The sequence below is a fragment of the Streptomyces sp. NPDC005202 genome, from assembly GCF_040608235.1.
Lineage (GTDB): Bacteria > Actinomycetota > Actinomycetes > Streptomycetales > Streptomycetaceae > Streptomyces.
In genome coordinates, this window is sequence record NZ_JBEXHW010000023.1 from 56,885 (window position 1) to 106,893 (window position 50,009).

The window sequence follows — 50,009 nt, forward strand, 5'->3', positions numbered from 1 at the left end:
CCCTCGGGGCCCGGGTCGAAGCTGACGGAGTTGGTCACGACCTGGATGCCGGTGGTGTTCTCGGTGCCCTTCTCGTTGACGCCGCCGCCGCGTTTGTCGTTGCCGGACTTGCCGTTGTCGCCGCCGACCTTGGCGCCGTCCTTCTGGCCGCCCTGCTCGACGGTGCGGGTCATGTCGATGCGGACCAGCTTGCCGGTCGTCTTGTCGTAGGTGACGGTGATGGTGCCGGTCTGGGTGGTGGAGGCGGAGGCGTCGCCGCTGAGCGGGCCCGCCTCGTAGCCGACCTTCGTGCCGTACTCGATGGACGAGGAGTACGTGTACGACTTGGTGTTCTTGTAGGCGTTGTCGGTCCAGGTGACCTCGGGGGAGTACTTGAAGCTGCCGCCGAGCGTGGCGCTCAGCTTCTTCTCGTCACCCGCCGAGATCTTCAGGCCGCCGGCCGCGGAGGCCTCCAGCCCCACCTTGCCGTAGGTGATCTTCCGGTTGTCGCCGAGATGGTCCTTCACTCGTTTCTCCGTGTCCTCCTCGTCCTTCAGGGGCCCGGTCCCGAAGAGATAGAGGATGCTGTCGCCGAGGCTGGCGTCCGCACCGCCCGGCGACTCGCGCCGCATCTGGTACATCTGCAGCTTCTCGATGTCGTCGCGGAACTTCTGGGCCTCCTCGGGGCTCTCGAAGACCCAGGTGTCGCCGTTGGTGACCTTGATTCCGGCGCCGAGCTCCACCTTGTCCATGCCGAACTTGCCGACCTTCATCCCGGGCTTGAAGTCCTTCTTCGCACCGACGGAGGCCGCGTCCGTGAAGGTGAGGTAGACGAGTTCGTCCTTGTCGTCGACCTTGCCGTCGTGGTTGACGTCCGTCTTGGCCTTGAGGTGCTGTTCCTGGAAGCCGTACTCCTTGCCGATCTCCCAGAACAGGATCTTCGCCTTGGAGCCCGCCTTGTCGGTGACCGTCGAGACCTGGCACAGCGCCGGCTCGAAGTCGGCGTCGGTCAGCGGCTTGCCCGCCTGGTTGTTCCCGGTGCCGCAGTTGCCGCCGCCGGTGACCTTGCAGATCTCCGCGGAGATCCTGTCGTAGATGGTCCGGCCGATGCCAGTGGCGGAAATGCCCAGCACGATCGCAACGGTGACCACGACCATCCCGAGGTACTCGGTCCCCGTCGCGCCCCGGTCGTCGAGTCGGTACGTGCGGCCGTGCGCCGGCCCGTGCATACGGTTGTACGTACCGTTTCCGTACGTCCGTATGCCGCCCCCGCGAGCCATACGGCACCCCTCCTCGCCCAGTGGCAACAGCACCTGTGTGGACGGTGAGGGTAGGAGCGGGTGCCGTCGGGAGGCGTGGGCCCGAGGGCCCAAACGGAGGCCCACAGTCCCCCGGGGTGTACAGGGCCCATGTCTTTGGGCCCGGACGGGATGCTCAACCTGCCCCGCTTTGAAATGACTTGTGCAATGACAGTTGCTGCACAGCTACGGAATCGCTGTTCTCCGGTCACAGAGGCGTGGATACAGTGCTGAGGTAGTCACGCAGTGAAGTCGACTCGGCGTACCGGAGAAAACGACGGTGGGCCGACAGGCGTGAAACGGGGAGCTGCGCGTGCCAACTGCCATTGCTGTGACCAGCGCCGACATGGCGCTGCCCGCACAGGACGAGCGGACCGTGTCCGCCGTCGTCCTGCAGGACCTGGACCGACAGCCGCTCGAGCAGGCGCTGGCCGGGATGCAGACGCTGATCGACCAGCACGGATACGTGATCGTCGTGTGCTCCCAGGCCGTCCCCAGGGGTGTGCAGCGGCGGCTGCACACCATCCGGTCCCTGCTGGAGAGCGACCGGATCGCCCTGTTCCGCCCGGAATTACCGCCGCTCGGACTGGCCGTCCTGGCCCGCCAGTTGCGGCAGCTCGCCTCCTGCGACCTCAGCCCCGGCGTGCTCGCCTCGGCGGGCCGGCTGCTCACCCACTACATCCACTCCGGCGCCGTCCTCAACTCCGTAACCCGCCTCGACCGCGTCCCCGTCGGCCTCAAGGCGCACGCCAAGTCCTGGGTACCCGGCAGCCAGTTCGGGGTGATCGCCCACCCCGAGCCGCAACTGGTGCGGATCGGCCCCGAAGCCACCCTGGCGGGGCCGGAGTTCGGCACCTGGATGCTGGTCGCCAAGGGCCAGCTCCAGTCCGACTGGGTCACCGGAACCCTCGCCCAGGCGTGGAACGTGCTCGGTCTGCGCGAGGCCGCGCTGCCCGCCGAGTCCGCGAGCTGGTGGGGCACCGGAAAACTGATCGAGTTCTGCACCTACCTGCCCGACCTGTCGGTCCTCTACCAACTGGTCACCTCGGTGCGCCAGGGCACCTGCCACTGGTGCGGCATCGACGTCATCGGAGACCGCTGCGTCTTCTGCTCCGCCACCCCGCCCGTCCACGAGAACCACACACCCGCCGGGTGAGTCCTGAACGACGGAGCGCTCGCCAGGACCCCCGCAACGGAGAGCCACTTCCCGACCACCGCTCACACCATTCGATCCCGCCCGACCGATATCCCCAATGAGGTTGTACGGCTCATGAACTCCCGTCAGCGCCGCGGCGTGATACTCCTGCTCCTGTCCGTCATCTGCGCCCTCGGCGCGTTCGCGGGCGTGCTCTCCGTCATCAGCGACGTCAAGTCCAAGGTCGGCCCCGAGGTCACCGCGTACCAGTTGCGGACCAACGTGGCGCCCTACACGACGCTGAACACGGGCCAGTTCGAGAAGATCAAGATGCCCAGGCGGTGGCTGTCGTCCAACGCCGTCACCGACCTCTCCCAGATCCAGGGCAAGATCGCGGTCACGACGCTGCGCAAGGGCTCCCTGCTGCAGAGCGACATGATCGTGAACCAGCCCGCTCTGCAGCCGGGGCAGCAGGAGGTCGCCATCATGATCGATGCGGCGACCGGCGTGGCCGGCAAGATCACGCCGGGCTCCACGGTCAACGTGTATGCCACCTTCGACGGACAGCGTGAGGGTGACCCCGCTCAGTCCAAGATCATTGTAACCAACGCCAAGGTCCTCGACGTCGGCCGGATCACCGCGCTGGAACCCGACGCCAACAACAAGAACCAGCAGCCCACCGACGCCGTCCCGATCACCTTCGCGCTGTCCACCATCGACGCCCAGCGCATCACCTACGCCGAGTCGTTCGCCCAGCGGGTCCGCCTCGCGCTGGTCGCGCCGGGCAGCGACACCAGCGTCCCGGCCAAGGACCGGACCTACGAACTCGCGAACGACAAGTGAGAGGCCCGCATGCCCACCAGGATCCTCCCGGCAGTCGGTGACGCGGACGCCATCCGGTCCATCACGACCCTGCTCAGCCAGCTCCCCGACGCCGAGCCGGTGACCCCCGTCGCCGACTCGACCCAGCTCATCGACACCCTCGCGCGCCTGGCCGCCGAGTCCGTCGACGAGCTGCCCGAGGTCGTGGTGGTGCACGAGCGGATCGGCCCGGTCCCGGCCCTGGAGCTGATCCGCGAGGTCGCCCTGCGCTTCCCGGCCGTCGGCGTCATCCTCATCACCTCCGACGCCAGCCCCGGCCTGTTCTCGGCCGCCATGGACTCCGGGGCGCGGGGCCTGGTGGCCCTGCCCCTGAGCTACGAGGAACTGGTCAGCCGCGTCCAGGCGGTCGCCCAGTGGTCGGTGGGCGTGCGGCGCCATCTCGGTCACGGCGGCGACGTGTTCACCGGCGTCGGCGGCCGGGTGGTGACAGTGAGCGGGGCCAAGGGGGGTGTGGGTGCCACTCTCGCCGCGATACAGCTCGCCCTCGCCGCGCAGGCGTCCGGCCACAGCACGGCCCTGGTCGACATGGACCTCCAGACCGGCGACATCGCCTCCTACCTCGACGTCCAGTTCCGCCGCTCCGTCGTGGACCTGGCCGCCATCACGGACATCTCGCCGCGCGTCCTGGCCGACGCCGTCTTCCGCCACGACACCGGGATCGCGCTGCTGCTCGCCCCCGGCGAGGGCGAACGCGGCGAGGAGGTCACCGACCGCGCCGTCCGCCAGATCGTCAGCGCCCTGCGCTCCCGCTACGAGGTCGTCGTCCTCGACTGCGGCGCCCAGATGAGCGGCGCCGGCGCGGCCGCCGTGGAAATGGCCGACACGGCGCTGCTCGTCACCACCCCGGACGTGGTCGCGGTGCGCGCCGCCAAACGGACGGTGCGGATGTGGGACCGGCTGCAGATCCGCAAGGCCGAGGAGACGACGATCGTCGTCAACCGCCACACCCGCGGTACGGAGATCCAGCCGCCCCTCATCCAGAAGATCACCGGCACGGCGGTGGCCGGCACGGCCATCCCCGCCAACTTCAAGGAACTCCAGGGCGCGGTGGACGCCGGGCGCATCCACGAGCTGGACAGCAAGAGCGTGGTGAAACAGGCCCTGTGGGGCCTTGCGGGCGAACTGGGCATCGTCAAGGTGCCCGAAGGGGCCCAGAAGAGCGGCAGGTTGCGGGGCGACCGGGGGTCGGTGAGCTTCCGGCGGCGGCGGGAGGGAGGGGGATGAACGTGCGTACAACGGCCTTACGGAGGGCCCTGGGCCGGGACAGCGGCCAGGTCTCCATCGAGTTCCTCGGCATGACGCCGACGATCATCATCACGCTGGTACTGCTGTGGCAGTTCGTGCTGGTGGGGTACACGTACACCCTTGCGGGGAATGCTGCTGACGAGGCGGTGCGGGCGGGGACGGCGGCGACGGGCGACCGGCAGGCCGCGTGCGAACGGGAGGGGACATCGGATCTGCCCGAGGCCTGGCGGGGGGACGCCGAGGTCTCCTGCGGCTCCGGGGCTCCCGGGTACGTAACGGCCGACGTCAGCCTGAAGGTTCCCGTCCTCTTCCCCGGGTCGATCGGCTTCCCGTTCCCGGGCATCACGGGCCACGCGGGCGCCGTCGAGGAGGCGAAGTGAGATGCCGTACGACCGCAAGCGCCGCGACCGCGGCCAAGTCGCCATCGAATACCTCGGGTTCATCCCGATCCTGATCCTCGTCGCCATGGCCGCCGTTCAGATCGGCCTCATCGCCTATACGGCGCAGCAGGCGGGCACCGCGGCACGGTCCGGGGCGCGCAGTGCCTCGCTCCGCGGAGACGCCCAGCAGGGCTGCCGGGAGGCGGTCAGCGGCTGGCTCGCCGACGGCACCGACTGCCCGGCGGCGTACACGGGCGACGCCGTCACGGTCACGGCCGACGTGGACATCCCGTCCATCGTCCCGGGCTGGGACTTCGGCCAGGCCCACAAGACCGCCACCATGCCACTCGACCACTGACCGAGGACCGAAGGACCCGAGAACCGAAGGACCCGAGAACCGAAGGACCCGAGAACCGAAGGACCCGAGAACCGAGGAACACCGAGGAACACCAAGGAACACCGAGGAACGAGGAGCACCGCACCCATGAGCCTCCGGGCACGCATCAACTCCCCCGAGGAGAACGGCAGCCGGGGCGAGGACGGCCACATGGTCGCCTCCTACCGGGCGAAGCTGCTGGAGGAGATCGACCTCGCGGAGATGAGTTCGCTGGCCGCCGCCGAGCGGCGGGCGCGGCTGGAGCGGGTGCTCGGGCACATCATCAGCCGTGAGGGCCCGGTCCTGTCGACCGTGGAGCGCTCGCAGCTGATCCGCCGGGTGGTCGACGAGGCGCTGGGCCTGGGCATCCTGGAGCCGCTCCTCGAAGACGCCTCGATCACCGAGATCATGGTGAACGGGCCCGACGCGATCTTCGTCGAGCGCGGCGGCCGGGTCGAGCAGCTGCCGCTGCGGTTCGCCTCGAACGACCAGCTGATGCAGACGATCGAGCGGATCGTCTCGACGGTCAACCGGCGCGTGGACGAGTCGAATCCGATGGTCGACGCCCGTCTGCCGTCCGGCGAGCGTGTCAACGTGATCATTCCGCCGCTGTCGCTCACCGGCCCGACGCTCACCATCCGGCGCTTCCCGCGCTCCTTCACGCTCCAGGAGCTGATCGGCTTCGGCTCGCTGGACGAGCACATGCTGTTCCTGCTCGCCGGGCTGGTGCAGGCGAAGTTCAACATCATCGTCTCGGGCGCCACCGGCACCGGCAAGACGACGCTCCTCAACGCCCTCTCCGGCCTGATCCCGGAGGGCGAGCGCATCATCACCATCGAGGACTCGGCCGAACTCCAGCTCCAGCAGGCGCACGTGATCCGGCTGGAGTCCCGGCCGCCGAACGTGGAGGGCCGGGGCCAGGTCACCATCCGCGACCTGGTGCGCAACTCGCTGCGTATGCGCCCCGACCGCATCGTCGTCGGTGAGGTCCGCGGGGGCGAGTCGCTGGACATGCTCCAGGCGATGTCGACCGGTCACGACGGTTCGCTCGCCACCGTCCACGCCAACAGCGCGGAGGACGCGCTGATGCGCCTGCAGACCCTGGCCTCCATGTCCGACGTGGAGATCCCCTTCGTGGCCCTCCACGACCAGATCAACAGCGCCGTCGACGTCATCGTCCAGCTCACCCGCTTCGCCGACGGTGCCCGCCGCATCACCGAGATCGCGCTGCTGGCGAGCCACGGCAGTGAGCCGTACCGGCTGGCGACCGTGGCCCGCTTCAACGCCCGGCCCATGGCCTCCGACGGCCGCATCTACGGCGCCTTCGAGTACTTCCCGCTGCCGCGCCGCACCGCCGACCGCCTCTACATGGCGAGCCAGCCCATTCCCCAGGCCTTCGGCGTCGCCCAGTCCGCAGACCAGCTCGCCACCCGAGAAGCCAGGTAGGAACCGTCCCCGTGACTCCACCCACATGTGAACGCGCAGGCTTCCTGCGGCGCTGGCTAAGCAGCCTCGCAGAGGACCAGCCCGGCCCTGCTGAGGACGTTCAGCGCGCCTACGACATCGGCGTTGGCGGTGTGCCCGCATGTCGTGCACTGGAACGTTGCCCGGGTGACGCGGTTCTCCTTCGCGACGCACCCACAGGACGGGCAGGCGCGGGAGGTGTTGCGGGGGTCCACCGCGACAACGGTCCGACCGGCGCTTTCAGCCTTGTTGGCGAGGATCGCGAGGAACACCCCCCAACCCGTGTCGAGGATCGATCGGTTCAGCCTGGCCTTCGCGGTCCGCTGGTTCGGCAGGTACGCGCCGGGTTGTACGGAGCTGGGCTTCGGAGCCGGGCGGCGGGTCATGCCCGCAGTGTTCAGCCGTTCGTGCGCGATCGCATCGTACGTGCGCACGAGGGTGAGGGCGGTCTTGTGCGCGTGGTCGAGGCGCTGACGCCGGATCTTCGCGTGGATCTTGGCGACCTTCCGCGCGGCGGCACGGTGCGCCTTCGTCCGTTGTTTCGTTCGCTTCGGGAACGTCGCGAGGTGGCGTTGTGCCTCCGCCAGTTCTTCGGCCGCCGCTTGGAGAAAGGGTGGGTTGGCGATGTGCTCGCCATCCGAGGTGGTCAGGAAATGGGTGACACCCATGTCGATGCCAACGGCCGCGCCCGTCCTGGCCAGCTCCGTGGCGGCTACCTCGTCGCACGAGAGCACGACGTACCAGCGGTTCCCCTCCCGCTTCACTGCGATCGCCTTCACCCGACCCTCGACCGGGCGATGCTGGTGCACACGGACGTGCCCGACACCCTGAACCCGGACGCGGGTCTGCGGGTCATGCGGAGCGGAGTTCCAGCGGCAGCCGTCGCCGTCCTTGGGGAAGACGACGGTGTCAAAGTGCCCGATGCCCTTGAAACGCGGATGGCCGGGCTTCTCACCGTTCTGTACACGGCGGAAGAACGCGGCGAACGCTTTGTCCAGGCGGCGCAGGGTGGCCTGCTGCGAGGAGAACGACCAACGCCCCTGCCGCTGCGGATCGAACGCTCGGATCTCCTGCAACTGCGCGGATTGGTCGACGTAGCGGACGTTCGTCTTCGACGCGTGCCGCCAGGCGCCCCTCCGTTCCTGCAACGCCGCGTTGTACAGCGAGCAGTGGTCTCGAAGCATCTCGGTGAGTGCCACGGACTGCCGAGCTGTGGGACGGAGGAGGAACTTGTACGTGCGGATCATGTACTGCCCTCCTTCGGTTTTTTCCGAGGACGTTCCCACTGGGTGTCGATGTACCGCTGGACCGTTGCCGTCGAGACGGCACCGACCGACGCGGCGAAATACGACGACCACCACCACAGCGTCGGGAGCCTGGTCCTGGTCACAGCCACACATCCACTACATGTACGCCACGTGTCCAAGGTGCTGCGTTCCGTGACAACGCTTCAGGGCCGGACGCCGCGCCGCTCCGCACCACAGCGCTGGATTCGACTGCCCCACCGGCCGAAGCCGGCGGTCCCTTCGAAAGGGCACTAATGGATCTGCAAACCCTCGTCACCTTCACCACCGGCGTCACCCTGCTGACCTGCGTCCTGGCCGTCATGGGCCTGCACGCCTACGCCATGGGCAAGGTGCAGCGGGCGGCGCTCGTCGACCGGCTGTCGCAGACCGGGCAGATCCCGGTGGGCCGCCAGCGGCGGTTCCGCAACCTCGACCGCCGGCTGCGCCGTACGAAGCTGGGCAGGAAGCTGGAGCTGCGCCTGGCCGCGACCGGCCTGGACATCACGCCGGGCGAGTTCTTCGTCTACATGCTCGCCACGGTGGCGGCCCTGTGGCTGATCGGCCAGGCGTCCCTGGCGCCCTTCTTCGGCCCGCTCGCGGGGCTGCTGGGCATCTGGGTGGCGATGCAGTTCCTCAACTGGCAGCGGCAGAAGCGCATCGAGAAGTTCATCAACCAACTCCCCGAGCTGGCCCGCATCCTGGCCAACGCCACCCAGGCCGGTCTCGCCCTGCGTACCGCGATCGGCATGGCGGCGGAGGAGCTGGAGGCCCCGGCCGGCGAGGAACTGGCCAAGGTGGCCCACCAGCTGGCCCTGGGCGCGTCCATGGACGACGCGCTCGGCGAACTCACCGACCGTCTCCCCTCCCGCGAGCTGGTCGTCCTGGTCACCACGCTGGTGCTGTCCAACCGGGCCGGCGGCCAGGTCGTCAGCGCCCTGCGCAACCTCACGGAGACCCTCGAGGAGCGCAAGGAGACCCGGCGCGAGGTCCGCACCCAGCTCTCCCAGGTGAACATGACGTCGTACGCGGTGCCGGTGCTGGGCGTGGGCGCGCTGTTCCTCATGAACGGCGTCAAGCCCGGGGCTCTGGACCGCATGACGGGCTCCCCGGTCGGCCAGGCCGCGGTGATCATCGCCTTCTCGCTGTACGCCGTCGGTTTCATCCTCATCCGCCGCATGTCCCGCATCGACGTCTGAGCCCACCGCTCACGCAAGGAACGGAAGGAGGGAGGCCGGGATGGCACTTCTACTCGCACTCGTCATGGGCCTCAGCGTCTGGGGCGTCTTCGCCGGCATCCGCATGTACCGGGCGGACGCCAAGCTGCCCGGCGACCTCGCGGTGGCCCTGGAGGTCGGCGCCTCCCGCACCGGCGCGGTCGACTCCCTCGTCGACCGGCTCGGCATGCGGTACGCGCCCGCCGTCCTGCGGCTGATGGGCCCCAAGCTGGTCGCCCGGTACCGCCGCAAGATCGACCTGGCGGGCAACCCCGGCGGCCTGACCATCGACCGCTACGCGGCCCGCCGCGCGGTCTACGGCTTCCTCGGCGGCTTCGGCGGCCTGGTGATGCTCATGCGGGGCAGCATCTTCGTGGCGCTGCTGCTGTTCGCGTTCGGCGCGTTCTGGACGGAGGTCGGCATCTGGTCGGCGATCCGCATCCGCAAGGACGTGATCGAACGGACGCTCCCCGACTTCCTCGACGTCCTGGCGGTCGTGGTGAGCGCGGGCCTCGGCTTCCGCCAGGCCCTGGACCGCGTCGCGTCGAAGTACGAGGGCCCCTGGGCGGACGAACTCCGCATCACCCTCCGCCAGATGGACCTCGGCATGAGCCGCCGCCAGGCCTTCGCCGAACTGCGCCGCCGCAACGACTCCGAGCAGGTGGCGATGTTCGTGACGGCCCTGCAGCAGGGCGAGGAGCTCGGCGCGCCGATCGTCGACACGCTCGTGGCGCTGGCCAAGGACATGCGCCGTACGGACGCGCAGAACGCCCGCCGCAAGGCGGCCCGCGCGGTCCCCAAGGCCACCATGATGATCACCACCTTCATGGTCCCGGCCACGATGATCCTCCTCGGCGCGGGCCTGCTCCTCGGCTCCGGCGTGGACTTCGGCTCGATCACGGGCAAGTAGCAGGGGGCGACGACGGACATGGCGACGACACGGGAACGCACCGGGGAACGCATCGGGCTGCTGCGCCGCCGCCCGAAGACCCCGGAGATCACGACCCCTCCGGCGGGCACGGTCCTGCCCGCCCACGTGCGCACGGGCGCCCCCGACATCCCGGTGACGTCGGTGACCCCTGCCCTCCCGCCCGGCTGGGAACCGGCGGACGCCCCGCTGTCGGCGAGAGCACCTCTGCCGGCGGTACCGCAGCAGGCGGATCCTCGGGCGGGGGGCGCGTGGCCGGCGGGGGAGCCGGACACGGGCGTACGGACGGAGCGGACGGAACGGACGGTACGGATCAAGCGGAGGGGTGGGGGGAGCGCTGCGCCTGTGCCGACAGACGCAACTCAGTCGGCGCCTGCAGCCGAACCGGCGGCACCGGCGAAGCCGACGGCTGGGCCTGCGCGGACGGCTGGGCCTGCGTCGGCGGCTGGGCATGGGACGGCGGCTGGGCATGGGACGGCCGCTGTCCCGCAGCAGACCGCCGTACAACCGCCGCACCGACGCTCGGCCGCCGACGGCGAACGGCCCCCGCAGGGGCCACCCGTACCCGACCACCATGCCCGCACAGGTGGTGCGGGTGGGAGCCCGAATCCGGCCCCAGGCCGGGTGTCGGCGGCGCCCCACTCACCCGCACCCGAAAAAATCCAGGTCAGCGCACTCCAGGCGATGTGCCGCTACGTCTTCGCCTTCCGCCTGGCGATGATCGCCCTCTCCGCCCCCGCCGCCCTCCTCAACGCGGCCCCCGGCCTCGCCACCCGCCTCGTAGGCGCCGCAGTCGTCGTCACCTTCATGGGCTCGTACGTCCTCTTCCGCGACTGGGAACGCTTCGGCCCCCTCCTCCTGCGCCACCCCACCCTCCTCGCCGTGGACACCCTCTTCGGCGCCCTCCTCCTGATCGCGGCGGGCCCGGACAGCACCCTCGCCTACGTCAGCATCTGCACCCCCCTCCTCGCCGGCCTCGTCTACAGCTGGCGCGGGGCGGGCATCTTCGCCTCGCTCCAGTCCCTGATCCTCCTCGCCGTCTACACGAGCTCGAAGGAACTGCACGCGACCCTCGCCCAGTCCTCCCTCTTCCCGGGCCTGTGCGTCATCGCCGGCGCTGCCGGCGTCACCCTGCGCAACCTCCTCCTCCGCTTCGGCGAAGCCACCCAAGCCCTGACCACGGTCCAGGCCCGCCTCGCCGTCACGGAAGCGGTGGGCGCCGAACGCGCCCGCCTGGCCCGCGAAATGCACGACTCGGTCGCCAAGACCCTGCACGGCGTGGCCCTGGCCGCAGACGGCCTGGCAGGCTCGGCGGGCGCGGACCGCATGGACCCGACCCTGGTCAAGCAGCAAGCAGAACTGGTCGCCCGCTCCGTCCGTCGAGCCGCCGCCGAGGCCCGCGAACTCCTCGCGGACCTACGCCGCGAGAACAACCCCGACCACGGCACCGACGTCCTCGTCGAACTCGCCGCCCGCACCCGCGACTTCAGCACCCGCACCGGCCTGCCCGTCACCTACCGCCCCACGGGCGAGCACGGCGTACCCCCCGTCCCGCCCGCGGTGGCCCGCCAGCTCCTCACGATCGCCTCGGAAGCGATGGAGAACGCCCACCGCCACGCGGAGCCGACCCGGGTCGACGTACGCGCCGGCGTCCACGGCGGTCTCCTCCGCATCAGCGTGTACGACGACGGCCGCGGCCTGCCCCCCGGCACCACCCTCGAACAACTCCGCCGCGCAGGCCACTTCGGCCTGGTCGGCATGGTGGAGCGGGCCGCCTCGGTCGGCGCCCGCATCCGCATCGGCCGCGGCGCCCAGCCCCGGGGCACGGAAGTCCGCCTGGAACTCCCACTGGCGGCCCTGACGACACCGACCGGCTGACACACACGCCCACACGTCCCGTCCCCCCACGACCCGAGAGGAGGCCGCCGATGCCGGACCAGACGACTCCCCACCCCGGCCCCCAGCAGTCCCCACCCCCGAACCCCTTCGAGGACTTCCCGACGGCCCCGCCGTCCGCACCCCTGCGCGTGGTCGTGGCCGACGACAACCCCGTGGTCCGCGCCGGCCTGACGGCCCTGCTCTCCGGCCGCGCGGACATCACGGTGGTCGCGGAGGCCGCCGACGGCCGCGAGGCCTGGGAAGCCGCTCACCACCACCGCCCGGACGTGGTGCTGCTCGACGTCCGCATGCCGGGCGTGGACGGCATCTCCGCGCTCCCGTACCTCGTCCAGATCGCCCCGGTCATGATGCTCACCTACAGCCGCGAGTCGGAGATCGTCCAGGAGGCCCTGCGCCGGGGCGCGGGCGGCTACCTGGTCCACGGCGAGTTCACGGCCCACCAACTGGTCGCCGCCGTACGGGACATCAGGGAGGGGCGAGCCCATTTCACCCCAACGGCGGCAGGCGCCCTTCTGGCCCAGCTCCGCGAGGGCCAGGGCCGGGGCCCGGCCGGGCCGCCGCTGCCGGAGGGCTTGGGTAGTGCGACTGCATACGACAATACGTTTCCCGCACCTTCGCAGGCGCCTGGCGAACAACCCGCACAAGCAGGGAGTTTCGGGATGACGTCCGCTCCGCCCCCTGCTATTTCTTCAGAAAACCTTTCGCAAGTGCAACCGGATGTGGGACAGTCCTCGTCTGGGTGGACAGGTGGCCGTCCGGCCGCCGTCGACAGGTCGCGGTTCCAACTCAGCACGAGGGAGGTGGAGATCATGGACCTCATCGCATCCGGGATGACCAACCAGCAGATCGCCGCCACCTGCTTCATCAGCGAGAAAACCGTCAAGAACCACATCAACCGCATCTTCGCCAAGCTCCACAGCACCAGCCGCGCCGAGGCCGCCGCCAAGTGGCTCGGCACGGCCCCCGGTTCGTCGCGAGGACAGGGGTGAGCTGCGGTGACGGTACGGGGGAGTGGGGAGGTGGGCCTGCGGGCCCAGACCGCCAACGGGCGGTCCCAAGGCGCTGGTTGGGCCTCTGATTGGGCCCGGGATTGGGTCCTGGGACCCTCTGCTGGGCCGGGTGTCCCGGCGTACGTTTCCGGTGTCGAAAGCGTCACCGGCAAGGAGGAAGCCGGTACCGCGAACGACACCGAGACCGAGCCCGGAGGGGAACACCATGAGTGACCTGATGCTGAAGACCGCCGTCGCGACCAAGGTCCGCGTGAACGGGTGGAAGAACACGACAGTCGAGGCGATGCAGCGCCGCGCCGGCGACAAGGGGCAGACCGCGGTCGAGTACTTGGGCATCATCGCGGTGGTTGTGGCGATCGTGCTGGCGATCACGGGTACCAACATCGGTCAGACGATCCTCACCAAGATCACGGCGCAGATCAACAAGGTCGCCAATTGATGCGACCCCGCAGGTACGGCGACGAAGGGCAGGCCTTCCCCATCTACATCACGGTGGTGGCGGGCCTGCTCTTCGTTGCGTTCGCGTACCTGGCGGTCGGTCAGGCCGCGGCCAGCCGGAACGGCGCTCAGACGGCGGCAGACGCGGCGGCACTCGCCGCGGCTCAGGACACCCGGGACCAACTTGCCGGCGCGTGGGTGAAGGACGTACTGGACCCGACCAAGTGGCAGGGCATCTTCGACGGCAACGGGGCGGTGGAGGACAGCTGCTGGCGTGCGTACCAGCTCGCATCGCAGAACGATGCGCAGCTGGACGGCGGCGCCGGCGGTTGCCAGCGGCGGCCGTGGCCGCTGGGTTACACGGTATATGTCGAGACCAACAAGCCCATCGGGGACTCGATAGTGCCTGGCACCGAGCACCAGAAGTCGAAGGCGCACGCCACCGCGGTGATCGAGTCGCTCTGCACGTTCAAGCTGCCCGCTGAGGATGCAGGAGACAAGGTGCTACCGCGACTGACCTGCAAGGGCAGGGAGTGGTACCTCAATCCCCACCACCTCAGTGATCTTCCGGGACCCGAAGACCTCTTCGACGTCCATCTGGCCGACTGACAAGCGAACGACGAGTGAAGAAGGAAGCAGAGTGATGAGCATTCGGTTCACTGCGACGACCCGCAGGGGGCTGGTCGCGTTGACCGTGGCGGCCGGACTGGCCCTCGGCGTGGCCGGCTGCGGCGGTGGCGGCGACGACAAGAAGCCGGACACCTCGGCCTCGGCCTCGAAGGGTAGTGGATCCAAGCCGAGTGCTCAGGAGGGGCAGTCGGAGACGCCCATGGCCGAACTCAAGGGCACGGACGGACTACTCCTCCAGATCACCTCCGCCGAGCGGGACTCGGGCGGATTTGTCACCGTGAACGGCAACCTGAAGAATGACGGCGCCAAGTCCGTAGCCATCCCGGCACAGATCAGCGGTGATGAGACCGAGATCATCAAGCACGGCGTCTCTCTGGGCGGTGCCACCTTGGTCGACTCCAAGGGGAAGAAGCGCTACTACGTGCTGCGCGACACGGAGGGGCGCCCGCTGACGACGACCGGCCTCGGAACCGTCGAGGCGGGCCAGACTCTCCCGGTCTTCATCCAGTTCCCGTCCCCGCCGGCGGACACGACCGAAGTCACCCTGCAGCTGCCCACCTTCTCCAGCGGCACCATCAAGATCTCCGGTTGAGGCGGCCGGCAATGACCCACACCCGACCCCGCGCGACAACCCCGCGTCCACGCCTCGCCCTGACCCTCACCGCCGCCACGGTCATGGTCGCCGCAAACCTCTACGGCGCCGTCGTGGCCCACGCCGACGACAGCCCCAGCGTGCCCCCGGGCACGGAGGCCTCCGCCTCCGCCCCCGTGAAGGTCGACCCGAACGACCCGGACCTGAAGCTTCCCGAGGGCGCCACCCTCGCCGCCCCCAAGGTCCTGGACATCAAGTCGGTCGTAGAAGACCAGGGCGGTGAGGAGCGCCGTTCGGACACCAACACTGACGTGACCTTCGCGTTGCAGGCCGAGGTGCTGTTCGGCAAGGACAGCGCGAAGCTGAGTGACGAGGCGAAGTCCCGTATCGCAGCGATCGCGGAGGAGATCAAGAAGCAGAAGGCCACGCACGTCCGTGTCTTCGGCTTCACGGACAACCTGGGCTCGTCGGCGCACGGCGACGTGTTGTCGAAGCAGCGAGCCGATGCCGTACAGGGCGTTCTGGATCAGGACCTCAACGACCCGAACATCACCTTCGAGGTCCGCGGCTACGGCGAGCAGTACCCGATCGCCGACAACTCCACGGAGGCAGGCCGCAAGAAGAACCGCCGGGTCGAGGTCTCCTTCCCGCGCACCCAGAGCTGACCCATGACGGGGCCTGTCCCGACGGCGGACAGGCCCCGCTTGCGCGGTCTACAGCAGGTGATCGGCCTTGCCTGCCTTGATGTCCCGGATGAGAGTGCGCAGGGCTTCGCGGGTGTCGGTGAGGTAGTTGTCCTCCTGGCCGGCGACGGCGATGTAGGCGTTGCCGTCGGCGTCGGTGCCTATGCGGAAGCAGTTGTTGCCCTCGGCACAGAAGGGCTCTTCCCAGGTGATTTCGGCCATGGTGGAGGCTCCTCAGAGTTGGCGGGCGATGTTGTGCATGAAATCGCGTGAGGCCTGCGGGTCCAGTGACTTGGCGTGCCACCAGTCCATGTGGGCGAGGTACTTGGCGAGCTGGGCATCGGCGTGCGTGAACTCTCCGCCATGGGCGGAGTCCAGCTGCACGGTGTCCAGTTGGGGGACGGCACCATGGGCGTACAGCACCGCGTGCCCCGCACCCGGGAAGGCGCCGACCTCGACGGGGAGAACCCGTACGTCGACGTTCTCCCGCTCGGACATCTCGCACAGGTACTGGAGCTGCTCCCGAGTCGTACGCCGCCCGCCGAACTGCATGCGCAGCGCCCATTCGTGGATGTAGGCGACGTATTCGACAGGATTCTCGCGTTCCAGTACCTGTTGCCGCTGCACGCGCTGGGCAACCCGTAGCTCGACCTCCGACTTGGGAAGCGGCGGCAGCGCGGAGTCGAAGATGGCGCGGGCGTACCCACTGAGTTGGAGCAGTCCGGGTACGTGCACGGTCTGCAGGGTCCGCAGTCGGGTGGCGAACCACTCCAACTCTGCCACGTCCAGCAGCCGTTGGGGGAGACTGCCCCGGTACTGCTCCCACCAGCCTTGCCTGCGGGAGTTGGCCATGGCGACCAGCCCCTCGATGTACGCCTGGTCCGCACAGTCGTAGTTGCTGGCGAGTATCCGGATGCGCTCGGGTGAGATGGCCCGGATGCCCGACTCCATGTTGGACACCTTCGTGCGGTCCAGTCCGAGCAGCTCGGCGGCGTACTCCGTGGTCTTACCCGCCGCGAGCCGCATCTTCCGCAATTCGGCACCCAGGCGCCGCTGGCGCTCAGTCGGTGCGGGCCGTGTGGGCATCGGCACCCTCCTGCCTGCTTTGGTCGGGCTCAGTCTGCCTCCTGCGTGCCGCACTGGTCCAACTCGATTGGAGGCAATGCTGGCGACTTTGTGGCACGTGTGCCACGTATCCCTCTACAGTCAGTGAGAGGTCGATCACGACCCGCCGCCGTACCGGAAGCGCATCGCGCGAGCCTGCCCGCAGCCTCCTCCCCTGGGAGGGGTGGGCGCGCGCCAGGGGGACAGGCCACCGGTCGGCGTCCAGACACCCCTGCTGACCAAGGGAGTTGCCATGTCCGCCGACGCGACGTCCTGTCTGTCCGCCACGCCCGTCGAACCGCCGCCCACGCCGCCGACCCCGGAAACCCTCACCTACAGCCTCACCCTCCCCGCTGCCCCGCAGACCCCGGCGGTCGCCCGCGCAGCCACCCGCACGATCCTGCGCGCGCACGGCCTCGCGGACGCGACCGACGCGGCGGTGCAGGTGGTGAGCGAACTGGCCGCCTGCGCCTGCCGTTTCACCATGTCGGCGGAGATCTACGTCCTGCTCCGCTACCGGGAAGGCGCCCTGCGCGTGATCCTCTACGACGGCCACCCCCGCCACACCCAACCCCGCCTGGCCACCGCCTGCGACACCCGCCGCCGCGCGACCCTGCGGCTGCTCGCCTGCGTGGTCCGGGCCTGTGACGGCGACTGGGGCTTCGGTGACGCGCGAGAGCCGGGCGGGGGCACCCGGATGTGGGCGGTGCTGCCGAGGGAGGGGGCGAGCAGGTTCCTGTAAGCGAACGCCGCGCCGAGGGGCCTGACGCCGAGCCACACGTGTTGCGCCGGTGCTTCCCGAGGGCTGCCGGCCCTCGGCGATGCGACCTGCCCGACCCCGTGAGGATTGGGCACCGTTTTGGGTCCACGGGCCCGTGTCGGGCGAGAGGCCCCTTCCTACCCTCGAGCGGTGTCGTGGAACAACGTCGGGGGGACGTGCCCGGGCTTGCCTGAGCCGGGTCGATGAACGCACCCCTCCGCGCAGCAGGTTGAGGAGGGGACATGGCCTCGGTCGGGGGAGTGCCGGAGTTCGGGGCCGCGGGGCCGTCCGGACACGGGGGGAGGCACGACATGCCTCGCTCCCTGTCGGCGGCCCTGGTGCTCGTACACGCGCTGTTCGTCGGCACCGTCCTCGGCGGACTCGGCCTGCTGCTGACCGCCGCGTCCTACGACGCCCTCGACGGCGGCGTCATCGCCCTCGTCACGTACGCCGCCGCGCCCGGCATCCTCGGCTGGTGGCTCGCCCGGCGGAGCTGGGAGGGCGGGACCTGGGTCCGGCGCGGGCTCGTCGCGGTACAGGTCTGGCTGATCCTCGGCGGCCTCGCCAACCTCACCGCCGGCTCCGCCCGCGGCGGCATCCAGCTCTTCCTGCCGGTCCTCATCCTCTACTTCCTGCTCCAGTCCGAGAGCCGGCAGTGGTACGAGCTCCCTGAGCTCGACCGGGCCGAGCGCTGCCCGTTCTCCCTCGCCCGGATGATCCGCTGGCGGCGGGACGAGGGGCAGACCGCGGTGGAGTACGCCGGCCTCGTCGCCATCGTCGTAGCCGTCGTCACCGCGCTGCTGGTCAGCGGCCTCGGCACGCAGATCTACGGCGGCATCGAGGCGCAGGTGTGCAAGGTCACCGGCATGGGCTGCCCGGCCCCGTCGGGCGGCGGCACCGACACCAACGTTGGGGGCGACAACAGCAAGGGCAACAGCAAGGGCAACAGCAACGGCAACGGCAGAAACGGCAGCGGCCAGAACAGCGGCAACGGCGGAAACGCCAACTCCCCCTCCACCAACGGCTCCCAGACCACCGACGGCAAGAACACCAACCCGGCCACCGACAACGGCGAAGGCAACGGCAACGGCAACGACAGCGACAGCGGCAGCGGCAAGAACAACACCGGCGACAAGAAGAAGGACGACGGCTGCTTCTCCGGCGTCGGCGCCTTCTTCGGCTGCGCCGGCCACCAGCTCAAGCAGGTCGGCCAGGGCCTGTTCGTCGACGGTGTCTGGGGCGACGTCACCGGCATCTACGACATGGTCCGCCACCCCCTGGACACCCTCAAGGGCATCGGCGACTACGGCAAGCAGCTCGGCCACGACTGGATGGAGAACTCCAAGGACGCCGGGAAGAAGTGGTCCAAGGGCGACTACCTCGGTGCCCTGGGGGACTGGGGCAGCGCCTCGCTGAAGACGGGCGGGAAGGTCCTCTACGACACGTTCATCGGCGACGACGTCGCCAAGGAGTGGGACAACGGCAACAAGACCCGCGCCGTCACCCACGTCATCTGGAACATCGGCTCGCTCTTCATCCCGGGCTACGACGTCGGCAAGGTCGTGGAGAAGGTCGGCGACCTCGGAAAGCTGGGCAAGCTCGGAAAGCTGGGCAAGCTAGCGGAGAAGGCGGGCGGGGCGGCCGAGGACGCGAAGAAGGCGGCCAAGGCCGGTGACGTGGCGGGCGCGGAGAAGGCAGCGAAGGAAGCCGACGAGGCGGCGGACGCGGCCGAGAAGAAGGCCAGGCAGTCCGGCTGCACCATCTCGGCCCCGGCTCGCCGGATTCCTTACGGCGACAGCCCGCGCGGAGACGCCCCCGGCCCCCTCACCGGCTCCTCCGGCACGGGCACCACGGTCCTGGCCTCCGGCCCGTCCTCCCCCTACGTCGTCCTCGCCGACGACGGCTGCGACGAGAACGCCAAGAAGGAGGCCGAGGAGGCCCGCAAGCAGGCGGACGAGGCGGACAAGGCGGCCGGTGAAGCGGAGCGGAAGAACAACAGGCCGGTCAACGAGTGGCAGGCGAGGGATGACATTGCCGGCCCGGCGCGCGGGAAGACCCTCAAGTTCCCCAACAAGCGTCACACCATCAGCGGAGCGGCAGGTGGTCAGGTCAAGGAGCGCAACACCGTGATCCTCAGAGGGAACGAGGACGTGGTCCGTGCCGACATCGAGGGAATCGCAAACGGCCGCGCGAAGCTGTTGCCGGACGGGAACACGTACGAGATCAACGGCCGTACATACGAGGTGGAGGGCAACGGGACGGTGTTCCCCAAGTCCGGTCCGGGACTGGCCGAGCTGGACCGCATCGAGTACGCCGCGCTGAAGGAGATCGCCCGCAACAAGGGCGACATCAGCAAGTCGCAGCAATTGCAGCGCGACCCCAAGTTCGTCAACAATCCCGCGAAGGTCGAGAAGGCCAGGGAGATCTACGACGGGACGTACAAGTGATCGGTAACCTCCTCACCGTCGCGGAGCCGGCTCCGGCGAGTCTCCGACGAGCGCTGGCGGACCTGCTGACGGTTCCGGACGAGGCGGTCGACGTGGCCGATGCGGACGGCGACCAGGAAGGGCGGCACTGGGAAGCGCCCGTGCTCTGCACCTACCGTCTGCTGCCGCCGGGTGACCTGGCGCTCGAGCTGGACATCAGTGTGGAGGACGGGATCGCCGGCAGCCTGTCGGAGGCAGAACTCGCCCTCGGCCTCGCGGCCAGGGTGGGGTGCTCCGTGCTCTACCCCGCGGAACTCGACCTGCCCAGTGCCTACTGGGTCGCGGTGCCGGACGGACGCTCGGTCAGGTGCCGTCTGGAGCCGGTGGACACCGATGAGGAGACGGCCTACCGCGTCGACGCGGTGGAGGAACCGGTGGCCGACCTGCCTGGTGCGACGGTGGAGACACTTCCGGAAATCCTCGACCGGCAGCCCATCGGTACGCCCGTCTCCGACGCCTTTCTCGCTGACTGTCCGACGGGTACGGCAGGGAGCGTCGAAGGACGTGTGCATTACGACCTGCGCGTATGGGAAAGGCTGGCCCGTCGGCTGGAGTCCGACTGGAACCCGTCGGGCCGCTACCGGGAGGACCTGTTCCGGCGCGATCTGGAAGCCCGGGACGCACTCGAGCACCTCGTGCACGAGGTCGACGACGCGCATGCCGACGGCCTGCGGTCCGCCGTGGCCCGGCTTGACCTGATCTTCCGTGAGCACACCGAGGAGGGGAAGGACGCCGGCTCCGGGAGGGGCGAGGAAGCAGAGCACTGGTGGTGGCGCCGTCGCCCGAAGCGCATTCCGTGGTGACGGGGCGACCTGGAACGGGGAGCGCCGAGCGGTCAACTCACCTGGTGCCAGGAGACCGTACGGCGGCTCCGGTCACCTGTCGTCTCCGCCGGCTACCCCGCCTCCACCGCCACCCGCACCCCCACCCGCAGCCCCCACCCCGCCATGGCTCCCGCCTCCGCCTCCAGCACATGCCGGGAGCGGAGGCGGGGCAGGCCCAGGCGGCCCGGCTTCATGGTGCGGACGGCGATGACCGTGAGGTCGCGGTTGAGGTAGGCGACGTCGATGGGGATGCGCATCCGGAAGGTGTGCACGCTGTTGGCGGGGGAGAGCAGGATCGCGCCGTCGACGGAGTCACGGCCGAGCAGGCCCTTCGTACGGGCGCGGTACGACGTCGCCAGCTCCAGCGGGACCGTCACCGGTGCCGCCCCGTCCCCGTGCACGACCAGCCTGCCCCGCCCGTCACGCCAGCGTCGTCCCATGCCCGAGCCGCCTCCCCGGTTTTGTCGTATGCCGTGCGAACCGACCGTATCCGCAGGGGAGTGGGCCCTACATGGGCCCACGGGCCCATGCCCTACCGGGCGGGCCCGGACTAGGGTCCCGGCGTGCGCGTACTTCTGATCGTCGTGGCGGTCCTGTGGGGCGCGGGGGCCGGACTGCTGCTGCCCCGGGCCGCCCACCGGTTGTCCGTCGACTCCGGTGAGCCCTGGAGCGGGGAGTGCCCCGGCGGGCATCCGATCACCGGCGCGTTCGGCGGCTGGGTGGGCCCGGCCCGCTGCACGGACGCGGCGGCGTGCGGGCCGTACGGGCCGAGCACCCGGGCCGTGTCCACCGTGACCGCCCTCGTGTGCGCCGCGCTGGCCGCCGCCACCGGGCCCCACCCCGAGGCCGTGGTCTGGCTGCTCGCCGCGCCCGTCGCCGTGCTGCTGGCGCTCGTCGACCACCGGGTGCACCGGCTCCCGGACATCCTGACGCTGCCGCTCGCCGCAGCGACCGTCGCGCTGCTCGGCATCGCGGCCACGCTGCCCGCCGCCGCGGGCTCCTGGTTGACGGCCCTGCTCGGCGGACTCGCCCTCGGCGCCGCGTACTTCGTGCTGTTCCTCGTCAACCCCGCCGGCATGGGCTTCGGCGACGTCAAACTCGCCCTCGCACTCGGGGCGGCCCTCGGCTGGTACGGCTGGCCCGTCCTGATCGCCGGAGCCTTCGCCGGACTCCTCTACGGCGCCCTCTACGGCCTGGGCCTGGTGGTCCTGCGCCGCGCGGGCCGCAAGTCGGCCATTCCGCTGGGGCCGTTCATGATCGGCGGGGCGTTCACGGGTCTGGTGGTCGGGGCGTTCGCGGCCGTGTGACGGTGCGGCCGGGGGCCGGACGGGTGGGCCAACCCGACGGGCCGGTCAGGGAGTTGTCGCGTCCGCGTCCGCTCGGTAGGAAGTCCCCATGACCGGACTCGGTGCTGTCTTCCGCCCTCAACTGCCCCCCGAGCGACTCCGGGCGGTGGCCCGCCTCGCCGAAGACACGGGGCTCGAGGAACTCTGGCTGTGGGAGGACTGCTTCCGGGAGGGCGGGATCTCCACGGCGGCCGCCGCCCTCGCCTGGACCGAGCGCGTGCGCGTCGGCGTCGGCCTGCTACCCGTGCCGCTGCGCAACGTCGCCATCACCGCGATGGAGGCCGCCTCGCTGCACCGGATGTTCCCCGGCCGCGCGATCCTCGCCGTCGGACACGGCGTACAGGACTGGATGGGCCAGGTCGGGGCGAGGGCCGAGTCCCCGCTGACGTTGCTGCGCGAACACCTCGCCGCCCTGCGCGCCCTGCTGCGCGGCGAGCGGCTCACGACGGACGGCCGGTACGTCAAGCTGGACGACGTCGGCCTCGACTGGCCCCCGGAGGGCGCGGTCGAGGTGCTCGCCGGCGCCACCGGCCCGCGCACCCTGCGGCTGTCCGGCGAGGCCGCGGACGGCACGCTCCTCACGGCGTCCACACCGCCCGAGGGCGTACGACGGGCCCGCCGGCTCATCGACGAGGGGCGGGAGGCGGCGGGCCGGACCGACCCGCACAAGGTCGTCGTCCACCTCCTCGCCGCCACCGGCGTTGACGCCCCGGCCCGCCTGCGCGCCGAGTTCGAGTCCGAGGGCCTCGTCTCCGTCCCCGGCCTCGGCGTCGCCGGTGACGCGGGCGCCGTCGCCAAGGCCGTCCAGCGCCTGGCCGACGCGGGGGCCGACACGGTGATCCTGCAGCCCATGGGGGACGAGCCGGACCCCGAGGGATTCGTACGGTTCGTCGCCGAAGAGGTACGGCCGCTGGTGCCGTGACCATGGTTCCGCCGACCCCCTGCACACCCGACGAGGTCGGCGATGCGGGCCTCGCGCGCTCCGCCCCCGCGGTGTCATGGTCGTCGCCTCCCCCGAGGACGCGCCGCTGCCGTTCGCCGACGGTGCCTTCGACCTCGTCGTCAGCCGGCACCCGGTCCGCCCGCACTGGGACGAAATCGCCCGGGTCCTCCAGCCGGGTGGCACGTACTTCGCCCAGCACGTCGGGCCCAGGAGTGCCTACGAACTCGTCGAGTACTTCCTCGGGCCCCAGCCCGGCGAGCTCCGGAACGCCCGTCACCCCGACCGCGAGCGCGCCGACGCCGTGGCCGCCGGGCTGGAGGTCGTCGACCTGCGCGCCGAGCGCCTCCGCGTGGAGTTCCACGACATCGCCGCCGTCGTCCACTTCCTGCGCAAGGTGATCTGGATGGTCCCGGGCTTCACCGTCGAGGCGTACGAGCCCCGGCTGCGGGCCCTGCACGAGCTGATCGAGACGCAGGGGCCCTTCGTGGCCCACAGCACCCGCCACCTCTTCGAGGCCCGCAAGCCGGAGGGGTGACTCACGCGTGCGGTCCGGCGGTCACCGTTCCCAGCACCAACTCCGCCGTCGCCTCGAGGACTTCGCCCACGCGTTCCAGCGACCCGTCCTCCCACAGCGCGGCGCGTACGTCCGCCCGGGTCGTCCCGGCGGCCCGCACCCCCACCGAGATCTCCGCCGCGGACAGCACCTGCGCCTGCGCGCCGAGCATCTCGGCCACCACGTCGGCGACCGCCGTACCGGCCGGTGCGGGTGTGGCCAGGAACTGACGTTCCATGCGGCGTGCGCTCGTCCGGTCCCATGTCGTCGTCACCGTCATGGGCAGGACGCCAGGTCCGCATGAGGTCAGATCCTGTCCTCGGTGATTCTCGGGGTTTCCACATTGTTATCGCCAGCCCCTCGCGTCACCCGTTCGCCTCACGTAAGTTCAGACCAAGGTAATTCGCGTGAGCAAAGCTGCGCTGGCGGCATCGTGCAGTGGAGGGGGCTGTGCGGCGCCGCACCCCCTGCTGGCGCCACCTTCTCCGTCCCCCGGACGGCCGAAACGGAACCGGCGCTGACGTCAAGCGGGCGTTCGCGACCGGGGTCGCCCTTGAGGGGACACGGGACAACTCGCCGAGCGGTCACCAAGACGGCCCAAACCCTCTGGATCTCGCCGTATCCCGCCCGTTTTCCCTGGGAATCCGCTGTGATCCGGCCATGATCAGGCGCGGAATGTCGCCTTTCGTCCCTCTCGACGCGTCGCCGGCCGGTTGCGGAGAGTAGTTGTGGCGCGCCGATGCACGCAGCATCACTTACGAAGGGTTATGGTGGAAACCCCCCCTCGGGCCGGTCCGTCTCCCCCCCACGGACCGGCCCGTTTTTTGTAGGAGCACCGGGAGGCGGAGCTGATACACCCGGGCGCGCCCGGGCACCTGTTGGGGACCCTTGGTGTGTCGGGGGTAGGCTTCGCCCCCGGGACCGCCATACGGACCAGGCCGCCGCACGGACAGGGATTGCCCCCGGCCGCGCCTGTCCGATCCAGACGGAGGGGCTGACGATCACGTGAACCTGCGCGACAAGCTGCGCGGCCTGCTGGTCAGGCTGTACGCACGCCGGGTGGAAGGCCACCTGGACCACGCTCAGGTGCCCAAGCACATCGGCGTCATCATGGACGGCAACCGGCGCTGGGCGAAGGCCGCGGGCTCCACCACCGCCCAGGGCCACCGGGCCGGCGCGGACAAGATCGAGGAGTTCCTCGGCTGGTGCGAGGAGACGGACGTCAAGGTCGTCACCCTCTGGCTGCTGTCCACGGACAACTTCGACCGCCCCCAGGAGGAGCTCGTCCCGCTCCTCGGCATCATCGAGGACGTCGTCCGCTCCCTGGCCGCCGACGGCCGCTGGCGCGTCCACCACGTCGGCACCCCCGACCTGCTGCCGTCCCAGATGCAGACCGCGCTGAAGGAGGCCGAGGAGGCCACCGCCCACGTCGACGGCATACTCGTCAACGTCGCCATCGGCTACGGCGGCCGCCAGGAGATCGCCGACGCGGTCCGCTCCATGCTGCTCGACGCCCACGACAAGGGCATGTCGATGGAGGAACTCGCCGAGTCCGTCGACGTCGACATGATCGGCCGGCACCTCTACACCGGCGACCAACCCGACCCCGACCTGGTGATCCGCACCAGCGGGGAGCAGCGGCTGTCCGGATTCATGCTCTGGCAGACCGCCCACTCGGAGTACTACTTCTGCGAGGTCTACTGGCCGGCCTTCCGCAAGGTCGACTTCCTGCGCGCCCTGCGCGACTACGCCGCCCGTCACCGCCGTTACGGCGGCTGACCTCACCTGATTGCATCCTTCGGGGCGTACTCCTGAAAGGCCCCTGTATACCCTTTTCGAGGCGAACGTAACGAGGAGTTCACCAGCTCGCCGACCCATGCATTTGCATGGCAGTGCATGTTCGAGGGCATAAGGGAGACAGGTCGACACCCGAACCACGGGTGTCGGATCTCAGCGGGCGGCTCGGGGCCGTCCGCCCGGGAGGCCCTTTGCACCAGCCCGACTGTGCGGTCACAGCACGGACGCAGACGCGGAGGGCCGGTTCTCGGCCCGCCGTGCGCGGGGGCCGTCGACCGGTCCAGCTCCATCCCGTCGCTCCCCGACCTCATCCGAGGGGGTACGTCCTTCCGTGGTGACCAGCACAAAGCGCTACAAGCCAGACCGGCGCACGTATGTTCTCGACACCAGCGTCCTGCTGGCCGACCCGAACGCCCTGAGCCGCTTCGACGAGCACGAGGTCGTGCTCCCCGTCGTCGTGGTCACGGAGCTGGAGGCCAAGCGGCACCATCCGGAACTCGGCTACTTCGCCCGGCAGGCCCTGCGCCTGCTCGACGACTGCCGGGTCCGGTACGGCCGTCTGGATGCCCCCATCCCGATCGGGGATCTCGGCGGGACCCTCCGGGTCGAGCTCAACCACTCGGACCCCAGCGTGCTGCCCACCGGCTACCGCCTGGGGGACAACGACTCCCGCATCCTCGCGGTCGCCCGCAACCTGCAGGCCGAGGGGTTCGACGTCACCGTCGTGTCGAAGGACCTGCCGCTGCGGATCAAGGCCTCCTCCGTCGGCCTCCTCGCCGAGGAGTACCGCGCGGAGCTCGCCATCACGGACTCCTCCGGCTGGACCGGTATGTCCGAACTGACCCTGCCCGGCGAGCAGGTGGACATCCTCTTCGAGGACGGCCACGTCCACGTCCCCGAGGTCGCCGACCTCCCCGTGCACACGGGCCTGACGATCGAGTCGGAACGGGGCAAGGCGCTGGGGCGGGTCACCCCCGAGGGCAACGTCCGCCTCGTGCGCGGCGACCGGGAGGCGTTCGGCATCAAGGGCCGCAGCGCGGAGCAGCGCATCGCGCTGGACCTGCTGCTCGACCCGGACGTCGGGATCGTGTCGATGGGTGGCCGGGCCGGCACCGGCAAGTCGGCGCTGGCGCTGTGCGCGGGTCTGGAGGCGGTCCTGGAGCGCCGCCAGCACCAGAAGGTGATGGTCTTCCGCCCGCTGTACGCGGTCGGCGGGCAGGAGCTCGGCTATCTGCCCGGCTCCGAGGCGGAGAAGATGAGCCCCTGGGCGCAGGCGGTCTTCGACACGCTGTCGGCGGTCACCAGCCGCGAGGTCATCGAAGAGGTCACCGCACGCGGAATGCTGGAGGTCCTCCCGCTCACCCACATCCGCGGCCGTTCGCTGCACGACGCGTTCGTGATCGTGGACGAGGCGCAGTCCCTCGAACGGAACGTCCTGCTGACCGTTCTGTCCCGGATCGGCGCCAATTCGCGGGTCGTTCTGACCCATGATGTGGCGCAAAGGGACAATCTGCGGGTCGGCCGCTATGACGGGGTCGTCGCCGTCGTCGAAAAGCTGAAGGGCCATCCGCTTTTCGCGCACGTGACGCTGACCCGGTCCGAGAGGTCCCAGATCGCGGCCCTTGTGACCGAAATGCTGGAGGACGGGCACATCTGATCCGATCCGCCCCTGCTGCCCCATCTCGGGGCGGTTACGCGGGAATTGGCGCCGTCCGGCAAAGGCATTTGAGCCTAGCCGGGGGGCGCTTTCGCGTGTGGCGGTTTCATGAAATCCCCTGGCCCAAACCGGATGTGAGCTTTCACACGCAACTCGGAATTGCCTTGCGGCGTCGGGTTGCGGCAGAGTCTCACTCCTGTCAGGCCCCGCATACGACACACCTGTACCCCCAGCGGTACAGCACCACGTGAGCACCACACCAACTCCATAGCGTCGTCGTATGCCGCCCGAGCACCATGCGGCGCTCCCGTGACGGGAGTTGCCCACCGGGCCCGTGCCTCCCGTGACCCCGCAGTTGGGAGGCCAGTGCCAGGGGCAAGATTGCGTCCGCCAGGGTCACCGAAGCGGGCGATGCTGGAAGGAAAACCGTGTGAGCCGGATCTCGGTCCGGGGACTCGCAGTGGCCTCGGCCACCGCGGTCACCGCTGTCGGAAGCGTCGTCGGCGTTGCCTCGGGCAGCACCGCCCAGAACAACGACGCCGAAGCGACGGCAAGCGACTCGACGCTCCTCGCGGACATACCTGCGGGCCAGCAGGCCCAGGTACAGACCGCGTCCCTCGCGCAGCAGGCCGACGCCCAGGCCATCGCCGCGGACACGAGCGCGAAGAAGGACGCCGAGGAGGCGGCCCGCAAGGCGGCCGCCGAGACCGCGATCGCCAAGAAGGCGGCCGCCGAGAAGGCGGCGAAGGAAGCCAAGGAGCGCGCGGAGGCGAAGGCGGCGGCCAGCCGCAGCGCGGCCCGCGACTCCTCCAGCTTCCCCGTCCAGAGCTCGTACACCGTCGCGCAGATCCAGGCCATGGCGCGCCAGATGGTGGCGGCCGACCAGTTCCAGTGCTTCAGCAACATCGTGGACCACGAGTCCAGCTGGAACTACCAGGCGGTCAACGCCTCCTCCGGCGCATACGGCCTCTTCCAGGCCCTGCCGGCCGGCAAGTACGCGTCCGCCGGCGCCGACTGGCGGACCAACCCGGCCACCCAGATCAAGTGGGGCCTCAACTACATGAACTCGCGCTACGGCAGCCCGTGCCAGGCCTGGTCGTTCTGGTCGGCGAACCACTGGTACTGAGCCCGACCGGCCGTCGGCCCTGAGCTCGCGGAGCCCCCGGGCGCCGCTCTCAACCCTGCACAGCCCCTCCCCGTCCTAGGGGGAGGGGCTGTTGCCATGTACGGTCGGACGGAACGACTCCAGGGGGGGAGTGGTGGGGAGAGACGGGGGAAGAGGACGGATCATGTCGCGAGTGCCAGGGTGGCTCGGTCGGCTCGGCGCCAGACTGACCGAAATGGGTGAGCGGTTGGACGAGCGCCGCGCCGAGGTGGAGAAGGAGCACGCCGAGCCCGAGCCGGCGCCGCCCGCGGACGTCCCGCCCCTTCCCGACCACGTGACCGTCGCCCGGGCCCGGCCGGACCCCGCGCAGGCCGTGCCGTGGGGCGTGCGGGTGGCGGCGGAGGCCGGCTGGCGGGTGCTGGTGCTCGCGAGCACGGTCTGGGTGCTGATGCGGGTCATCAGCGCGGTCCAGCTGGTGGTGCTGTCCTTCGTGACCGCGCTGCTCATCACGGCGCTGCTGCAGCCGACAGTGGCGCGGCTGCGCCGGTACGGGCTGCCGCGCGGACCGGCCACCGCGCTCACCGCGATCCTCGGCTTCGTCATCATGGGGCTGATCGGATGGTTCGTGACCTGGCAGGTCATGGAGAACATCGACATGCTCTCCAACCAGATCCAGGACGGCATCGACGAACTGCGCAAGTGGCTGCTGAACAGTCCGTTCCACGTCACCGACAAGCAGATCAACCAGATCGCCAAGAACCTGCGGGAGGCGATCGGCGCGAACACGGACCAGATCACGTCGGCGGGGCTCGAGGGCGTGACGGTGGTGGTCGAGGCGCTGACCGGGATCCTGCTGACGATCTTCTCGACGCTGTTCCTGCTCTACGACGGGCGGCGGATCTGGGAGTGGACGCTGAAGCTGGTGCCCGCGGCGGCACGGCCCGGGGTGGCCGGAGCCGGCCCGCGGGCCTGGCGCACGCTGACGGCGTACGTCCGGGGCACGGTGCTCGTCGCCCTCATCGACGCGACCTTCATCGGCCTGGGGATCTACTTCCTCAACGTTCCGATGGCCGTCCCGCTCGCCGTGTTCATCTTCCTTTTCTCCTTCATCCCGCTCGTGGGGGCGGTGGCGTCGGGCGCGCTGGCGGTCGTGGTGGCGCTCGTGACCCACGGCGTGTTCACCGCGGTGATGACGCTGGCCGTGGTCCTGGCCGTCCAGCAGATCGAGGGCCACGTCCTGCAGCCGTTCATCCTGGGGCGAGCGGTGCGGGTGCATCCGCTCGCGGTGGTGCTGTCGGTGTCGGCCGGGGGGATCGTGGCCGGGATCGGCGGGGCGGTGGTCGCCGTACCGCTGGTCGCGGTGACGAACACGGTGGTGGGCTACTTGCGGGCGTACTCCCACGAACAGGCTCTCCGCCAGTCCGCCCGCCCGAGAGAGGCGCCGGCGACGGACCCGGTCGCCGCGCAGGGCGAGTGAAACAGCGGGGCCCGCTCACCGGAAGGTGAACGGGCCCCGGGCAAGGCGCAGCCGGAGTTACTCGGCCAGGACCGCCTCCGCGTCCAGCGTCGTCGCGATTGCCTGGATCACCGCGGCGATCTTGAAGGCCTCCTGGACGACCTCACGGTCCAGGCCCGCCTTGCGGAGGACCTGCTCGTGGGAGTCGAGGCACATGCCGCAGCCGTTGATGGCGGACACGGCGAAGGACCACAGCTCGAAGTCGACCTTGTCGACGCCGGGGTTGCCGATGACGTTCATCCGCAGGCCGGCGCGCAGGGAGCCGTACTCGTGGTCCGACAGCAGGTGCCGGGTGCGGTAGAAGACGTTGTTCATCGCCATGATGGCGGCCGCGGACTTGGCCGCGGTGTACGCCTCCGGCGTGAGGTTCGCCTTCGCCTCCGGCTCCAGCTCACGCAGGACGATCGGCGAGCGCGCGGCGATCGCCGTCGCCAGCACCGTGCCCCACAGCTGCTGCGCGGGCAGGTCGGAGTTGCCGATGACCGAGCCCAGGTTGAGCTTCAGGTCCTTGGCGTAGTCCGGTATGGCGGACTTCAGGGAGTCGAGGGACATCCGCTCACTCACCAGCCAGCAGCTTGACCGGGTCGAGCGTCTCGTCGCCCTTGGTCCAGTTGCAGGGGCACAGCTCGTCCGTCTGCAGCGCGTCCAGGACCCGCAGGACCTCCTTCGGGTTACGGCCGACGGAACCCGCGGTCACCATGGAGAACTGGATCTCGTTGTTCTGGTCGACGATGAAGACCGCGCGCTTGGCGAAGCCCTCCTCGTCCTCGATGCCCAGCGCCTGCATGAGCTCGTGCTTGGAGTCCGCCATCATCGGGAACGGCAGGTCACGCAGGTCGTCGTGGTTCTTGCGCCAGGCGTGGTGGACGAACTCGGAGTCGCCGGAGAAGCCGAGGACCTGGGCGTCGCGGTCGGCGAACTCGTCGTTCAGCTTGCCGAAGGCCGCGATCTCGGTCGGGCACACGAAGGTGAAGTCCTTGGGCCAGGCGAAGATCACCTTCCACTTGCCCTCGTAGGTCTTGTGGTTGATCTTCTCGAACTCCTTGCCCTTCTCCAGCGAGACGCAGGCGGTCAGTTCGAACTCGGGGAACTTGTCACCGACAGTGAGCACATGCTCTCCTTGCAGCGAAGAAACACCGGTTTTGCCGGTGTTTCCCACGGGTTGGACATTGCTGATGTTGGCACAGGGTGCATTGATTATGGAAATAGCTACACTCGGTCGTGTTGATCGGAGGTAGCTATCAGTGACTGTGGGTAACAAGCGGAGGCAGCCCAGCCTCGCCCAACTGCGCGCTTTCGCCGCCGTCGCCGAGCACCTGCACTTCCGCGACGCCGCCGCGGCGATCGGCATGAGCCAGCCGGCGCTCTCCGGCGCCGTCTCCGCGCTGGAGGAGACACTCGGTGTCACCCTCCTGGAGCGTACGACGCGAAAAGTGCTGCTCTCGCCGGCCGGCGAGCGGCTCGCCGTACGGGCCAAGGCCGTGCTCGAGGAGGTCGGGGCCCTGATGGAGGAGGCGGAGGCCCTCCGGGCGCCCTTCACCGGCGTGCTGCGCCTCGGCGTCATCCCGACCGTGGCGCCGTACCTCCTGCCCACCGTCCTGCGCCTCGTCCACGACCGCTACCCGGACCTCGACCTCCAGGTGCACGAGGAGCAGACGGCGAACCTGCTGGAGGGGCTGACCAGCGGGCGCCTCGACCTGCTGCTGCTCGCCGTGCCCCTCGGCGTGCCCGGCGTCGTCGAACTGCCGTTGTTCGACGAGGACTTCGTGCTCGTCACCCCGCTCGACCACTGGCTCGGCGGCCGCGAGGGCATACCGCGCGAGACCCTCAGGGAACTGAACCTGCTGCTGCTCGACGAGGGCCACTGCCTGCGCGACCAGGCCCTGGACATCTGCCGGGAGGCCGGCCGGGAGGACGCGCCGGTCACCACGACCGCCGCCGGCCTGTCGACGCTCGTGCAGCTCGTCGCGGGGGGTCTCGGCGTGACCCTGCTGCCGCGCACCGCCCTCAAGGTCGAGACGTCCCGCAGCAACCAGCTCCTCACCGGCTACTTCGCCGAGCCCGCCCCCTCCCGCCGCATCGCCCTCGCCATGCGCACCGGCGCGGCCCGCGGCGCCGAGTACCAGGAGCTGGCGGCCGCGTTGCGCGAGGCCCTGCGGCCCCTGCCGGTGCGGGTGCTGGACGCCGAGGACCGAGGCCGGGCACACAGCAGCGGGCCCCCTCGGCAGGAGGGGGCCCGCTGTCGTGTGCCGGGTCCGTCGGCGTCTACTCCGTCCGCAGCCCGTCCGGGCGCATCAGCCGCAGCAGCGGCGGCAGGCTGAGCAGCGTCACCGTGAGGACGACCGCCGCGCCGATCCCGGTCATCGTCAGCACGCTCGCCCAGGCCACGCTCACCGTCGTGTCCGTCATCCTCAGCAGCACCGCACCCAGCGTCAGCCCCACCGCCGACGCCAGCAGCAGGCCCAGCGCGATCGGGATCGCCGTCTGCCACAGCACCGACAGGCTCAGCGTGCGGCGCCGGGTGCCGAAGGCGACCAGGGACGACAGCAGCTTCTTCCGCTCGCGCAGCTGCTCCAGCTGCGACACCAGCAGGCTCGCGCCGATCAGGGCCAGGACGCAGCTGGCGCCGGCGAACAGGCCGGTGCGGATGGAGGTGAACTTCTTGGACTGTTCGCTGGCCGCCCACACCATCGCGTCCGCCGTCGGGGAGATCCGCGCCGTGGTGTTCCGTACGTATTCGGTCGCGTCCGGCACGGACTTGTCGAGCGAGAGGTATATCCGACCACTGACCGACGCCGCGGCCTGTGCGGGCAGTGCACGGGGGGTCATCAGGAAGCCGCCGCGCTTCACGCCGGTCGGGTCCTTGACCGACCGGGCGGCCTTGAGGCCGTGCGGAACGGTCCAGGTGACCTCCCGGGCACTGCGGTTGCCGCCGTAGGACGGGTCGAAGTAGAGCTTTTGGCCGGGCTTGGCGAGTTCCGGGGTGTAGGTGTCGTACTCGCCGCCCCTGACGACGAAGAGGTCGCCGTCGTGGCACGAGGGCAGCGCCGCCACCTCGCGCAGGGACGCGCAGTCGCCGATGGTCACCTCGGCGGTGCGCTCCGGCCCCTTCTGCCAGGAAGCGTCGCCGAGGGTGCCCCCGTAGAGGGCCGTGACCTTGCGGACGCCCCTGGTGCCGGCGAACTTCCCGGCGGCTGCGGTGACCGGGACTCCGCTGGGGAGGTGCACTGCCATCTGCGCCCGCGAGAGGTCGTTCTGCGACTGCTTGGTGTAGTCGCCCTGCACGCCGGCGAACAGCATCTGCAGCGCGATCGCCCCGGCCACCGCGACCGCGATGCCGTTCACCATGCGGGCCGCCGTACCGCTGCTCAACTGAAGCCTGCGCACGGCCAGTTGCCAGGCCAGCCCGCCCGAGCCGAGCCGGGCGACGACCGTCTCGACGATCCACGGCAGCAGAGCGGTGACGCCGACGAGCAGCAGCATGACACCGCCGGTCACCAGGTACTGGTTGAAGTTGCCGTTGGTGTGGCCCTTGCCGACCATCGGATACAGCATCGCGAGCCCGCCCAGCGGCAGCAGCAGCCGCCACCACAGCCGACGCCGCGCCGGCTTCGCCGTGCGCACCACGCCGAGCGGCTCGATGACCACTCCGCGCAGCGCGAACAGGGTGACCAGCACCGCGGCCGCCGGGACCGCGAGGGCGACCACCACCGCGAGCGCGGGCGAGGGGTTCAGATAGCTGGGGAACACGCTGACGTCGAGGATCTCGACGGAGCCCGCGACCTGGCGGCCGATCAGGAAGAAGAGGGTGCCGAGGACCAGTCCGAGCAGGGAGCCCGCGAGCGCCTCGCCCGCGGCGATCCGCCGGGTCATCTTGCTGTCGGAGCCGACCAGCCTGAGCGCGGCGAGCCTGCGGTCCCGCCGCTCGCCGCCGAAGCGCACGGCGGCGGCGATGAACACGGCGACCGGCATGAGCAGGACGACAAAGACCACCATCACCAGCAGAAGCAGCACGGGGTCCGTCCGCTCGGACGTCGGGTGCGGATCGCCGAACTCGCTGATCCGGGCCACTGTCGAGCCGTTGATCTGCGGTGCGAGGTGCTCGGCGCCCGCGTAGTAGGCGAGCTCGCGCGAACCGATGAGCCCGCTCTCCCCGATCGTCCCGACGATCCGGTACGGCAGCCGCTCGCGCAGCAGCTTCCCGCCGTCGGAGCCGAGCAGCTCCTTCAGCGCGGGGGAGACCACCATGTCGCCCGGAGCCGGGTACTTCGGCACGCCCGGCGGCAGCGGGGCCCGCGCCCCCTCGGGCTCCACCAGCCGTCCGCGGACGTCCTTTTCGTGGTACGTCGTGTCGACGTCCGCGATCACCAGGGTGTTGTCGGCCTTCGGCTTGTGCTCCTGGCCGTAGGTATAGTCCTGGCGCGCCTGCTCCCGGTCGTGCCGCACCGCCAGCATGTTCGGGATGGCGGTCGTGAGCAGCAGCAGCGCCACACCGAGCCCGACACCGACGGCCGTCAGCAGGACCCGGACCCAGCCCTCGCGCCCGCCCGTGAACGCGAACTTGGTCCCCATGCCCAGGTCCCTGGCCCACTTGGGTTTCAAAGGGGCGGCGCGAAGCCCCGCGGACGGGGTGGTGGGTGACGGGCGGGCGTTCATATGGTCCGCTCCATGTCCCGGGACTTGCCGTCCCGTACGACGATCTCGCGGTCGGAGTACGCGGCCACCCGGGCCTCGTGCGTGACGAGCACGACGGCGGCGTTGGAGGACCGGGCGGCCTCGGTGAGCAGCTCCATCACCCGCTCGCCGTTGAGCGAGTCGAGCGCGCCGGTCGGCTCGTCGGCGAACAGCATCCGCGGACCGGTGACCAGCGCCCGCGCGACGGCGACCCGCTGCCCCTGGCCGCCCGACACCTCGCCGGGCCGCTTCTTGCGCAGGTCGTCGACCCCGAGCCGCTCCATCCAGGCCAGCGCGGTCCGCTCGGCCGCCTTGCGGGGGGTGCCGTTCAGCCGCAGCGGCAGGGCCACGTTCTCCACGCAGGTGAGCTCGGGCACGAGCTGGCCGAACTGGAAGACGAACCCGAACTCCGAGCGCCGCAGCGCACTGCGCTGGGCGTCGGTCATGGCCGACAGCTCCCGTCCGTCGTACGTGATCGACCCGGAGTCGGGCGTCACGATCCCGGCGAGACAGTGCAGCAGGGTGGACTTGCCGGACCCGGAGGGGCCCATCACGGCGACAATCTCACCGGGGTGGATGGAGAACTCGGCGCCGTCGAGCGCGGTGGTCGGGCCGTAGGCCTTGCGCAGGTTCTCGGCCGCCAGCAGGGAGCCGGGGGGAGGAGTCACTGGGTCACCGCCGCACGGAGTTTGTCGAGGCGCGCCGCGGTCAGCTCCAGCCAGCGCAGGTCGGCCTCGAGGTGGAACAGGGCGTGGTCGCAGATGAGTTGGTCCGCAAGGTCGCCCTTGCGCTTGCGGTCGGTCAGGATCCGCATGCTGCGCAGGTGCTCGGAGCGCTGTGTGTCGAGGATGTCGGCGGCGTTGCGGTGGGTCAGCAGCGCCAGCACGACCTTGGTGTACAGCGTCGACTGCAGGTACGGTTCGGGCTTCTCCGGCGTGGCCAGCCACCGCTCGACGTCGGTGATCCCGGCCTCGGTGATGGCGTACCGCTTCCGCTCGGGGCCCCCGCCCGCCTCGATGCCGTCGACTTCGACGAGCCCGTTCTTCAGCAGCCGGGACATCGTCGAGTAGACCTGGCCGTAGTGCAGTGGCCGGTCGTGACCGAACTTCTCGTCGAAGGCCCGCTTCAGGTCGTAGCCGTGGCGCGGCCCGGACTCCAGGAGCCCCAGGAGGGTGTGACCGATGGACATGCGAGCACTGTACACACGGTGTATACGCCGCATGTATACGCGCGGTGTTTAGATCATGGCGGGGTGCGCGGGGCCGCAGGTGGCGGCCGATTGTCACGGTTTTGCTACTGGGGCCGGGGCGGGCTTCCGGGTGGCCGGCCGCGGCGCGGCAGCGGACCCGTGTCGCCGGGCAGCCGGCCCGCCTCCGCGAGCGCGCGCCGCAGGAGGAACTCGATCTGCGCGTTGGCCGACCGCAGCTCGTCGGACGCCCACCGCGCCAGCGCCTCGTACACCGACGGGTCCAGCCGCAGCAGCACCTGCTTGCGCTGCTGCGGCCGACGCCTGGGGGAGGCTCCCTCGGTCCCCTCGGGTGGAGTCGTCACTGGTAGAGCGTTCCGGTGTTCAGCACGGGCTGCGGGGCCCGGTCCCCGCACAGCACCACCATCAGGTTCGACACCATCGCCGCCTTCCGCTCCTCGTCCAGCTCCACGATGTCCCGCTCGGCGATCCGGGCGAGCGCCGCCTCGACCATCCCGACCGCCCCGTCCACGATCTCCCGCCGTGCCGCGACGACCGCCCCGGCCTGCTGCCGCTGGAGCATCGCGGAGGCGATCTCGGGAGCGTACGCGAGATGCGTGAAGCGCGACTCGATGATCCGCACGCCGGCCGCCTCCACGCGCGCGTGCAGCTCGGCGGCGAGCTTCTCGGTGATCTCCTCGGCGTTGCCGCGCAGCGACAGCCCGCCCTCCTCGTGGGCGTCGTAGGGGTACTCGATGGCGATGTGCCGGACGGCCGCCTCGGTCTGGGTGGAGACGAACTCCAGGAAGTCGTCCACCTCGAAAGTCGCCTGCGCGGTGTCCTGCACCTTCCACACCACGACCGCGGCCAGCTCGATCGGGTTGCCGTAGGCGTCGTTCACCTTCAGGACGGGGGTCTCGTGGTTGCGCACGCGGGTGGAGATCTTCGTGCGCGAGGTGAGCGGGTTCACCCAGCGCAGCCCGTCCTCGCGGATCGTGCCCCGGTACCGCCCGAAGAACTGGACGACCCGGGCCTCTCCCGGCGCCACCATGTTCAGCCCGCACATCGCGAGGAACGCGGCCAGGCCGACCAGCACGCCGACGACGATCAGCGCGGCCTTGACGCCGGTTGCGGTGACGGTCGTCGCACCGGCGACCATCGCGGCCGCGAGCAGCAGTCCGAGCAGCCCGAGCAGCAGCGCGAGCCCGCCGCCGATGCTGCGCGCCGGGAACTCCCGCACCCGCGGTGCGGGCATGTCGGGTATGTCGGCGGTGGGTGAGGAGTCGTGCGTGGACATGGAGGTCCCCCCCGTTCTCGTACGTCTCGTAGCCAATATCTACAATCTATCCAAGTGATAACACTTTACCGCGCCACGGCAACCCCCGACCCTCCTGGTACGTCGGTTCCGTTGGGACGGGTGCTGATTCTCACGTCCGTAAAAGAGGGGATCGCAGGCCCTTTGTCACAGAGGGCGGTGTTAGCTTTCTGAGCTGACCCGAGCCACGCACGTGAGTGACACCGAGAAGGAAGCGGAGCGGACGGATCCATGGGACGAGCGGAAGAGAGACGAGCGCGACAGCGCGGTGGTCACCGCGCGGCGCCCAGGGGCCGCTCGTCGCGAGCGGCCGGCGAGCCCGGCAGGAGCCTCATACGACGCCTGTTCACCTGGAAGAAGATCCTCGGCACGTTCCTCGGCGTGTGCCTGCTCGGCATCGGCGCGTTCATCGTGCTGTACCTGGTGGTGGACGTCCCCAAGGGCAACGCGGCCGCGCAGCGCCAGAGCAACGTCTACAAGTACAGCGACGGCTCCATCCTGGCCCGTGACGGCAAGGTCAACCGCGAGAGCGTGGCCCTGTCCAAGGTGCCCAAGGATGTCCAGCACTGCTTCGTCGCCGCCGAGAACAAGACCTTCTACCACGACTCCGGCGTCGACCTGAAGGGCACGGCCCGCGGTCTGCTCAACACGCTGACCGGCAAGGGCACGCAGGGCGGTTCGACGATCACCCAGCAGTACGTCAAGAACTACTACCTCAACCAGGACCAGACCGTCACGCGCAAGCTGAAGGAACTGGTCATTGCGTTGAAGGTGGACCAGAAGCTGTCCAAGGACGACATCCTCGCGGGTTACATCAACACCAGCTACTACGGCCGCAACGCCTACGGCATCCAGGCCGCCGCGCAGGCCTACTACCGGGTCGACGCGCAAAACCTCACCGTCGAGCAGGGCGCCTACCTCGCCGCCCTCCTCCAGGCGCCGAGCCAGTACGACTGGGCGGTGGCGAGCCCGACCAGCAAGAAGCTGGTGCAGGCCCGCTGGAACTACGTCCTGGACAACATGGTCAAGCAGCACTGGCTGGACCCCGCCAAACGCCAGGCCATGAAGTTCCCCGTGCCCAAGGGCCCGAAGGGCACCCCAGGCAGGGAGGGCCAGAAGGGCTACCTGATCGACCTCGCCAACAGGCAGCTCGAACAGCAGCTGATGAAGCAGGAAGGCATCTCCCAGTCCCAGGCGGAGGCCGAGGTCGTGGACCGCGGGTGGACCATCACCCTGAACGTCGACCGGAAGAAGCAGGCCGCGCTGGAGAAGGCGGTCAAGACGCAGCTGACCGCCAAGCTTGACCCGAAGAAGCGCAAGGTGGACAAGAACGTCCAGGCCGGCGCCGTCTCCGTCGACCCGAAGACCGGGAAGATCGTCGCCCTGTACGGCGGTCAGGACTACTTCAAGCACTACATCAGCAACGCGACGCGGCCGGACTACCAGCCCGCCTCGACGTTCAAGCCGGTGATCCTCGCCGCCGCCCTGGAGGAGGGCGCCAGGACGCAGGACGGCCAGCCGATCAACGCCGACACGATCTACGACGGCACGAGCGGGCGCCAGGTCGTGGACCACGGCACCAAGGTCGGCTTCGCCCCGCCGAACGAGGACGACGCCAACTACGGCAACATCACCGTCCAGACGGCGATGAACAAGTCCGTCAACTCCGTCTTCGCGCAGATGGGCGTCGACGTGGGCATGGACAAGGTGATGAGCACCGCCGACAAGCTCGGCATGAACACCAAGGGCATGCAGGCGGTGCCTGCCCAGACGCTGGGCTCCATGGGCGCGAGCCCGCTGGAGATGGCCGGGGTCTACGCCACCTTCGACAACCACGGCAAGAAGGTCACCCCGACCATCGTCAAGGCGGCCGAGCAGAAGAACCGCACGGTGCGGATGCCGGACCCCGTCGGCGGGCAGGCGATCAGCCGGGAGGCCGCCGACACGGTGACCTCGGTGCTGACCGGCGTGGTCGACGACGGTACGGCGCGGGCGTCCGTCCGCGACAACCCGGCCCGCAACGGTCAGCAGGTCGCGGGCAAGACGGGCACGTCCGACAAGGACAAGTCCGCCTGGTTCACCGGCTACACACCTGACCTGGTCACCTCGGTCGGCCTGTTCGGCGAGTCCACGAGCCAGAACGGCAAGCATGTCCCGCTGTACCAGGCGGGCGGCGTGCCGCGCGTCAACGGCGGTGGCTTCCCGGCGCAGATCTGGGCGGCGTACACCTTCGGCGTGACGCACAAGGCCGAGTTCGACTTGGACACCACGCAGGGGGCGGCGGTCCAGCCGTCGGTGACGCCGTCGGTCACGCCGTCGCCGAGCGAGACGCCGTCCGAGACGCCCAGCAGCAGTGCGCCGCCGACGTCCGAGTCGCCGAGCGAGTCGCCCAGCCAGTCGCCGTCGCAGTCGCCGTCCCGGACGCCCTCACCGACGCCGAGCCAGTCACCGTCGACCCGGCAGCCGACGGGCGGCATCACGGACAACCCGCTCCATCCGAACGTCCAGCAATGAGCTGAACGGCCGAAAAGGGCGCCCAGAACCCCCTGGGCGCCCTTTGCTTTGCCTTGGGGCGATGTGATGTGAGACGGTTTTCGGCCAGCACGCCGCGGGGCGGGAGAACAGTGAGGTCTGCCTGCAGTTCCGCGGGAAGCCCATCATGGAGAGCAAGGCGCAACTCGCCGCGGGCAACACCGATTTCTGCGCCAAGAGCGGCGCGGACATGTTCTTCACGCGCACGAGGGCCTGCCTGCAGGACAGCTTCTCGGCCACGCTGTACGAGAACAACACGCCCATCGCTCAGAATCTCTACTCGTACAAGCACGAGATCGATCTGGACCTCGACAGCCCGACCTTCAAACAGACGATCACGATCGAACCGACGACCGTCGATGCGAAGGTTCCGCCGGTGACGGTCAACATCCAGTCGTTCTGCCAGTACAACTGCTCATCGGCCGGCATCACGTGGTCCAGCGTGCCCGAGTGGTCGGGCCTCGACAAGCACAAGGCCGTCGGGGAGATCGACCACACGTGGCAGGGGACCTCGGGCAACGAGACCGTACACCTGAACTGGATCCTCTCGTCGACCATGGGCGGTGCGCCGAACGGTGGCGCGGACTACCAGCCGCCGAGCGGGAAGCTGGGCATCCGCTGCGACAACGAGGCCAAGGGCAAGACCACGATCGGCTGTGTCTTCCCCGACTACATTCCGACGTACGTCGTCAACACGGAGGCGAACCCGTCGGCGGCGGCGTTCTACTGGATCCTCATGCAGAAACTGCCCTACCACCCCGGTAGCCGGGAGCACGACTCACCGCTCAACTACCTGGCGGACAAGGACCGGCAGAAACGCGAACCGGAAGGTGATCTGCCCCAAGAGCGGTCCTGACAAGTTCGTGCCGAATCCGGCCTCGAAGCCGCCGAACAGCACGGCTAGCTGCGACGAATACCCGTTCGCGGCGACCTACCAGAGCGGCGGAATGCCGCCGCAGGCCGTGAGCACCGGCAAGGAGTGCACCCAGCTGTACGCGAAGCCGATCAGCTCGGGCTGGACCGTCCTCGAGGATCCCAACTACGCGCGGGTCAACACCTGGAACGAGATCTGCGGCCGGGCCAGCATCCCGGGCGACGAGAACTCCGGTGCCGCCAACCGCATCGGTCTGTTCTTCGTGCCCAACAACCGGATGATCGACAAGGACGCGTTCTACGTCAGCGTTCCGGGCTTCGAGGAGTGCACCGACCTCTCACAGATCTGCTTCGTCCGTACGCGCTAGCCCCGGACCCAGCTCTGGGAGGGTGCCCGACGGTCCACGGCGTCGCCGTCGGCCGTCGGGCACCCCGGTCAGAGGACGACCGCCGCGAGCGAGCCGTGCCCGATCGCCGCGCGGGGCAGGTCGAGTGAGAACACCTGTTCCGCCACCGTGAGAATCCGCCGCTCCGGCTCCCAGTCGTCCGGATCGGCCGTCCCGTCCGGCAGCAGCATGCCCGCCCTCTGCATGGCCGGCACCAGGAACGAAGGGTCGGTACCGCCGATCTGCTCCGCCTCGACTCCGGGCTCGAAGTCGGACGCGATCTCCCCGTCCCGCGCGTGCACGAACCAGTACGGCGGCATCCCGCTGTCCAGCAGCATCACCGCGTCCGTGCCCTCGGACAGACGTCGAAGGGTACGCCGGTCGGTGGTCTCGGCGCTCGCGAACTCCAGGGTGAAGGCCCACCCGTTGCTCGTGCCCAGCCGGGCGACCGGCCCCTTGTCCCCGGCGAGCACCCGCGCCTCCTCCCCGGACAGGGAGGGCAGGATCCCTGCCGGGTCCACGCCCAGCCGCCGTACCAGCTCCTCGACACTCAGACCGCGGACGAACGTGACGCAGTAGGCGTCGAAGGCTTCCCGAATCCAGCCGATCCCGTCCACCAGGCTCTCCCCACCGCTCGACGCCACACCTGTCCGGAGGGGAACAACCTATAGGGCGTCGCGCCGGGAGCGAGGTGACTTCTCCTCCGGGCGCCACGCCACGGGTGCGTTACGTGCGCCGTTCAGCCGCCGTTGACGTTGTGGGCGATCCGGTCGCCGATCTCCTTGTCGATGTTGCGCCAGTACTGCAGTGCGCGGTCGAGGACCGGGCGGGAGACACCGTTCTTCAGGTGGCCGGTGACGTTGGAGACGAGCCGGTCGCGGGCCGCGTCGTCCAGGACGTGGCGGACCATCGTGCCGGGCTGCCCGAAGTCGTCGTCCTCGCGGTGCAGCCGGTAGGCCTCGCGGACCATCTCGCCCGCCGTCTGCCAGCCGGCGATGTCGCCGAACCGGCTCGTGGCCGCGGCCGGCCCGCCGTAGGAGTTCGGCGCGTAGGGGGCGGCGACGTCGGCGGGTTCGTAGCGCATCGGGCCGTCCTTGGCGTACGAGTTCACCTGTGTACGCGGCCGGTTGGGCGGCAGCTGGGTGTAGTTGGGGCCGATGCGGTAGCGGTGCGTGTCCGGGTAGGAGAAGAGCCGGCCGAGCAGCATCTTGTCCGGGGACGGGCCGATGCCCGGCACCATGTTGGACGGCTCGAACGCGGCCTGCTCGATGTGGACGAAGTAGTCCTCGGGGTTCTTGTTCAGGGTCATCCGGCCGACCTCGATCAGCGGGTAGTCGCCGTGCGGCCACACCTTGGTCAGGTCGAAGGGGTTGAACCGGTAGTCGGGCGCGTCCTCGAACGGCATCACCTGCACGTGGACCGTCCAGGACGGGTGCTCGCCGCGCCCGATCGACCCCCACAGGTCACGGCGGTGGACGTCGGGGTCCTCGCCCGCGAGGTGGTCGGCCTCGGCCTGGGTGAGGAACTCGATGCCCTGGTCCGTCTTGATGTGGTACTTGACCCAGAACTTCTCGCCGCCGCCGTTGACCCACATGTAGGTGTGGGAGGAGTAGCCGTTCATGTTGCGGTACGTCCGCGGGATGCCGCGGTCGCCCATCAGCCACGTCACCATGTGCGCGGACTCCGGCGAGAGGGTCCAGAAGTCCCACTGCATGTCGTTGTCGCGCAGCCCGTTGTCCGGGCGGCGCTTCTGCGAGCGGATGAAGTCCTGGAACTTCTGCGGGTCGCGGACGAAGAAGACCGGCGTGTTGTTGCCGACCAGGTCGTAATTGCCGTATTCCGTATAGAACTTGAGCGCGAAGCCGCGTGGGTCGCGCCAGGTGTCGGGGGAGCCGAACTCACCGGCGACGGTGGAGAAACGCGCCAGCATCTCGGTGCGCTTGCCGGGCTGGAACAGGTCGGCCTTGGTGAACTGGCTGACGTCGTTGATGACCTCGAAGACTCCGTACGCACCGCTGCCCTTGGCGTGGACCACCCGCTCGGGAACCCGTTCCCGGTTGAACTGGGCCATCTTCTCGATGAGGTAGTGATCCTGGAGCAGGATCGGGCCGTCCGGGCCCACGGTGAGCGAGTGTTCGTCGCTCTCGACCGGGATGCCGGCATTGGTGGTGGTGTAGGGAACCTGCTGGGGTGTCTGCGTCACGAGCGTCCTCCCGTCATGCATGAGGGGTAGGTCAGGTCGCTTCGTTCACCCAGCAGTCAACTCCGCCGAGCAGACATCGGCAACATTTGGACCAGGTCCAATTTTGGTACCGTTCTGAGCAGGGGGTAGGCCTCAGCTCCGGTTCAGCTCGAACCAGACCACCTTCCCGGTGCTCAGCCGGGTCGCACCCCACCGTCTGGCCAGCCGGTTCACCAGGTACAGCCCGCGCCCGCCCTCGTCCGTCGCGCGCGCCTGCCGCAGGCGTGGCAGCTGCGGCACGTCGTCGCCGACCTCGCAGCGCAGCACGTCGGTGCGCAGCAGACGCAGCGTGACCGGCCGTGACGCATAGCGCACGGCATTGGTGACGACCTCGCTGACCAGCAGCTCCACCGAGTCCGTGAGCTCCTCCAGACCCCAGCGGGCCAGCGCCCGCCGGGCCAGGCGGCGGGCCCGGCCGGGGGCGGAGTCCTCCGGCTCCAGGAACCAGTACGCCACGTCACTCGGCGCGATCCCGTCGAAGCGGGCGGCGAGCAGCGCGATGTCGTCGTCCCGGTCGCCCGGACCGAGCATGTCGAGCACCTCGTCGCACAGCGCCTCGAGCGGCGGCGGATGGTCGGGTCCGGTGAGCTGCGCGGTCGCCGACAGCTTCTCGCGCAGCTGCTCTATGCCGGTCCACACGTCCCTCAGCCGCGACTCCACCAGGCCGTCGGTGTACAGCAGCAAGGTCGCGCCGGCCGGGGCGTCCAGCTCCACGGCCTCGAAGTCGACGCCGCCGACACCGATCGGCGCGCCCGGCGGCACCCGCAGCACCTCGGCCCGGCCGCCCAGGTGCAGCAGCACCGGCGGCGGATGGCCGGCGTTGGCGATCGTGATGCGGTGCGAGACGGGGTCGTAGACGGCGTACAGGCAGGTCGCCATGCGGTCGGTGCCCAGGCGCTGCGCCTGCTCGTCGAGGTGGTGCAGCACCTCCTGCGGCGGCAGGTCCAGCCCGGCCAGGGTCTGCGCGGTCGTGCGCAACTGGCCCATGATCGCGGCCGACGTCATGGAGTGGCCCATGACGTCACCGACGACGAGGGCGACCCGGCTGCCGGGCAGCGGGATCGCGTCGTACCAGTCGCCGCCCACCCGCGCGGTTTCGGCGGCGGGCAGATAGCGGGAGGCCAGCCGCACGCCCGTCGGGCGGGGCAGGGTCTCCGGCAGCATGGTGCGCTGCAACTCGTCGGCGATGTACGCCTCGCGCCCGTACAGCACCGCCTTGTCGATGCCGAGCGCGCTGTGGGTGGCGAGCTGGGCGGCGACCAGCAGGTCGTCGGGCTCGAACGCCAGGCGCTCCGGGCGGCGCAGGAACAGGGCGGCGCCGATGACGCGGCGGCGGCCGCGCAGCGGGGCGAGGATGGCGCGCTGCCCACCGGGCACAGCCAACTCGGACCCCTCGCCGAGGAGTTCAGCCAGCGCGGCACGCGCGGAGGGCGTGTCCGTGAACACGGGCCGGACGCCCCGCAGCACCTCGCCGAGCGCACTGCCGGGGCGCACCTCGCACAGCTCGTTGGTCACCACCGACAGCTCGGACGGCTGCTCCGGCACCGGCGGCGGCATGAAGCCGCCCTCCGTGTCCCGCTCGGCCGGTATCCGGTCGGTGCGGCGCAGCCGCAGCACGAGCGGGCCGACGGGCCGCTCGTCGCCCACCGGCAGCGGCTCGCGCAGATAGACCAGGATGGCGTCGGAGAAGGTCGGCACGGTGGCCCGGCACAGCCCCATGACGATCTCGTCGAGGTCCAGGCCGCGGGCGATGCGCCGCGTGGCCGCTCCCACGAACCGCAGCCGGTCGCCGTCCCGCCGCATCGGCAGCGGGCCACCGCCCGGCAGCCGCTGCCCGGTGCGCCGTTCGCCGCCGGGCCGCTCCTGCTCGGCGCCCGGCCCGTCGGGGACGGCCTCGGGCGCTGGGCGCGGCCGGTGGGTGTCGGGCTCGGCGGCGGAGGGCTGGGCGTGCTCGGGACCGCTGCCGGAGGTCAGGGGCGTGCCGGGGCCGGAGGGCGGCTCGCCGGTACGGGCCTGTACCGGTAAGGCGGCGGCGCCCGTGGTGCGCGGCGGTTTCGAGGTATGCAGGAGCGCCCCACGGCCGTCCGCGGGGTCGGCGCCTGCCTGGGGGCGCTCGAAGGAGGTCGGCTGCTCCGTCACGCGTGTCGAATCCATCCGTCCGGGGCTGCGCGCCGGGCGCGCAGTTCGTCCCGCCGAAGACCCGATACCCGGAATACCTGCCCCAGGAACGGATTTTCGGCGTGGTCAGAGGCTGTTCCTGTGCCACCGGCGGACCGTCTGCGGCCCGCACGGGTGTTGCCCTCGTACCCCTCGCTCACGTCCTGCCGCCCCTCGGTGACGTTCGGTCAGACTCGGCGCCTGTTCCGGGATTTGCTTTTGTGCTCCCACCCGCCACCCGGCCACCGGCCCCTGTTTGATTGTTGCGGAGGACGATCCTACGTTTCTTGCCCGGGGGCGTATCAAGGGTCTCATGAGGACACGTGCGCGGGCGTACGGTCCCAGTCTTCCGGCAGTGACGGTACCGTCCAGGACGGATCCGGGCGCCAGTGCTGCCAGCCGTCGGAGAAGGGCCAGCCCCAGGCGCGGATCACCTCCACCGCGGACCGGCCCGCCGCCCGCACCCGTTCGGCCAGGTCGGCGTCCATCAGGCCGTCCCGCTGGGCCTGCGCGAACTCGTCCTCGTCCCGCCAGTGCCAACTGCGGTCCGGGTGCACGGAGATGTCCAGAAAGTGGTCCTCAAAGTCGACCCCGCCCTCCCAACGGGCCAGCGGCTCCTCCAGGTTCACGTACCAGTTCTTGAACCGCCAGCCCGGCTCCCAGAACAGCCACACCGACCAGGGCTCACCGGGCCGGGCCAGCTTCAGCACACCCGTACCGAACCAGCGGTCGCGCTGCACGGTCCGCGGCTTGGTGTACCGGGACGCGATCGGCTCCAGATGGACAGGTGTGCCGTCGGCGAGCACGGGCTTGACACACTCGGTCCCCGGCGCCATCCACACGGCGAGCAGTTCGGGGTCGTCGCGGACGACGGTCACGGGCCGCGCGATGTGAAAGCGCGCGCCGCCGTTCTCCCGGTACCGCCACAGGATCCGGCTCCCGGGGGCCCAGTAGGTCGTCGCACCGCCCGCCTTCACGCGTCTCACCGCTCCGTCGTCTGCCATGCACAGATATTAGGTGCCCCAGGCATACGACGCTGCGGCGCGGGTCACGGTTCACGCCCGGGGGCCGATTGGTTACGGGTGCGTCATCTTCAGGACATCCAGCGCCTCGTCGAGTTGCTCGACCGTGAGGTCGCCGCGGTCCACGTAGCCGCTCTCGAGGACGACCTGACGGATGGTCTTCTGCTGGGCCAGGGCCTTCTTGGCGACCTTCGCGGCCTCCTCGTACCCGATGTACTTGTTGAGCGGGGTGACGATCGAGGGCGAGGACTCGGCGTACTCGCGGGCCCGGTCCCGGTGGGCGACGATCCCGTCCACGGTCCGGTCGGCGAGCAGCCGCGAGACGTTGGCGAGCAGCCGGATCGACTCCAGGACGTTCTTGGCGATGACGGGCAGCATCACGTTGAGTTCGAAGTTGCCCGAGGCGCCCGCGGTGGCGACGGTGGCGTCGTTGCCGACGACCTGGGCGCAGACCATCAGCACGGCCTCCGGAATGACCGGGTTCACCTTCCCCGGCATGATGGACGACCCCGGCTGCAGGTCGGGCAGGGAGATCTCGGCGAGCCCGGTCCGGGGCCCGGACGCCATCCACCGCAGATCATTGGCAATCTTGGTCAGCCCGACGGCGATGGTCCTCAGTTGCCCGCTCGTCTCGACGATCCCGTCCCTCGCCCCCTGCGCCTCGAAGTGGTTACGGGCCTCGGTGAGCGGCAGCCCGGTGGCGCGGGCGACCTCCTCGATGACGGCGGCGGAGAAACCGGGCGGGGTGTTGATGCCGGTGCCGACGGCGGTACCGCCCAGGGGCAACTCGGCGAGCCGCGGCAGGGAGGCGTTCAGCCGCTCGATGCCGTACCGCACCTGTGCGGCGTACCCCCCGAACTCCTGCCCCAGCGTCACCGGCGTGGCGTCCATCAGGTGCGTCCGCCCGGACTTCACGACGTCGGCGAACTCCTCGGCCTTGCGGGCGAGGGAGTTCGCGAGATGGTCCAGGGCCGGGATCAGGTCCCGGGTGACGGCGGCGGTGGCGGCGATGTGGATGGACGAGGGGAAGACGTCGTTGGAGGACTGGGACGCGTTGACGTGGTCGTTGGGATGCACGTCGCGCCCGAGCCGCTCGCTCGCCAGGGTGGCGATGACCTCGTTGGTGTTCATGTTCGACGACGTCCCGGACCCGGTCTGGAAGACGTCGACGGGGAAGTGCTCGTCCCACCTGCCCTCGGCGACCTCGTCGGCCGCCTCCTGGATCGCCTCGGCGACGTCCGTGTCCAGCACACCCAGCCGCGCGTTCACCTTCGCCGCGGCGCCCTTGATGCGGGCCAGGGCCTCGATGTGGGCCCGCTCGATCCGCTGCCCGGAGACGGGGAAGTTCTCGACGGCACGCTGCGTCTGGGCGCGCCACTTGGCGTCGGCGGGGACTTTCACCTCGCCCATGGAGTCGTGCTCGATGCGGTAGCGCCGGTCGTCATCAGGGGTCCTCATCGTCGTACCTCCGAAAGATCTTCAGCACGGACCGGGCAGGGCGTATTCCCCTCCACTCCACCAGCATCTCCTGCCCAGCGACCCAGGTCTCATCAGGGCGGTGCGGCAGATGGGTGGGGGTCCATGTCGCTGGACGGGTGGCGCAAGTCTGCTCGCAGCGGTGGGGACAGGGGCAGTTGCGTCGAGGTGCTGGACGACCGGGCGTATTGCGTACCCGTGCGGGACTCGACGGCACGGGCGTAGGGCGTGTGGTGTACCCGTGCGCGACTCGAAGGCGCCGCAGGGCCCGGTACTGGTCTTCGGCCGGTCGGCCGGGTCGTCGCTCGTGTCGGCCGTCCGGGAGACGGAGTTGGGCGGCTGAGCCGTTCCTCGGGGGCGGGGAGGCCGGCTCGCTGGGCGTCTGTCGGAGGCGTGGCCGTGGGGCCGCCCGCTTCTCGGCGATTGTCGTGCTTCCGCGGTCCGAGGCAAGGGTGGCCCAAAGGGCCATCGCCGCAGGCGACGCGACCGGAGGGAGCGCCCTTGACGCGGCCGGCGGAGGCACGACACCGACAAAGAGGCGGGCGGCCCCCACGGTCACTTGGAAGCCGCCCGCACCGCATCACCGCCCGGCCGCCTCCCTCCGGCCCGACCTGATCCCTACGCCAGCCCCGGTATGTATCCCTACGCCAGCCCCGGTCCCCGCACCGGAATCGACGTGAACGTCGGCTGCGGGGCCGGGTTCTGGAAGAAGTCGTTCAACTTGTTCCGCTCGCGTGGACCCTCGTACGATCCCCGACATGATCTCTAACCCGAGGGTCCTGGGGACCGTCCGCCTGTCCATCCTAAGGACGACACCACCAGTCCGGAGAAGCAGCGTGCGGCCATAGAGCACTGGGCGATCGGACCGGCCATCGACGGCCGGATAGCGGGCTGGGCCGAAGACCTAGACGTGTCCGGTGCCATGCACCCCTTCAAGAGACCGGGCCTTGGCCCTGGTTCAACGAGCGGGCCGACGAGTGGGACGTACTCGCCGTGTGGAAGCTGGACCGGCTTAGCCGGAAGGCTGGTCACTTCGCCGAGGTCTTCGACTGGTGCCAGAAACACGGCAAGGTCATCGTGTCCGTGACTGAGGGCATCGACATGAGCACCCCCATGGGCAAGATGTTCGCTCAGATCATCGCGGCCTTTGCCGAAGGCGAGCTGGACACCATTCGAGCCCGCGCGCTTTCCGGCTCGGCCGCTCGTAAGGCCAAGGGTGTCTGGATTGGTGGCGTAGAGCCGTTCGGATACCGCTTCGAGCGACAGGACGGTGGCGGGAAGAAGCTCGTTCAGGACGCCACCTATGCCGAACTGTTCCGCGAAATTGTGGAGCGGCAAAGGGTGACTGGTCGTCCTACAAGATTGCGGTTGACTTGAATAAGCGCGGCGTCCCTACCTGGCGGGATCATCTCCGGATCGTGAAGGGCGAAGAGTCGAGGGGCGTTGCCTGGACCGCTAACGCTATCCGCGCCATCGTCATGAATCCGACCGTCGCCGGAATCTACACGTACAAGGGCGAGAACGTCGTAGACGAGAACGGCGAGAACGTTCGGATTACTGATGAACCCCTGATGGAGTTTGCGGAATGGTCCGAATTCGTTGCTGCACTGAAGAGTGACAGGCCGGTTAGGCGGTCCACGCCTTCGAGGTCGATGCTCGGCGGTGTGGCCATGTGCCAGGGCTGCGGTGCCCGCATGTCTTCCAACAAGAAGACGAAGCCGAACGGCCGTGTGCACCACTACTACGCCTGCAACAACGTCAACACCGGGACCTGCCCCAATCCTGGCCGCATTCGTCGCGACGATCTAGACACGGCTGTCGGGACCTTCGTGAAGGTCACTCTCGGCCCGCTCCCGGTTATGGAGCGGGCCGGTAATTCCATCAGTCAAGCCAAGATCGAGCTTGCCGAGGCCGAGGCGACGCTAGACCGACTGGAAGCTGATTACCTCGCCGGACGCTTCAAAACGGATGTTCAGGTAGAGCGGTACTGGGGACAGCACGAATTCCAGTCGGCCAAGGCGGAGCGGCTGAGGGAAGAAATCAAGGCCGCCGAGGACGCCCCGGCCTGGAAAGAGACGGGACGGACTTACCTCGAAGAGTGGACGACCAAGGATGATGAGCAGAAGCGCGTTTTCCTGCAACGGCACGGCATAACCGTGACGGTGGGGAGCACCGAAGACGGGAGCCGACGAGTCGTGTGCAAGATGCCTGAGCTTGCCGAGATCGCTAAGGAGACCGGTCTCCACGTCCCCGAGGGTTACATGTGGATCGAGCCTGAGGCGGAGTACGTCCTGCCGAAGCAAAAGGCTTACAAGCGGAAGTAAACAGGGCTACCCGAGATCACGGGACCCCCGCCCCCGTTGCGTGTAAACGCTTCGGGGGCCTTTCCATGCCGTGACTGTCCCCGTAGACCGTTTGCACGGCCTCCACCCCACTGTGTTTAAGACGCCGTCTCATTTGGTAAGTCTGCGGTAGCAGATGAGGGTGCAGGTGATGGCGGTGAAGGCCAGGAAGTGTTCGGCCTTGCGTTCGTAGCGGCGGTGCAGGCGGCGGCAGCCGGCGAGCCAGGACATGGTGCGTTCGATGGTCCAGCGGTGCCGGCCCAGCCGGGTGGAG

At 69.7% G+C, this 50,009-nt stretch carries 49 protein-coding genes and 2 pseudogenes (1 of these 51 cut by a window edge); 32 read left to right on the forward strand and 19 right to left on the reverse strand.

Features of this window, described 5'->3' with window-relative positions; genetic code table 11:
- A protein-coding gene (locus ABZV31_RS26990; protein WP_355898733.1) for a hypothetical protein crosses the window boundary here: on the reverse strand, window positions 1-1,259 show its 5' portion. Its footprint begins 340 nt before the window's first position; the window shows 1,259 of its 1,599 coding nt (coding positions 1-1,259); it begins with the start codon at window positions 1,257-1,259; its stop codon lies beyond the left edge, outside the window.
- Window positions 1,260-1,590: 331 nt separating this feature from the next.
- Here ABZV31_RS26990 and ABZV31_RS26995 point away from each other — a divergent pair, with 331 nt between their 5' ends.
- The 6 genes from ABZV31_RS26995 to ABZV31_RS27020 all read left to right on the forward strand — a co-directional run bounded on the left by ABZV31_RS26995 (window position 1,591) and on the right by ABZV31_RS27020 (window position 6,741).
- Window positions 1,591-2,433: a hypothetical protein gene (locus ABZV31_RS26995; RefSeq protein ID WP_355898736.1), complete on the forward strand. Its 843-nt coding sequence runs from the start codon at window positions 1,591-1,593 to the stop codon at window positions 2,431-2,433.
- Between the two features lie 114 nt (window positions 2,434-2,547).
- Entirely contained in the window at window positions 2,548-3,255 is a 708-nt protein-coding gene (gene cpaB / locus ABZV31_RS27000) for a Flp pilus assembly protein CpaB (RefSeq protein WP_355898739.1), read from the forward strand.
- A 9-nt stretch (window positions 3,256-3,264) separates the two neighbouring features.
- On the forward strand, window positions 3,265-4,518 hold the full coding sequence (locus tag ABZV31_RS27005) for a P-loop NTPase (RefSeq protein WP_355898740.1): 1,254 nt from the start codon (window positions 3,265-3,267) through the stop codon (window positions 4,516-4,518).
- Window positions 4,515-4,919, forward strand: coding sequence for a TadE family protein (locus tag ABZV31_RS27010; RefSeq protein WP_355898742.1), 405 nt, complete (start codon window positions 4,515-4,517; stop codon window positions 4,917-4,919). Before ABZV31_RS27005 ends, ABZV31_RS27010 begins: the two co-directional genes overlap by 4 nt.
- A 1-nt stretch (window position 4,920) precedes the next feature.
- Complete coding sequence (locus ABZV31_RS27015) at window positions 4,921-5,277, forward strand: TadE family protein (RefSeq protein ID WP_355898745.1); 357 nt, start codon at window positions 4,921-4,923, stop codon at window positions 5,275-5,277.
- 126 nt (window positions 5,278-5,403) lie between these two features.
- Window positions 5,404-6,741 (forward strand): CpaF family protein, encoded by a 1,338-nt coding sequence (locus ABZV31_RS27020; RefSeq protein WP_355898748.1) that lies wholly within the window; start codon window positions 5,404-5,406, stop codon window positions 6,739-6,741.
- Between the two features lie 56 nt (window positions 6,742-6,797).
- On the opposite strand, the gene ABZV31_RS27025 is transcribed toward ABZV31_RS27020, so the two are convergent.
- Entirely contained in the window at window positions 6,798-8,006 is a 1,209-nt protein-coding gene (locus tag ABZV31_RS27025; RefSeq protein WP_355898860.1) for a transposase, read from the reverse strand.
- Window positions 8,007-8,299: 293 nt separating this feature from the next.
- Between ABZV31_RS27025 and ABZV31_RS27030 the strand changes: the two genes are divergently transcribed.
- From ABZV31_RS27030 to ABZV31_RS27065, 8 genes are all read left to right on the forward strand, one after another.
- Window positions 8,300-9,241, forward strand: coding sequence for a type II secretion system F family protein (locus ABZV31_RS27030; RefSeq protein ID WP_355898751.1), 942 nt, complete (start codon window positions 8,300-8,302; stop codon window positions 9,239-9,241).
- A gap of 40 nt (window positions 9,242-9,281) precedes the next feature.
- Complete coding sequence (locus ABZV31_RS27035) at window positions 9,282-10,169, forward strand: DUF5936 domain-containing protein (RefSeq protein WP_355898753.1); 888 nt, start codon at window positions 9,282-9,284, stop codon at window positions 10,167-10,169.
- Window positions 10,170-10,871: 702 nt separating this feature from the next.
- Window positions 10,872-12,065, forward strand: a complete 1,194-nt coding sequence (locus tag ABZV31_RS27040) for a histidine kinase (RefSeq protein WP_355898756.1) — start codon at window positions 10,872-10,874, stop codon at window positions 12,063-12,065.
- Between the two features lie 50 nt (window positions 12,066-12,115).
- Window positions 12,116-13,075 (forward strand): response regulator transcription factor, encoded by a 960-nt coding sequence (locus ABZV31_RS27045; protein ID WP_355898758.1) that lies wholly within the window; start codon window positions 12,116-12,118, stop codon window positions 13,073-13,075.
- 226 nt (window positions 13,076-13,301) lie between these two features.
- Window positions 13,302-13,535, forward strand: coding sequence for a hypothetical protein (locus ABZV31_RS27050; protein WP_355898761.1), 234 nt, complete (start codon window positions 13,302-13,304; stop codon window positions 13,533-13,535).
- Complete coding sequence (locus ABZV31_RS27055) at window positions 13,535-14,143, forward strand: pilus assembly protein TadG-related protein (RefSeq protein WP_355898763.1); 609 nt, start codon at window positions 13,535-13,537, stop codon at window positions 14,141-14,143. The genes ABZV31_RS27050 and ABZV31_RS27055 overlap by 1 nt, the downstream gene beginning before the upstream one ends.
- A gap of 34 nt (window positions 14,144-14,177) precedes the next feature.
- Window positions 14,178-14,756 (forward strand): hypothetical protein, encoded by a 579-nt coding sequence (locus ABZV31_RS27060; RefSeq protein WP_355898766.1) that lies wholly within the window; start codon window positions 14,178-14,180, stop codon window positions 14,754-14,756.
- Window positions 14,757-14,767: 11 nt separating this feature from the next.
- Complete coding sequence (locus ABZV31_RS27065; RefSeq protein ID WP_355898769.1) at window positions 14,768-15,421, forward strand: OmpA family protein; 654 nt, start codon at window positions 14,768-14,770, stop codon at window positions 15,419-15,421.
- Window positions 15,422-15,469: 48 nt separating this feature from the next.
- Here the strand turns inward: ABZV31_RS27065 and ABZV31_RS27070 are convergent, their stop codons facing one another.
- Window positions 15,470-15,661, reverse strand: a complete 192-nt coding sequence (locus tag ABZV31_RS27070; protein WP_355898771.1) for a hypothetical protein — start codon at window positions 15,659-15,661, stop codon at window positions 15,470-15,472.
- A 12-nt stretch (window positions 15,662-15,673) separates the two neighbouring features.
- Window positions 15,674-16,525 carry a helix-turn-helix transcriptional regulator gene (locus tag ABZV31_RS27075; RefSeq protein ID WP_355898774.1) on the reverse strand — a complete coding sequence of 284 codons (852 nt, stop codon included), beginning with the start codon at window positions 16,523-16,525 and terminating at the stop codon, window positions 15,674-15,676.
- Between the two features lie 271 nt (window positions 16,526-16,796).
- On the opposite strand from ABZV31_RS27075, the gene ABZV31_RS27080 reads away from it, so the two are divergent.
- From ABZV31_RS27080 to ABZV31_RS27090, 3 genes are all read left to right on the forward strand, one after another.
- Window positions 16,797-17,285, forward strand: a complete 489-nt coding sequence (locus ABZV31_RS27080; protein WP_355898777.1) for an ATP-binding protein — start codon at window positions 16,797-16,799, stop codon at window positions 17,283-17,285.
- 329 nt (window positions 17,286-17,614) lie between these two features.
- A complete protein-coding gene (locus tag ABZV31_RS27085; RefSeq protein WP_355898779.1) occupies window positions 17,615-19,750 on the forward strand; it encodes a cell envelope integrity protein TolA in 2,136 nt (711 codons plus the stop codon).
- Window positions 19,747-20,592 carry a hypothetical protein gene (locus ABZV31_RS27090; RefSeq protein ID WP_355898782.1) on the forward strand — a complete coding sequence of 282 codons (846 nt, stop codon included), beginning with the start codon at window positions 19,747-19,749 and terminating at the stop codon, window positions 20,590-20,592. The genes ABZV31_RS27085 and ABZV31_RS27090 overlap by 4 nt, the downstream gene beginning before the upstream one ends.
- Window positions 20,593-20,684: 92 nt before the next feature.
- Here the strand turns inward: ABZV31_RS27090 and ABZV31_RS27095 are convergent, their stop codons facing one another.
- On the reverse strand, window positions 20,685-21,053 hold the full coding sequence (locus tag ABZV31_RS27095) for a DUF192 domain-containing protein (RefSeq protein WP_355898785.1): 369 nt from the start codon (window positions 21,051-21,053) through the stop codon (window positions 20,685-20,687).
- 123 nt (window positions 21,054-21,176) lie between these two features.
- On the opposite strand from ABZV31_RS27095, the gene ABZV31_RS27100 reads away from it, so the two are divergent.
- From ABZV31_RS27100 to ABZV31_RS27110, 3 genes and pseudogenes are all read left to right on the forward strand, one after another.
- Complete coding sequence (locus tag ABZV31_RS27100) at window positions 21,177-21,920, forward strand: A24 family peptidase (protein WP_355898787.1); 744 nt, start codon at window positions 21,177-21,179, stop codon at window positions 21,918-21,920.
- A gap of 88 nt (window positions 21,921-22,008) precedes the next feature.
- Complete coding sequence (locus tag ABZV31_RS27105) at window positions 22,009-22,881, forward strand: LLM class flavin-dependent oxidoreductase (RefSeq protein WP_355898790.1); 873 nt, start codon at window positions 22,009-22,011, stop codon at window positions 22,879-22,881.
- A 58-nt stretch (window positions 22,882-22,939) separates the two neighbouring features.
- Window positions 22,940-23,437: pseudogene (locus tag ABZV31_RS27110) on the forward strand (methyltransferase domain-containing protein); the annotation flags it as partial.
- Between the two features lie 70 nt (window positions 23,438-23,507).
- On the opposite strand, the pseudogene ABZV31_RS27115 reads toward ABZV31_RS27110, so the two are convergent.
- Window positions 23,508-23,735, reverse strand: a pseudogene (locus ABZV31_RS27115) (winged helix DNA-binding domain-containing protein); the annotation flags it as partial.
- 725 nt (window positions 23,736-24,460) lie between these two features.
- Between ABZV31_RS27115 and ABZV31_RS27120 the strand changes: the two are divergent.
- From ABZV31_RS27120 to ABZV31_RS27135, 4 genes are all read left to right on the forward strand, one after another.
- The gene (locus ABZV31_RS27120; RefSeq protein ID WP_355898793.1) at window positions 24,461-25,234 is read left to right on the forward strand and encodes an isoprenyl transferase; all 774 of its coding nucleotides are present in this window, start codon (window positions 24,461-24,463) and stop codon (window positions 25,232-25,234) included.
- Between the two features lie 349 nt (window positions 25,235-25,583).
- Window positions 25,584-26,909: a PhoH family protein gene (locus ABZV31_RS27125; RefSeq protein ID WP_355898796.1), complete on the forward strand. Its 1,326-nt coding sequence runs from the start codon at window positions 25,584-25,586 to the stop codon at window positions 26,907-26,909.
- A gap of 430 nt (window positions 26,910-27,339) precedes the next feature.
- Window positions 27,340-28,035 (forward strand): transglycosylase SLT domain-containing protein, encoded by a 696-nt coding sequence (locus ABZV31_RS27130; RefSeq protein WP_355898798.1) that lies wholly within the window; start codon window positions 27,340-27,342, stop codon window positions 28,033-28,035.
- A gap of 163 nt (window positions 28,036-28,198) precedes the next feature.
- Window positions 28,199-29,491, forward strand: coding sequence for an AI-2E family transporter (locus ABZV31_RS27135; protein WP_355898801.1), 1,293 nt, complete (start codon window positions 28,199-28,201; stop codon window positions 29,489-29,491).
- Window positions 29,492-29,548: 57 nt separating this feature from the next.
- On the opposite strand, the gene ABZV31_RS27140 is transcribed toward ABZV31_RS27135, so the two are convergent.
- Both ABZV31_RS27140 and ABZV31_RS27145 read right to left on the reverse strand, forming a co-directional pair.
- Window positions 29,549-30,082 carry an alkyl hydroperoxide reductase gene (locus ABZV31_RS27140; RefSeq protein WP_355898863.1) on the reverse strand — a complete coding sequence of 178 codons (534 nt, stop codon included), beginning with the start codon at window positions 30,080-30,082 and terminating at the stop codon, window positions 29,549-29,551.
- Window positions 30,083-30,086: 4 nt separating this feature from the next.
- Window positions 30,087-30,641, reverse strand: coding sequence for a peroxiredoxin (locus tag ABZV31_RS27145; protein ID WP_355898804.1), 555 nt, complete (start codon window positions 30,639-30,641; stop codon window positions 30,087-30,089).
- 133 nt (window positions 30,642-30,774) lie between these two features.
- Here ABZV31_RS27145 and ABZV31_RS27150 point away from each other — a divergent pair, with 133 nt between their 5' ends.
- Complete coding sequence (locus tag ABZV31_RS27150) at window positions 30,775-31,851, forward strand: LysR substrate-binding domain-containing protein (protein WP_355898807.1); 1,077 nt, start codon at window positions 30,775-30,777, stop codon at window positions 31,849-31,851.
- Here the strand turns inward: ABZV31_RS27150 and ABZV31_RS27155 are convergent.
- The 5 genes from ABZV31_RS27155 to ABZV31_RS27175 all read right to left on the reverse strand — a co-directional run bounded on the left by ABZV31_RS27155 (window position 31,796) and on the right by ABZV31_RS27175 (window position 36,687).
- The gene (locus tag ABZV31_RS27155) at window positions 31,796-34,102 is read right to left on the reverse strand and encodes an FtsX-like permease family protein (protein ID WP_355898810.1); all 2,307 of its coding nucleotides are present in this window, start codon (window positions 34,100-34,102) and stop codon (window positions 31,796-31,798) included. The two genes, ABZV31_RS27150 and ABZV31_RS27155, sit on opposite strands and share 56 nt — an antisense overlap.
- Window positions 34,103-34,182: 80 nt before the next feature.
- Window positions 34,183-34,872: an ABC transporter ATP-binding protein gene (locus tag ABZV31_RS27160; RefSeq protein WP_355898813.1), complete on the reverse strand. Its 690-nt coding sequence runs from the start codon at window positions 34,870-34,872 to the stop codon at window positions 34,183-34,185.
- Entirely contained in the window at window positions 34,869-35,393 is a 525-nt protein-coding gene (locus ABZV31_RS27165) for a PadR family transcriptional regulator (RefSeq protein WP_355898816.1), read from the reverse strand. Before ABZV31_RS27165 ends, ABZV31_RS27160 begins: the two co-directional genes overlap by 4 nt.
- Before the next feature lie 104 nt (window positions 35,394-35,497).
- A complete protein-coding gene (locus ABZV31_RS27170) occupies window positions 35,498-35,755 on the reverse strand; it encodes a hypothetical protein (RefSeq protein ID WP_355898819.1) in 258 nt (85 codons plus the stop codon).
- Entirely contained in the window at window positions 35,752-36,687 is a 936-nt protein-coding gene (locus ABZV31_RS27175) for an SPFH domain-containing protein (protein ID WP_355898822.1), read from the reverse strand. The genes ABZV31_RS27170 and ABZV31_RS27175 overlap by 4 nt, the downstream gene beginning before the upstream one ends.
- Window positions 36,688-36,936: 249 nt before the next feature.
- Here ABZV31_RS27175 and ABZV31_RS27180 point away from each other — a divergent pair, with 249 nt between their 5' ends.
- From ABZV31_RS27180 to ABZV31_RS27190, 3 genes are all read left to right on the forward strand, one after another.
- Window positions 36,937-39,219 (forward strand): transglycosylase domain-containing protein, encoded by a 2,283-nt coding sequence (locus tag ABZV31_RS27180; RefSeq protein ID WP_355898825.1) that lies wholly within the window; start codon window positions 36,937-36,939, stop codon window positions 39,217-39,219.
- A gap of 145 nt (window positions 39,220-39,364) precedes the next feature.
- A complete protein-coding gene (locus tag ABZV31_RS27185; protein WP_355898828.1) occupies window positions 39,365-40,093 on the forward strand; it encodes a hypothetical protein in 729 nt (242 codons plus the stop codon).
- A 7-nt stretch (window positions 40,094-40,100) separates the two neighbouring features.
- Window positions 40,101-40,478 carry a hypothetical protein gene (locus ABZV31_RS27190; RefSeq protein ID WP_355898830.1) on the forward strand — a complete coding sequence of 126 codons (378 nt, stop codon included), beginning with the start codon at window positions 40,101-40,103 and terminating at the stop codon, window positions 40,476-40,478.
- Window positions 40,479-40,546: 68 nt separating this feature from the next.
- On the opposite strand, the gene ABZV31_RS27195 is transcribed toward ABZV31_RS27190, so the two are convergent.
- From ABZV31_RS27195 to ABZV31_RS27215, 5 genes are all read right to left on the reverse strand, one after another.
- Window positions 40,547-41,113, reverse strand: coding sequence for a DUF6461 domain-containing protein (locus ABZV31_RS27195; protein WP_355898832.1), 567 nt, complete (start codon window positions 41,111-41,113; stop codon window positions 40,547-40,549).
- A 122-nt stretch (window positions 41,114-41,235) separates the two neighbouring features.
- Window positions 41,236-42,699, reverse strand: coding sequence for a catalase (locus ABZV31_RS27200; protein WP_355898833.1), 1,464 nt, complete (start codon window positions 42,697-42,699; stop codon window positions 41,236-41,238).
- A gap of 132 nt (window positions 42,700-42,831) precedes the next feature.
- Window positions 42,832-44,877 (reverse strand): SpoIIE family protein phosphatase, encoded by a 2,046-nt coding sequence (locus tag ABZV31_RS27205; RefSeq protein WP_355898836.1) that lies wholly within the window; start codon window positions 44,875-44,877, stop codon window positions 42,832-42,834.
- 329 nt (window positions 44,878-45,206) lie between these two features.
- The gene (locus tag ABZV31_RS27210) at window positions 45,207-45,899 is read right to left on the reverse strand and encodes a DUF402 domain-containing protein (protein WP_355898839.1); all 693 of its coding nucleotides are present in this window, start codon (window positions 45,897-45,899) and stop codon (window positions 45,207-45,209) included.
- Window positions 45,900-45,971: 72 nt separating this feature from the next.
- Window positions 45,972-47,375, reverse strand: coding sequence for a class II fumarate hydratase (locus ABZV31_RS27215; protein ID WP_355898841.1), 1,404 nt, complete (start codon window positions 47,373-47,375; stop codon window positions 45,972-45,974).
- Between the two features lie 123 nt (window positions 47,376-47,498).
- Here ABZV31_RS27215 and ABZV31_RS27220 point away from each other — a divergent pair, with 123 nt between their 5' ends.
- The 4 genes from ABZV31_RS27220 (at window position 47,499) to ABZV31_RS27235 (ending at window position 49,717) form a co-directional block, all read left to right on the forward strand.
- On the forward strand, window positions 47,499-47,618 hold the full coding sequence (locus ABZV31_RS27220) for a DUF397 domain-containing protein (protein WP_355898844.1): 120 nt from the start codon (window positions 47,499-47,501) through the stop codon (window positions 47,616-47,618).
- Between the two features lie 16 nt (window positions 47,619-47,634).
- On the forward strand, window positions 47,635-47,736 hold the full coding sequence (locus tag ABZV31_RS27225) for a DUF397 domain-containing protein (RefSeq protein WP_355898847.1): 102 nt from the start codon (window positions 47,635-47,637) through the stop codon (window positions 47,734-47,736).
- Between the two features lie 548 nt (window positions 47,737-48,284).
- Window positions 48,285-48,770 carry a recombinase family protein gene (locus ABZV31_RS27230; protein WP_355898865.1) on the forward strand — a complete coding sequence of 162 codons (486 nt, stop codon included), beginning with the start codon at window positions 48,285-48,287 and terminating at the stop codon, window positions 48,768-48,770.
- Window positions 48,767-49,717, forward strand: a complete 951-nt coding sequence (locus ABZV31_RS27235) for a recombinase zinc beta ribbon domain-containing protein (protein ID WP_355898850.1) — start codon at window positions 48,767-48,769, stop codon at window positions 49,715-49,717. Before ABZV31_RS27230 ends, ABZV31_RS27235 begins: the two co-directional genes overlap by 4 nt.
- Before the next feature lie 129 nt (window positions 49,718-49,846).
- Here ABZV31_RS27235 and ABZV31_RS27240 read toward each other — a convergent pair.
- Window positions 49,847-50,009 (reverse strand): transposase (locus tag ABZV31_RS27240; protein ID WP_355898868.1); only part of this gene is annotated, 163 nt, incomplete at its 5' end.

Excerpts from the sequence above, each read along its gene's own strand:
- ABZV31_RS27080 (WP_355898777.1), top strand. The coding sequence starts at position 16,797 with ATGTCCGCCGACGCGACGTCCTGTCTGTCCGCCACGCCCGTCGAACCG.
- ABZV31_RS27045 (WP_355898758.1), top strand. The coding sequence starts at position 12,116 with ATGCCGGACCAGACGACTCCCCACCCCGGCCCCCAGCAGTCCCCACCC.
- ABZV31_RS27065 (WP_355898769.1), top strand. The coding sequence starts at position 14,768 with ATGACCCACACCCGACCCCGCGCGACAACCCCGCGTCCACGCCTCGCC.
- cpaB (WP_355898739.1), top strand. The coding sequence starts at position 2,548 with ATGAACTCCCGTCAGCGCCGCGGCGTGATACTCCTGCTCCTGTCCGTC.
- ABZV31_RS27140 (WP_355898863.1), bottom strand. The coding sequence starts at position 30,082 with ATGTCCCTCGACTCCCTGAAGTCCGCCATACCGGACTACGCCAAGGAC.
- ABZV31_RS27060 (WP_355898766.1), top strand. The coding sequence starts at position 14,178 with ATGAGCATTCGGTTCACTGCGACGACCCGCAGGGGGCTGGTCGCGTTG.
- ABZV31_RS27070 (WP_355898771.1), bottom strand. The coding sequence starts at position 15,661 with ATGGCCGAAATCACCTGGGAAGAGCCCTTCTGTGCCGAGGGCAACAAC.
- ABZV31_RS27175 (WP_355898822.1), bottom strand. The coding sequence starts at position 36,687 with ATGTCCACGCACGACTCCTCACCCACCGCCGACATACCCGACATGCCC.
- ABZV31_RS27010 (WP_355898742.1), top strand. The coding sequence starts at position 4,515 with ATGAACGTGCGTACAACGGCCTTACGGAGGGCCCTGGGCCGGGACAGC.
- ABZV31_RS27220 (WP_355898844.1), top strand. The coding sequence starts at position 47,499 with ATGTCGCTGGACGGGTGGCGCAAGTCTGCTCGCAGCGGTGGGGACAGG.
- ABZV31_RS27210 (WP_355898839.1), bottom strand. The coding sequence starts at position 45,899 with ATGGCAGACGACGGAGCGGTGAGACGCGTGAAGGCGGGCGGTGCGACG.
- ABZV31_RS27020 (WP_355898748.1), top strand. The coding sequence starts at position 5,404 with ATGAGCCTCCGGGCACGCATCAACTCCCCCGAGGAGAACGGCAGCCGG.
- ABZV31_RS27015 (WP_355898745.1), top strand. The coding sequence starts at position 4,921 with ATGCCGTACGACCGCAAGCGCCGCGACCGCGGCCAAGTCGCCATCGAA.
- ABZV31_RS27035 (WP_355898753.1), top strand. The coding sequence starts at position 9,282 with ATGGCACTTCTACTCGCACTCGTCATGGGCCTCAGCGTCTGGGGCGTC.
- ABZV31_RS27030 (WP_355898751.1), top strand. The coding sequence starts at position 8,300 with ATGGATCTGCAAACCCTCGTCACCTTCACCACCGGCGTCACCCTGCTG.
- ABZV31_RS27025 (WP_355898860.1), bottom strand. The coding sequence starts at position 8,006 with ATGATCCGCACGTACAAGTTCCTCCTCCGTCCCACAGCTCGGCAGTCC.
- ABZV31_RS27215 (WP_355898841.1), bottom strand. The coding sequence starts at position 47,375 with ATGAGGACCCCTGATGACGACCGGCGCTACCGCATCGAGCACGACTCC.
- ABZV31_RS27185 (WP_355898828.1), top strand. The coding sequence starts at position 39,365 with ATGGAGAGCAAGGCGCAACTCGCCGCGGGCAACACCGATTTCTGCGCC.
- ABZV31_RS27135 (WP_355898801.1), top strand. The coding sequence starts at position 28,199 with ATGTCGCGAGTGCCAGGGTGGCTCGGTCGGCTCGGCGCCAGACTGACC.
- ABZV31_RS27055 (WP_355898763.1), top strand. The coding sequence starts at position 13,535 with ATGCGACCCCGCAGGTACGGCGACGAAGGGCAGGCCTTCCCCATCTAC.
- ABZV31_RS27075 (WP_355898774.1), bottom strand. The coding sequence starts at position 16,525 with ATGCCCACACGGCCCGCACCGACTGAGCGCCAGCGGCGCCTGGGTGCC.
- ABZV31_RS27085 (WP_355898779.1), top strand. The coding sequence starts at position 17,615 with ATGCCTCGCTCCCTGTCGGCGGCCCTGGTGCTCGTACACGCGCTGTTC.
- ABZV31_RS27095 (WP_355898785.1), bottom strand. The coding sequence starts at position 21,053 with ATGGGACGACGCTGGCGTGACGGGCGGGGCAGGCTGGTCGTGCACGGG.
- ABZV31_RS27165 (WP_355898816.1), bottom strand. The coding sequence starts at position 35,393 with ATGTCCATCGGTCACACCCTCCTGGGGCTCCTGGAGTCCGGGCCGCGC.
- ABZV31_RS27155 (WP_355898810.1), bottom strand. The coding sequence starts at position 34,102 with ATGGGGACCAAGTTCGCGTTCACGGGCGGGCGCGAGGGCTGGGTCCGG.
- ABZV31_RS27180 (WP_355898825.1), top strand. The coding sequence starts at position 36,937 with ATGGGACGAGCGGAAGAGAGACGAGCGCGACAGCGCGGTGGTCACCGC.
- ABZV31_RS27050 (WP_355898761.1), top strand. The coding sequence starts at position 13,302 with ATGAGTGACCTGATGCTGAAGACCGCCGTCGCGACCAAGGTCCGCGTG.
- ABZV31_RS27105 (WP_355898790.1), top strand. The coding sequence starts at position 22,009 with ATGACCGGACTCGGTGCTGTCTTCCGCCCTCAACTGCCCCCCGAGCGA.
- ABZV31_RS27040 (WP_355898756.1), top strand. The coding sequence starts at position 10,872 with ATGTGCCGCTACGTCTTCGCCTTCCGCCTGGCGATGATCGCCCTCTCC.
- ABZV31_RS27005 (WP_355898740.1), top strand. The coding sequence starts at position 3,265 with ATGCCCACCAGGATCCTCCCGGCAGTCGGTGACGCGGACGCCATCCGG.